This is a genomic window from Thermococcus gorgonarius (assembly GCF_002214385.1).
Taxonomy (GTDB): Archaea; Methanobacteriota_B; Thermococci; order Thermococcales; family Thermococcaceae; genus Thermococcus; species Thermococcus gorgonarius.
Genome location: NZ_CP014855.1, coordinates 876,955 through 930,326 on the forward strand (window position 1 = coordinate 876,955; position 53,372 = coordinate 930,326).

General features: G+C 52.0%; 66 protein-coding genes and 1 tRNA gene (2 of these 67 only partly in view). 28 read left to right on the forward strand and 39 right to left on the reverse strand.

What is annotated here, in order from left to right:
• The 3 genes in view from A3K92_RS04930 to A3K92_RS04940 are tightly spaced (each overlapping or abutting the next) and all read left to right on the forward strand, a layout consistent with a single transcriptional unit that may run on beyond the window.
• Window positions 1-1,435 carry the 3' portion of an ABC transporter ATP-binding protein gene (locus A3K92_RS04930; RefSeq protein WP_088885201.1) on the forward strand. The gene continues 101 nt to the left of window position 1, outside the view, so only the last 1,435 of its 1,536 coding nucleotides appear in the window; its start codon lies beyond the left edge, outside the window; it ends in the stop codon at window positions 1,433-1,435.
• Window positions 1,419-2,465, forward strand: coding sequence for an ABC transporter permease (locus A3K92_RS04935; protein WP_088885202.1), 1,047 nt, complete (start codon window positions 1,419-1,421; stop codon window positions 2,463-2,465). Before A3K92_RS04930 ends, A3K92_RS04935 begins: the two co-directional genes overlap by 17 nt.
• Window positions 2,462-3,373 (forward strand): ABC transporter permease, encoded by a 912-nt coding sequence (locus tag A3K92_RS04940; RefSeq protein WP_088885203.1) that lies wholly within the window; start codon window positions 2,462-2,464, stop codon window positions 3,371-3,373. The genes A3K92_RS04935 and A3K92_RS04940 overlap by 4 nt, the downstream gene beginning before the upstream one ends.
• 12 nt (window positions 3,374-3,385) lie before the next feature.
• On the opposite strand, the gene A3K92_RS04945 is transcribed toward A3K92_RS04940, so the two are convergent.
• From A3K92_RS04945 to A3K92_RS04985, 9 genes are all read right to left on the reverse strand, one after another.
• A complete protein-coding gene (locus tag A3K92_RS04945) occupies window positions 3,386-4,369 on the reverse strand; it encodes a metal ABC transporter solute-binding protein, Zn/Mn family (RefSeq protein ID WP_088885204.1) in 984 nt (327 codons plus the stop codon).
• Window positions 4,370-4,444: 75 nt separating this feature from the next.
• Window positions 4,445-4,750, reverse strand: coding sequence for a hypothetical protein (locus tag A3K92_RS04950; RefSeq protein ID WP_088885205.1), 306 nt, complete (start codon window positions 4,748-4,750; stop codon window positions 4,445-4,447).
• 12 nt (window positions 4,751-4,762) lie between these two features.
• On the reverse strand, window positions 4,763-5,410 hold the full coding sequence (locus A3K92_RS04955; RefSeq protein ID WP_088885206.1) for a phosphoribosyltransferase: 648 nt from the start codon (window positions 5,408-5,410) through the stop codon (window positions 4,763-4,765).
• 77 nt (window positions 5,411-5,487) lie between these two features.
• Complete coding sequence (locus tag A3K92_RS04960; RefSeq protein ID WP_088885207.1) at window positions 5,488-5,739, reverse strand: PQ-loop domain-containing transporter; 252 nt, start codon at window positions 5,737-5,739, stop codon at window positions 5,488-5,490.
• A gap of 108 nt (window positions 5,740-5,847) precedes the next feature.
• Window positions 5,848-6,576: a CRISPR-associated endoribonuclease Cas6 gene (cas6, locus tag A3K92_RS04965; protein ID WP_088885208.1), complete on the reverse strand. Its 729-nt coding sequence runs from the start codon at window positions 6,574-6,576 to the stop codon at window positions 5,848-5,850.
• A gap of 115 nt (window positions 6,577-6,691) precedes the next feature.
• Window positions 6,692-7,363 carry a uracil phosphoribosyltransferase gene (gene upp, locus A3K92_RS04970; protein ID WP_088885209.1) on the reverse strand — a complete coding sequence of 224 codons (672 nt, stop codon included), beginning with the start codon at window positions 7,361-7,363 and terminating at the stop codon, window positions 6,692-6,694.
• A gap of 2 nt (window positions 7,364-7,365) precedes the next feature.
• Entirely contained in the window at window positions 7,366-7,986 is a 621-nt protein-coding gene (locus A3K92_RS04975) for a rhomboid family intramembrane serine protease (RefSeq protein WP_088885210.1), read from the reverse strand.
• Entirely contained in the window at window positions 7,986-8,750 is a 765-nt protein-coding gene (locus A3K92_RS04980) for a bifunctional fructose-bisphosphatase/inositol-phosphate phosphatase (RefSeq protein ID WP_088885211.1), read from the reverse strand. Before A3K92_RS04980 ends, A3K92_RS04975 begins: the two co-directional genes overlap by 1 nt.
• Before the next feature lie 3 nt (window positions 8,751-8,753).
• Window positions 8,754-9,566 carry a DUF63 family protein gene (locus tag A3K92_RS04985; RefSeq protein WP_088885212.1) on the reverse strand — a complete coding sequence of 271 codons (813 nt, stop codon included), beginning with the start codon at window positions 9,564-9,566 and terminating at the stop codon, window positions 8,754-8,756.
• A gap of 96 nt (window positions 9,567-9,662) precedes the next feature.
• On the opposite strand from A3K92_RS04985, the gene A3K92_RS04990 reads away from it, so the two are divergent.
• Together A3K92_RS04990 and A3K92_RS04995 are read left to right on the forward strand one after the other, a co-directional pair.
• Window positions 9,663-10,703: an NAD(P)-dependent glycerol-1-phosphate dehydrogenase gene (locus tag A3K92_RS04990; RefSeq protein ID WP_088885213.1), complete on the forward strand. Its 1,041-nt coding sequence runs from the start codon at window positions 9,663-9,665 to the stop codon at window positions 10,701-10,703.
• Between the two features lie 27 nt (window positions 10,704-10,730).
• Window positions 10,731-11,156: a UPF0179 family protein gene (locus A3K92_RS04995; RefSeq protein ID WP_088885214.1), complete on the forward strand. Its 426-nt coding sequence runs from the start codon at window positions 10,731-10,733 to the stop codon at window positions 11,154-11,156.
• Between the two features lie 5 nt (window positions 11,157-11,161).
• Here A3K92_RS04995 and A3K92_RS05000 read toward each other — a convergent pair whose 3' ends face one another.
• A complete protein-coding gene (locus A3K92_RS05000) occupies window positions 11,162-11,725 on the reverse strand; it encodes an Era-like GTP-binding protein (protein ID WP_088885215.1) in 564 nt (187 codons plus the stop codon).
• 75 nt (window positions 11,726-11,800) lie between these two features.
• On the opposite strand from A3K92_RS05000, the gene A3K92_RS05005 reads away from it, so the two are divergent.
• Together A3K92_RS05005 and A3K92_RS05010 are read left to right on the forward strand one after the other, a co-directional pair.
• On the forward strand, window positions 11,801-12,115 hold the full coding sequence (locus tag A3K92_RS05005) for a GTP-binding protein (protein WP_088885216.1): 315 nt from the start codon (window positions 11,801-11,803) through the stop codon (window positions 12,113-12,115).
• Between the two features lie 2 nt (window positions 12,116-12,117).
• The gene (locus A3K92_RS05010; protein ID WP_088885217.1) at window positions 12,118-12,651 is read left to right on the forward strand and encodes an HD domain-containing protein; all 534 of its coding nucleotides are present in this window, start codon (window positions 12,118-12,120) and stop codon (window positions 12,649-12,651) included.
• On the opposite strand, the gene A3K92_RS05015 is transcribed toward A3K92_RS05010, so the two are convergent.
• From A3K92_RS05015 to A3K92_RS05055, 9 genes are all read right to left on the reverse strand, one after another.
• Complete coding sequence (locus tag A3K92_RS05015; RefSeq protein WP_088885218.1) at window positions 12,632-13,915, reverse strand: ABC transporter permease; 1,284 nt, start codon at window positions 13,913-13,915, stop codon at window positions 12,632-12,634. The genes A3K92_RS05010 and A3K92_RS05015 overlap by 20 nt on opposite strands.
• A gap of 2 nt (window positions 13,916-13,917) precedes the next feature.
• On the reverse strand, window positions 13,918-14,670 hold the full coding sequence (locus A3K92_RS05020; RefSeq protein ID WP_088885219.1) for an ABC transporter ATP-binding protein: 753 nt from the start codon (window positions 14,668-14,670) through the stop codon (window positions 13,918-13,920).
• On the reverse strand, window positions 14,657-15,028 hold the full coding sequence (locus A3K92_RS05025) for a hypothetical protein (RefSeq protein ID WP_088885220.1): 372 nt from the start codon (window positions 15,026-15,028) through the stop codon (window positions 14,657-14,659). Before A3K92_RS05025 ends, A3K92_RS05020 begins: the two co-directional genes overlap by 14 nt.
• A complete protein-coding gene (locus tag A3K92_RS05030; RefSeq protein ID WP_088885221.1) occupies window positions 15,015-15,227 on the reverse strand; it encodes a helix-turn-helix transcriptional regulator in 213 nt (70 codons plus the stop codon). Before A3K92_RS05030 ends, A3K92_RS05025 begins: the two co-directional genes overlap by 14 nt.
• Window positions 15,228-15,236: 9 nt before the next feature.
• A complete protein-coding gene (locus tag A3K92_RS05035; RefSeq protein ID WP_088885222.1) occupies window positions 15,237-15,536 on the reverse strand; it encodes a DUF2178 domain-containing protein in 300 nt (99 codons plus the stop codon).
• On the reverse strand, window positions 15,537-15,920 hold the full coding sequence (locus A3K92_RS05040) for a DUF2178 domain-containing protein (RefSeq protein ID WP_088885223.1): 384 nt from the start codon (window positions 15,918-15,920) through the stop codon (window positions 15,537-15,539).
• A gap of 109 nt (window positions 15,921-16,029) precedes the next feature.
• On the reverse strand, window positions 16,030-16,374 hold the full coding sequence (locus tag A3K92_RS05045) for a hypothetical protein (protein WP_198361922.1): 345 nt from the start codon (window positions 16,372-16,374) through the stop codon (window positions 16,030-16,032).
• Window positions 16,371-16,694, reverse strand: coding sequence for a nucleotide pyrophosphohydrolase (locus A3K92_RS05050; RefSeq protein ID WP_198361923.1), 324 nt, complete (start codon window positions 16,692-16,694; stop codon window positions 16,371-16,373). The genes A3K92_RS05045 and A3K92_RS05050 overlap by 4 nt, the downstream gene beginning before the upstream one ends.
• A 9-nt stretch (window positions 16,695-16,703) precedes the next feature.
• Window positions 16,704-16,991: a hypothetical protein gene (locus A3K92_RS05055; RefSeq protein WP_088885224.1), complete on the reverse strand. Its 288-nt coding sequence runs from the start codon at window positions 16,989-16,991 to the stop codon at window positions 16,704-16,706.
• An 89-nt stretch (window positions 16,992-17,080) separates the two neighbouring features.
• Here A3K92_RS05055 and A3K92_RS05060 point away from each other — a divergent pair, with 89 nt between their 5' ends.
• Window positions 17,081-17,335, forward strand: coding sequence for a hypothetical protein (locus tag A3K92_RS05060; RefSeq protein WP_088885225.1), 255 nt, complete (start codon window positions 17,081-17,083; stop codon window positions 17,333-17,335).
• Between the two features lie 87 nt (window positions 17,336-17,422).
• Window positions 17,423-19,336 (forward strand): indolepyruvate ferredoxin oxidoreductase subunit alpha, encoded by a 1,914-nt coding sequence (gene iorA, locus A3K92_RS05065; protein WP_088885226.1) that lies wholly within the window; start codon window positions 17,423-17,425, stop codon window positions 19,334-19,336.
• A gap of 15 nt (window positions 19,337-19,351) precedes the next feature.
• On the opposite strand, the gene A3K92_RS05070 is transcribed toward iorA, so the two are convergent.
• The 3 genes from A3K92_RS05070 to A3K92_RS05080 form a co-directional block, all read right to left on the reverse strand.
• Entirely contained in the window at window positions 19,352-20,047 is a 696-nt protein-coding gene (locus A3K92_RS05070; protein WP_088885227.1) for an HAD family hydrolase, read from the reverse strand.
• Between the two features lie 41 nt (window positions 20,048-20,088).
• Window positions 20,089-20,343 carry a hypothetical protein gene (locus tag A3K92_RS05075; RefSeq protein ID WP_088885228.1) on the reverse strand — a complete coding sequence of 85 codons (255 nt, stop codon included), beginning with the start codon at window positions 20,341-20,343 and terminating at the stop codon, window positions 20,089-20,091.
• 70 nt (window positions 20,344-20,413) lie between these two features.
• Window positions 20,414-22,639, reverse strand: coding sequence for a DHH family phosphoesterase (locus A3K92_RS05080; protein WP_088885229.1), 2,226 nt, complete (start codon window positions 22,637-22,639; stop codon window positions 20,414-20,416).
• Between the two features lie 97 nt (window positions 22,640-22,736).
• Between A3K92_RS05080 and A3K92_RS05085 the strand changes: the two genes are divergently transcribed.
• The gene (locus tag A3K92_RS05085) at window positions 22,737-23,270 is read left to right on the forward strand and encodes a DUF2391 family protein (protein ID WP_088885230.1); all 534 of its coding nucleotides are present in this window, start codon (window positions 22,737-22,739) and stop codon (window positions 23,268-23,270) included.
• A complete protein-coding gene (locus tag A3K92_RS05090; RefSeq protein ID WP_088885231.1) occupies window positions 23,271-24,299 on the forward strand; it encodes a DUF3226 domain-containing protein in 1,029 nt (342 codons plus the stop codon).
• Between the two features lie 36 nt (window positions 24,300-24,335).
• Here the strand turns inward: A3K92_RS05090 and pfkC are convergent, their stop codons facing one another.
• Window positions 24,336-25,721, reverse strand: a complete 1,386-nt coding sequence (gene pfkC / locus A3K92_RS05095; RefSeq protein WP_088885232.1) for an ADP-specific phosphofructokinase — start codon at window positions 25,719-25,721, stop codon at window positions 24,336-24,338.
• Between the two features lie 381 nt (window positions 25,722-26,102).
• Between pfkC and A3K92_RS05100 the strand changes: the two genes are divergently transcribed.
• A complete protein-coding gene (locus A3K92_RS05100) occupies window positions 26,103-26,288 on the forward strand; it encodes a hypothetical protein (RefSeq protein ID WP_157722427.1) in 186 nt (61 codons plus the stop codon).
• Between the two features lie 55 nt (window positions 26,289-26,343).
• Here A3K92_RS05100 and A3K92_RS05105 read toward each other — a convergent pair whose 3' ends face one another.
• Window positions 26,344-27,057, reverse strand: a complete 714-nt coding sequence (locus A3K92_RS05105) for a maleate cis-trans isomerase family protein (protein WP_088885234.1) — start codon at window positions 27,055-27,057, stop codon at window positions 26,344-26,346.
• A gap of 95 nt (window positions 27,058-27,152) precedes the next feature.
• Between A3K92_RS05105 and A3K92_RS05110 the strand changes: the two genes are divergently transcribed.
• From A3K92_RS05110 to A3K92_RS05120, 3 genes are read left to right on the forward strand one after another with little or no spacing between them, the layout of a single operon-like run.
• Window positions 27,153-27,761, forward strand: a complete 609-nt coding sequence (locus tag A3K92_RS05110) for a nitroreductase family protein (RefSeq protein WP_088885235.1) — start codon at window positions 27,153-27,155, stop codon at window positions 27,759-27,761.
• Window positions 27,762-27,807: 46 nt separating this feature from the next.
• The gene (locus tag A3K92_RS05115; protein ID WP_088885236.1) at window positions 27,808-28,128 is read left to right on the forward strand and encodes a hypothetical protein; all 321 of its coding nucleotides are present in this window, start codon (window positions 27,808-27,810) and stop codon (window positions 28,126-28,128) included.
• Window positions 28,129-28,168: 40 nt separating this feature from the next.
• On the forward strand, window positions 28,169-29,899 hold the full coding sequence (locus A3K92_RS05120) for a MutS-related protein (protein WP_088885237.1): 1,731 nt from the start codon (window positions 28,169-28,171) through the stop codon (window positions 29,897-29,899).
• Here the strand turns inward: A3K92_RS05120 and A3K92_RS05125 are convergent, their stop codons facing one another.
• The 3 genes from A3K92_RS05125 to A3K92_RS05135 all read right to left on the reverse strand — a co-directional run bounded on the left by A3K92_RS05125 (window position 29,900) and on the right by A3K92_RS05135 (window position 33,234).
• Window positions 29,900-31,291: an MATE family efflux transporter gene (locus A3K92_RS05125; RefSeq protein ID WP_088885238.1), complete on the reverse strand. Its 1,392-nt coding sequence runs from the start codon at window positions 31,289-31,291 to the stop codon at window positions 29,900-29,902.
• Between the two features lie 108 nt (window positions 31,292-31,399).
• Window positions 31,400-31,810, reverse strand: coding sequence for a translation initiation factor IF-5A (locus A3K92_RS05130; RefSeq protein WP_088885239.1), 411 nt, complete (start codon window positions 31,808-31,810; stop codon window positions 31,400-31,402).
• 65 nt (window positions 31,811-31,875) lie between these two features.
• A complete protein-coding gene (locus A3K92_RS05135) occupies window positions 31,876-33,234 on the reverse strand; it encodes a sodium-dependent transporter (RefSeq protein ID WP_088885240.1) in 1,359 nt (452 codons plus the stop codon).
• 130 nt (window positions 33,235-33,364) lie between these two features.
• Between A3K92_RS05135 and A3K92_RS05140 the strand changes: the two genes are divergently transcribed.
• On the forward strand, window positions 33,365-34,012 hold the full coding sequence (locus tag A3K92_RS05140) for a metallophosphoesterase (RefSeq protein ID WP_088885241.1): 648 nt from the start codon (window positions 33,365-33,367) through the stop codon (window positions 34,010-34,012).
• 22 nt (window positions 34,013-34,034) lie between these two features.
• On the opposite strand, the gene fba is transcribed toward A3K92_RS05140, so the two are convergent.
• A complete protein-coding gene (gene fba / locus A3K92_RS05145; protein ID WP_088885242.1) occupies window positions 34,035-34,880 on the reverse strand; it encodes a class I fructose-bisphosphate aldolase in 846 nt (281 codons plus the stop codon).
• An 84-nt stretch (window positions 34,881-34,964) separates the two neighbouring features.
• Here fba and A3K92_RS09405 point away from each other — a divergent pair, with 84 nt between their 5' ends.
• The 6 genes from A3K92_RS09405 (at window position 34,965) to A3K92_RS05165 (ending at window position 41,945) form a co-directional block, all read left to right on the forward strand.
• The gene (locus A3K92_RS09405) at window positions 34,965-35,132 is read left to right on the forward strand and encodes a hypothetical protein (protein WP_157722428.1); all 168 of its coding nucleotides are present in this window, start codon (window positions 34,965-34,967) and stop codon (window positions 35,130-35,132) included.
• Window positions 35,129-35,305, forward strand: coding sequence for a hypothetical protein (locus A3K92_RS09410; RefSeq protein WP_157722429.1), 177 nt, complete (start codon window positions 35,129-35,131; stop codon window positions 35,303-35,305). The genes A3K92_RS09405 and A3K92_RS09410 overlap by 4 nt, the downstream gene beginning before the upstream one ends.
• A 147-nt stretch (window positions 35,306-35,452) precedes the next feature.
• Window positions 35,453-36,739 (forward strand): dicarboxylate/amino acid:cation symporter, encoded by a 1,287-nt coding sequence (locus A3K92_RS05150; protein ID WP_088885243.1) that lies wholly within the window; start codon window positions 35,453-35,455, stop codon window positions 36,737-36,739.
• Window positions 36,740-36,800: 61 nt separating this feature from the next.
• The gene (locus A3K92_RS05155) at window positions 36,801-37,517 is read left to right on the forward strand and encodes a biotin--[acetyl-CoA-carboxylase] ligase (RefSeq protein WP_335755185.1); all 717 of its coding nucleotides are present in this window, start codon (window positions 36,801-36,803) and stop codon (window positions 37,515-37,517) included.
• A gap of 76 nt (window positions 37,518-37,593) precedes the next feature.
• Window positions 37,594-38,991, forward strand: coding sequence for a hypothetical protein (locus tag A3K92_RS05160; protein WP_088885245.1), 1,398 nt, complete (start codon window positions 37,594-37,596; stop codon window positions 38,989-38,991).
• Window positions 38,992-39,278: 287 nt separating this feature from the next.
• Window positions 39,279-41,945, forward strand: a complete 2,667-nt coding sequence (locus A3K92_RS05165; RefSeq protein WP_088885246.1) for a valine--tRNA ligase — start codon at window positions 39,279-39,281, stop codon at window positions 41,943-41,945.
• 68 nt (window positions 41,946-42,013) lie between these two features.
• Here the strand turns inward: A3K92_RS05165 and A3K92_RS05170 are convergent, their stop codons facing one another.
• A complete protein-coding gene (locus tag A3K92_RS05170) occupies window positions 42,014-43,066 on the reverse strand; it encodes an AAA family ATPase (RefSeq protein ID WP_088885247.1) in 1,053 nt (350 codons plus the stop codon).
• Between the two features lie 75 nt (window positions 43,067-43,141).
• Window positions 43,142-44,251 (reverse strand): tRNA (guanine(9)-/adenine(9)-N1)-methyltransferase, encoded by a 1,110-nt coding sequence (gene trm10, locus A3K92_RS05175; protein ID WP_088886045.1) that lies wholly within the window; start codon window positions 44,249-44,251, stop codon window positions 43,142-43,144.
• Between the two features lie 99 nt (window positions 44,252-44,350).
• Here trm10 and A3K92_RS05180 point away from each other — a divergent pair, with 99 nt between their 5' ends.
• Entirely contained in the window at window positions 44,351-44,632 is a 282-nt protein-coding gene (locus A3K92_RS05180; protein WP_088885248.1) for a family 4A encapsulin nanocompartment shell protein, read from the forward strand.
• Here A3K92_RS05180 and A3K92_RS05185 read toward each other — a convergent pair.
• The 7 genes from A3K92_RS05185 to A3K92_RS05215 all read right to left on the reverse strand — a co-directional run bounded on the left by A3K92_RS05185 (window position 44,625) and on the right by A3K92_RS05215 (window position 47,918).
• The gene (locus tag A3K92_RS05185; RefSeq protein ID WP_088885249.1) at window positions 44,625-45,542 is read right to left on the reverse strand and encodes a triphosphoribosyl-dephospho-CoA synthase; all 918 of its coding nucleotides are present in this window, start codon (window positions 45,540-45,542) and stop codon (window positions 44,625-44,627) included. The two genes, A3K92_RS05180 and A3K92_RS05185, sit on opposite strands and share 8 nt — an antisense overlap.
• On the reverse strand, window positions 45,543-45,773 hold the full coding sequence (locus tag A3K92_RS05190; RefSeq protein WP_088885250.1) for a hypothetical protein: 231 nt from the start codon (window positions 45,771-45,773) through the stop codon (window positions 45,543-45,545). It lies immediately after the preceding gene.
• A gap of 1 nt (window position 45,774) precedes the next feature.
• Entirely contained in the window at window positions 45,775-46,212 is a 438-nt protein-coding gene (locus A3K92_RS05195; protein ID WP_088885251.1) for a PspC domain-containing protein, read from the reverse strand.
• Between the two features lie 81 nt (window positions 46,213-46,293).
• Entirely contained in the window at window positions 46,294-46,644 is a 351-nt protein-coding gene (locus tag A3K92_RS05200; protein WP_088885252.1) for a PadR family transcriptional regulator, read from the reverse strand.
• A 6-nt stretch (window positions 46,645-46,650) separates the two neighbouring features.
• On the reverse strand, window positions 46,651-47,382 hold the full coding sequence (locus A3K92_RS05205; protein WP_335755186.1) for a YhfC family glutamic-type intramembrane protease: 732 nt from the start codon (window positions 47,380-47,382) through the stop codon (window positions 46,651-46,653).
• A complete protein-coding gene (locus tag A3K92_RS05210; protein ID WP_088885254.1) occupies window positions 47,382-47,720 on the reverse strand; it encodes a YbjQ family protein in 339 nt (112 codons plus the stop codon). The genes A3K92_RS05205 and A3K92_RS05210 overlap by 1 nt, the downstream gene beginning before the upstream one ends.
• Before the next feature lie 120 nt (window positions 47,721-47,840).
• Window positions 47,841-47,918: transfer RNA gene (locus tag A3K92_RS05215), tRNA-Met, on the reverse strand.
• Between the two features lie 92 nt (window positions 47,919-48,010).
• Between A3K92_RS05215 and A3K92_RS05220 the strand changes: the two genes are divergently transcribed.
• The 3 genes from A3K92_RS05220 to A3K92_RS05230 are packed head-to-tail and all read left to right on the forward strand — an operon-like array spanning window position 48,011 to window position 50,857.
• Window positions 48,011-49,171, forward strand: a complete 1,161-nt coding sequence (locus A3K92_RS05220; RefSeq protein ID WP_088885255.1) for an aconitase X catalytic domain-containing protein — start codon at window positions 48,011-48,013, stop codon at window positions 49,169-49,171.
• Window positions 49,172-49,180: 9 nt separating this feature from the next.
• The gene (locus A3K92_RS05225) at window positions 49,181-49,576 is read left to right on the forward strand and encodes a DUF126 domain-containing protein (RefSeq protein WP_088885256.1); all 396 of its coding nucleotides are present in this window, start codon (window positions 49,181-49,183) and stop codon (window positions 49,574-49,576) included.
• Between the two features lie 39 nt (window positions 49,577-49,615).
• Window positions 49,616-50,857, forward strand: a complete 1,242-nt coding sequence (locus A3K92_RS05230) for a site-2 protease family protein (RefSeq protein ID WP_088885257.1) — start codon at window positions 49,616-49,618, stop codon at window positions 50,855-50,857.
• Here the strand turns inward: A3K92_RS05230 and A3K92_RS05235 are convergent.
• Complete coding sequence (locus A3K92_RS05235) at window positions 50,854-51,405, reverse strand: hypothetical protein (protein WP_088885258.1); 552 nt, start codon at window positions 51,403-51,405, stop codon at window positions 50,854-50,856. The two genes, A3K92_RS05230 and A3K92_RS05235, sit on opposite strands and share 4 nt — an antisense overlap.
• 270 nt (window positions 51,406-51,675) lie before the next feature.
• Here A3K92_RS05235 and A3K92_RS05240 point away from each other — a divergent pair, with 270 nt between their 5' ends.
• Window positions 51,676-51,861, forward strand: coding sequence for a class III signal peptide-containing protein (locus A3K92_RS05240; protein ID WP_088885259.1), 186 nt, complete (start codon window positions 51,676-51,678; stop codon window positions 51,859-51,861).
• Entirely contained in the window at window positions 51,845-52,102 is a 258-nt protein-coding gene (locus tag A3K92_RS05245; RefSeq protein WP_232460836.1) for a hypothetical protein, read from the forward strand. Before A3K92_RS05240 ends, A3K92_RS05245 begins: the two co-directional genes overlap by 17 nt.
• Here A3K92_RS05245 and A3K92_RS05250 read toward each other — a convergent pair whose 3' ends face one another.
• On the reverse strand, window positions 52,103-53,372 hold the 3' portion of the coding sequence (locus A3K92_RS05250) for a glycosyltransferase family 39 protein (protein WP_157722430.1). It continues 938 nt past the right edge of the window; the window shows 1,270 of its 2,208 coding nt (coding positions 939-2,208); its start codon lies off the right edge, out of view; its stop codon occupies window positions 52,103-52,105.

Sequence of the window (53,372 nt, forward strand, 5' to 3'; positions counted from 1 at the left end):
AGAAATCCTCGGACTTCTCGGCGAGAACGGTGCGGGAAAAACGACCCTCATGAAAATCCTTTTTGGTATGCTCAAGCCGACGAGGGGGAAAATTATCCTCCGCGGTAAGGAGGTTCGTTTCAAAAGCCCAGCCGATGCAATAGCGAATGGAATAGGGATGGTCCACCAGCACTTCACCCTTGTCGAGGTCTTCAACGCCCTTGAGAACATCATCCTTGGCATGGAAGGGCACGGCCTGCTGTCAAAAATTGACATGGAAAACGCCAGAAAGAAACTCCAGAAGTTAATGGACGAGCTGAACTTTCAGGTCCCGCTGGACGTTCCCGTTGAAAACCTTCCCGTTGGAGTCCAGCAGAGGATTGAGATTTTGAAGATGCTCTACCGTGACGTTGATATCCTCATCCTTGACGAGCCCACAGCTGTTCTCACGCCGATAGAGGTCAAGGAGCTTTTTGCCGTCCTGAGAAAACTCAAGGAACAGGGAAAGACGATCATTTTCATAAGCCACAAGCTCAACGAGGTCATGGGGATAACCGACAGGGTCACCGTCATAAGGAAAGGTGAAGTAGTGGGAACAGTCAAAACGAGCGAGGCGACTCCGCAGATTTTGGCCAGGATGATGGTTGGAAGGGACGTCGTTCTAAGGATTGAAAAGCCACCAAAAGAGCCCGGGGATGTTGTGTTCCGGGTCGAAGACCTATGGGTAAAGGGAGATAGAGGCGAGGAAGCCGTTAGGGGGCTCACGTTCGAGGTCCGCGCTGGAGAGATATTCGGCATAGCTGGAGTTGAAGGAAACGGTCAGAGCGAGCTAATAGAGGCCATAACCGGTCTGAGGAAGGTAGAAAGGGGCAGGGTCTACCTTAAGGGTGTTGACATCACGGGTAAAAAGCCAAGGGAGTTATACGACATGGGAATGGCCCACATCCCCGAGGACAGAACCCACATGGGGCTGATTCTGGAAATGAGCGTGATGGAGAACTCGATCCTTGGGATGCACTGGAGGAAGGAGTTCTCAAAGGGGTTCCTGCTGGACTGGGGCAAGGTTGAGGAACACGCAAAAAGGCTGATCGAGGAGTTTGAGGTGAGCGCACCCGGAACCAGGGCACCAGTTAAGAGCCTCAGCGGAGGAAACCAGCAGAAGCTCATAGTCGCCAGGGAGGTCAGCAAAAAACCCGAGTTTATAATAGCCGCACAGCCGACGCGCGGCGTTGACGTCGCCTCAACAGAGTACATCAGGAACTACCTCGTCAAGCTGAGAAACGAGGGCAAAGCCGTTCTGCTTGTCTCGGCCGACCTTGACGAGGTTCTCCAGCTCAGCGATAGGATGGCGATAATGTACGAGGGGCAGTTTATGGGTATCGTCAAACCCGAGGAAGTTACCGAGGAGCAGATTGGACTGATGATGGGAGGTGTTAGGGTTGAGCCTCAAAAGTGAGCTCAAAGGATACGTAAAGCCCGTGGCGGAGAGCGTCCTCGCGATACTCATTGGGGCCTTTGTGGGGGCCCTCGTCCTCTGGTTCAGTGGCTACAGTGCGGGTTCAGCTTATTACTGGCTCATTAAGGGCTCGCTGGGTTCGATAGACGGCATCGCTGAGACGCTGAGCAAATCAGCCCCGCTGATACTAACCGCGATAACCTTCGCTATAGGAGCTAGGACTGGACTCTTCAACATTGGCGCGGAGGGAACCGTTTACTTCGGCGCCATCTCGGCCATCATAGTTACTCAGCACCTCCAGAACCCGATAGCGGGACTTTTAGCCGGCATCTTCGTTGGAGCCCTGTGGGCCCTTCCGTCCGCCCTCCTGAAGGTATACCGAGGAGTTCACGAAGTCATCTCGACGATAATGTTCAACTGGATTGCCTTCTTCCTGGTCAGCTGGTTGGCCGTCAGCGTTTACTACAACCCCAAGGACCCCAACAGCACGCTTCCCGTTCCGCCGTCAGCCAGGTTGCCCCTCCTTATGAAGAACACAAGCCTTTCGTGGGCGTTTATAGTCGCCATCGCAACAGCGGTGATTGTTTTCATAGTAATGTGGCATACCAAGCTCGGCTATGAGCTCAGAACCAGCGGTCAGAACCCCAGGGCGGCCGAATACGGTGGAATAAACCCCAAGAGCTCGATGATATGGTCCTTCCTCATAGGCGGAATGACGGCCGGGCTGGCTGGTGCCGGAATAGTCATGGGGACCCCGCCGAGCTATGCAATAACCCAGGGCTTGGCCAACGTTTACGGCTACGGTTTCGATGGAATAGGCGTTTCCCTCGTCGGGAGAAACCACCCGCTCGGCATAATCTTCTCGGGAATCCTCTTTGGGGCACTCAGTGCAGGTGCAACGGCAATGCAGCAACACGCCCAAGTACCGCTGGAGATGGTCAAGGTCATTGAGGGTATCATAATCATAGCCGTTGCAGTTCCCGGCTTGCTTGACCTCTTTGCAAAGCTCTTCAGGAGGGAGGGGGCATGAACGAGGCCATGGCAATCAGCCTTCTCCTCGGTTCGCTCGCGGCAATGGTACCAATAGCCCTCACGAGCATAGGTGCGGTGATCAGCGAGAGGGCCGGTGTGGTCAACATCGGCTACGAGGGAATCCTCATGTTCTCAGCCTTCTTCGGGGCAATCTTCGCCGAGTTGGCAGGCAACGGCTGGGTTGGTCTACTAGGAGGGGCGTTAGTTGGACTTCTCCTCGGTGCACTCCACGGCGTTTTGACAGTTTACCTGAAGGGCGACCACGTGATTCCGGGCATAGGCCTTAACCTCCTCGGCGCCGGTGCCGTCGCCTTCGGAATAAGGGCCTACTGGGGAACGGCAGGTCAGCACCAGGTTCCCAGCAACGCCCAGATTAACCCCCTCTGGATGGACGCCTTCGGAAACTCCCTCAGTCCCCTCGTGCCAATAACAATCGCGGTGGCGATAATTGCCTGGTGGGTGCTGTTCAAGACGCCCTTTGGACTGAGAATCCGCGCCGTCGGTGAAAACCCAGAGGCAGCCGATGCCCTGGGAATAAACGTTGAGCTCTACCGTTTCACGGCAGTTTTAATAGCGAGCGCTCTGGCCGGCATTGCAGGTGCATACCTAAGCGTTGACTGGCTGGGAACGGTGACAAAAACAATATCCGCAGGAAGGGGCTTCATAGCACTGGCCAACATGGTGTTCAGCGGCTGGAACCCCTTGATAGCCCTTGGTGGTGCGTTCCTCTTCGGGTTCTTCGATAACCTCGCCATCTACATACAGAACAATCCATGGCTGGCCGGAACGATACCGTGGCAGTTCATAGCGACCCTGCCGTACGTGGTGACCCTAATAGTGGTTGCCGGAATAATAGGAAGGGCGAGGCCGCCAAAGTGGGACGGGAAACCGTACAGGAGGGAGTGAATCCCTCCCCTTTCAGCTTTTTAAGATGTAACCCAACGCAGTTCCAAGGGAAAGCCCTGCTAACAGGGCAGAAATCAAATACGCCAGGTCAAAGCCCCCAGAGCTCCTGTTTATGCTGACGATCTCTTTTTCACTGACCCTCAGCACGCTAACCGTGTTCTCCCTCAGGACTTCCGTGTAAGGCTTCCCCTCCCAGAAAACCGTTACCCCGGCAGCGGGCTTTCTGCTCTTCTCCGAGAGCTCAAGAGCAGCCTTTTTCAGCTGATCCGGGCTCTGAAGGGAGTAGACTATAATATCGAACTCATTGGCCTTGGAAAGAACCTCATCAATGCCGAGGGCGGGAACCTCCTCCTCGGGCTTTATCGAGGCAACTGCCTTTATCCCAAGCCACTCTATGGCGTACTGGACGGGGGGCATGTTTATCACCGCACTCCTGTTTTCCTCAACAAAGCCCGAATAAGCGTATTTTATCGCCTCAACCTTCTCCCTGAATTTCTCGAACCTTGGGCTGTATTCCTGGGCGTTGGCTGGGTCGGCCTTCTCCAAAGCTTTCTCGGTTGCCGCGGCAATCGCTACTGCATTATCGGGATCTAGCCAGGTGCCGTGGGGGTTGTCCTTGCCGCTGTACCACCGCTCGGGAAGATAGTGGAAGCCCTCCCGCTTGTAATCGTCTATAAGGAGCAGTTCACCCGTGATCACGCCTTCCTTCTTCAGATCTGCCATCTTACCCTCGACAGGGAGGTGGCCGCCGGTTGTCACTATGACGTCTGCCTTTTTAAGGAGCTCGACCTGTTCAGCGGTTAGCTGGTATTCGTGGGGGTCGGCCCCGAGAGGAATCAACGTAACGACCTCAACTGAGTCCCCGAAGGCCTCGCCCACTATCGACGCTATCGGCCCTATGCTTGCCACCACGAGGGGTTTCTCTTCTGAGGCCCCTGAAAATGGCAGGATCATGCCAGTGAGCAGGAGTATGAGCAGTAATACCCTCGCCTTCATTTCGGTCACCCTAAAAATTTATGGGAAATGGCTTTTAAGAGTATTCATTGAAGAAAAGGCAAGAGCAACAGCCGTTTAATCAGATGTCTCCTTCCTGTTTTCTCCGTTACCGTTGCTCTTTATATGCGGCTTGCCGATGGCTATGGTGAAGCCCTTGAAGCTGTCGTCCTTCCTGTTGAACTCTATCGCGAGTGGAAGGCCGTTGTCCTCATTGAAGACGATCCTGACGATTCTTGCACGGGAATGGCTGTTGAGGTAGTTCTCCTTCAGGTTTTCGTAGTTGTCTATCACATCATCTATGCTTTCACTGTGCATGTCATAGATTTCGCGGGAGTAAACGCTGTGGTTCCGTATCTCCTCAACCTTCTTTTCCTTATTCAAGCTACCACTCCCTCAGGCTTTGAGCCACTTCCCTTCCCTGAACTTAAAAATCTTCCTCCTTTCCGCCATCCTCAGGGCTTCTTCCAGTTTGCCCTTGGAAACATCCAGGCCGTGGAGTTCCTTAAAGAGCTCGACGATCTCGTCGGTGCTCACGGCTTCCCTTTCCTCAAGGATGTTTCCGACGAGGTTTATCATGTCCTCGACGAAATTCCAGGGAAAGACTATCCACGCCCACTCAATCTCCTCGGCGTAGTAGTCCGGCTTAAAGCGCGAACCCTTGATTGTCAGAAGGGTCGCAGTTCTAACTTCGGCAGGGTTCCGGCTTTCCACGTACTTCTTCGCCAGGGTTAGGCTTTCTCCAGTATCGCTGATATCGTCAACAATGAGAACTCTCTTGCCACCCAGGTCGTAGCTGCTGCCGTATTTGAGCTTTGCCTTTCCATCTGGAGTTGCAGTTACACCCCAGTGCTCGACCTTGAGGCTGACTAAGTCCTTAACGCCCAAGTAGTCACAGTAGAGCCTAGCAGCGACCCAGCCACCCCTTGCGAGGCCGACTACGACGTCAGGTCTCCAGTTTTCCTCCAAAACCTTCCAGGCACCTTCCTTGGCCCACCTTTCGATATCTTCCCAAGAAGCGAGTCTTGCAGGAAACTTCTTCATTGGATTTCCCTTAACTGAGCGGAGGCAAAGTGATATTTAAACGTTTTGGATAGCTTTTACAGAAAAATGTAAATTGGCTAGGAGTATCTGAGCTTAACGTAGAGGTTTATCCCGCTCTGAAGGGCCGCCAGACCGTTGAGAGCGGTGAATATCCAGTCCCTCCTGGCGTAGGCGTAGATCGTAAGGAGCGTTGATGCAGTGAAGTAAACCAGAATGAACTTAAGGTTCAGCGGACAGTTCTTGGTCTTTATTGTCTCCCAGGTCTGGGGTATCCACGAACCAACCAGGAGCAGCATCCCTATGAGTCCAAGAAGTTCCACGCCCGACATTTTACCACCCTGTCCTGGCAAGGGACTGAGCAAAAAAAACGTTTTGAACTGAAAGGACTCAAAAATCAAGAAAAACCATCAGTATCTGCTCAGAAAAGTGAAAAACGCTCACTTCTCATCGATTACTTTGACCATTCCGAAGCCGTACTTTGTTTTCTCCCCAAAGCCAAGGTCATAGGCGAACTTTGCTATCTCCTTTGACCCGGTGTACCTGAACACCATGAGTGATCCACGGTAGTAAGTATCGGCAACGAGTATTCTAACCGGCTTAAACTTTATGACCTCAACCGAGAAGGAGCTGTCTTCCGGAGTGGTGCCATAGAGCTCAGTATACCTGAGAAGGACTATCTTCCTGAATTTGTCAAAGAAAGTGGGTTCGTTGGGGTAGAGGTCCCATATCTTCATTTTTCCGTCGGAAAATTTAACCGTCCTCACAACTATTGGGCTAAGAGTCGAGAACATGACAGTGTCCTTTATCTCCGGCTCCCGCAGGGGCTTAACGTCCTCAGCGACAAAATCCGTTTCTCCAATCCTCATCGCGGGGTTTATTATGAAGCCCTCAACCATCGCAGTTATTATATTGGGTGAGTGTGATGATACGTAGAGAGAAACGGTATCGCTTAGAATTCTTATGCCCACTTCCGGAAGGAGCTCTCTCCTCCTGACCAGTATTCTCGAAAACGTTAGCAGGTCAACGTTACTTGCCTCTATTTTTCTGGCAAGCTCTGGATCTACAAGCGATACCTTATCCACTATATGACGGTACACTTCGTAGTTGTAATTGAAGGGCAATATTGGATTATCCCCCACAGGGCGCAGCTTTATTTCAATTCTCATTATAGCCCCTCCGAAGTTATTATTCAAAACCAGATTATACTCATCAAACTTCTTAATAAGAGTTTCGACAATTGTTATTCAATTGAGAAATGAAAAACAAAAAATTACATCCGCATCAGGAGACCTTCAGAGGCGCGCCAAAGGCCCTGTCTCCCGCATCACCAAGGCCCGGAAGGATGTAACCCTTCTCGTTGAGCTCCCTGTCCACCTTGGCAACGAAGATCTCAACTTCAGGAAACTGCTCCTTGATCCTGGAGATGCCTTCCGGGGCAGCCAGAACACCAAGAACTATCTTTCTCTTTGGCTTTCCGTACTTTTCAATCTCTCCAAGAACTTTAATGAGGGTTGAACCCGTCGCTATCATGGGGTCAGCAACGATCACTGTGTCCTCCGGCCTAAGGTCGGGTATCTTGATGTAGTTCATCTCTATCTCGAACTTCGGGGCTTTTCCTCTGGAGGCCGAGACTATACCAACCCTAGCATGCTCAAAGACCTTTATCAACCCTTCCATCAGCGGTATCGCCGCCCTGAGGACTGTTATAATGACGACGTTCCTTCTGTCCCTAACGATCACGCCCTTCGTCTTCTCCAGCGGAGTTTTGACATCAACCTCCTCAATGTCCATGGTTTTCGTAAGCTCGTACCCCATGTACCTCCCGAGCTTGACCAGACCCTTCCTGAAGGCAATGCTGTCGGTGTTCTTGTCCCTGAGCTCGGTAAGAACCTCCATTATAAAGGGGGAGTCCTCAAAGGAGTAAACCCCGCTCCACCTTTCATCAGCCTTCATCTTCACCACCTCAGATCCCAGTACTCCATCCGGGCCATCTTCCTCCTGACGTAAATTCCATAGTTATAACCAAAAGCCAGGCCAACGATGAGGCCGCCCAAATGAGCCACCCAGTTAACCCCCGGGAGCCAGCTGTTTATAAGGAATAGGAAGAAAGCGTTGCCAAGGGCCATCTGGATGTTCCTTTTCAACATGCCCTCCATCATTATCAGGGCCCCAGCAACTCCAAACAGTGCCCCGCTGGCACCGCCGCTCACTGTCCACGGATCCATCAGAGCAACTGTGAGCACATTGCCCAATATACCCGCGGTGAGGTAGAGCACGAGGTACCTCATCTTTCCCACGAAGAGCTCCAGTTGGCTGCCGAGGTAGATTAGAAAGAACATGTTCATCGCCAAGTGAATCCAGTCGAGGTGAACGAACATGGCACTTACCAGTCTCCAGTATTCATGGCACTCGGTGACGCAGAAGTTTACCAGCGCAACCTTGAGAAGGGCTTCTGTTTTGACAGTCAGAGCACCGCTCAGATAGAGCTCATAGGCAAAGACTGCTATGTTTATGAGGAGTAAAGTGTAAGTTAGCCATGCGTATTTGGCGGCCTTTAGTAAGTCCTCCACACCCATTAGCGCTTCACCTCTTCGAGTATTAGCTCCAAAAGCCTCTCATCGCTTGATGCTATGATGTTCATTTTGTCCTCAGCGCTGAGAGCTGGGTCGAACTCTTTGCCGTTCTCGTCCACAACAATTCCCCCTGCCTCCCTGACAAGCAAAGCTCCGGCAAGGACATCGGTTGGCCGGACATAGTTCCTTACGTCCACCGCCGCCTGGAGGGAGCCCCTGGCAAGGTAGGCCAGCTCGACGGCTATGGCACCGAGAACCCTTATGCGCTTTACCCTCTCGATAATACTCACTCCCACACCCCTGGTGTAAAAGCTTATAGCGGCTTTTTCTGGCTCTCTCGGAACCACATGAATCCTCCTGCCGTTGAGGTAGGCACCATTGCCAGGTATGGCCTCATAGTAGTTCCCGAGGAGGAACTCGTAGATTGCTGAATAGACGGGTTTTTTACCCTTGAAGAGGGCAAAGCTAAAGGCAAAGATCGGTATTCCTGAAGAAAAATTATACGAGCCGTCTATAGGGTCAACTACAGCGGTAAGGTCGCTTCCCTGATCAACCAGACCTATCTCTTCGCTGACGATGTTTATACCAAGCGGCTCAAGCCTCTTCACCACAATGTCCTCGGCAACCTTGTCAACGTACTTCGTAACGTCACCGCTGACGTTCTTACCGACTTCTCTACCGCCTTCGGGCTTTCCGAAGAGGGGCATCACGGCCCTTTCAACGTCCTTGGCAAGGGAGAAAACAACTTCGTTCCAGCTTATCTCCATACATCACGCCCCCATCAGAGCTATAAGCAGGTTTCTGGTTCCAGGCCCAAAGCCGAGAATGAACATGGCCAGCTTCACGAAGTTTATCAAATCGGGGTCTTCGTCCTCCATGTATCTGTCCAGTATCAAGACTATGGGAACCAGTATCACGAGTTTTTCCAGATAAATCACTGCGGGAGTACCAGTCAAATCTATCAAGGTTCTCGCAAGTACGTGCTGTTCCCAGTAACCGAAAAACTGTATCCCGACGAAAGTCGTGGTTGCGTCGTAGAAGTGGGTGTAGAACAGCAAACCGTTGTTCTTTATCAGGTCGAACTTTCTTGAGAGTATCCATATAACCCCTTCGGCCGCCAGAAAAGAAGGTATAAAATAGACGAAGTATTTCCATCTGAAATCTGTCTTGTCCAGGTTTATCAGTAGCAGAAAGAGCAGACCCCCAAGGAGAAGAAGTCCAACGTCCCGGTAGAGTGGATAGAGCTTCTCCCCCGGCCCAACGTGTCTCCAGACTATGAAAAGGGCAGCTATGGCAAAACCCGCTATTACAAAGTATCCCCCGGGGCTCACCGTTAGATACGTCCTTGGCAGCATTCCAACATCAGTCATAGCCCTCATGAGCGGACCCAGGAAGATGTAGGGTATAAGGGCAACAAAAAACCTCTCATCCACCCTGATCTTCATCCTCTTCAGCATCCGGTGGAGGAGAAGAACCGCTATCCCGAGGATTATCGCGTAGACCGTCGTGTTCACGGGATTGTACCCCTGGTTGTACTTTATCGGGTCCACAAAGTACCGCTGAAAGAACTCCTGGAAACCCATTGAACCACCGGTTGAGGTTGGGGTTAACTGTTAAAGCTTTTCCGCTCCAATCACTTTTTAAGGTATCCCACCCTAAGTTGAGGAGGTGAGAGAAAAGTGCACCTAATGGAGCTCCCCCGCGAAGTGCTTCTCGGGGAAAACCTTACAGGGGAGGTTCTCAACGTTGCCAGAAGGCTCAGGCTTGGCAGGAGAGCTCTTGTCCTCTACGGCCCAAAGACCATGAAAATAGCAGGAAAAGACGTTGAGGAGAGCCTTTCCGAGGAGTTTGATGTCAAAGGAGTGACAATAAAAGGCGCCTCCATGGAGGAAGTCGAGAAGACAATGAAGCTGGCCTCCGACTTTAATGCAGACTGGATGGTGGCCGTGGGAGGGGGGAGCATAATAGACGTTGCCAAGCTGTCCGCATACAGATTGGGGATTCCGTTCATCAGCTTTCCGACAACCGCTTCGCACGACGGGATAGCGAGCGCCAACGCCTCAATAAAGGATCTGGGAGCAAAAACCTCGGTGAAAGCCAGGCCGCCAATAGCCGTTATAGCCGATGTGGAGATAATTAAAACTGCCCCCTACCGCTACCTGGCGGCGGGAGTGGGGGACATAATAAGCAACCTGACTGCGGTTAAAGACTGGCAGCTGGCCCACAGAATAAAGGGCGAGTACTACAGCGAGTACGCGGCATCGCTCAGCCTGATGAGTGCAAAGATGGTGATCAAGAACGCGGACATAATACGGCTCGGCAACGAGGAAAGCGTAAGAAAAGTTGTGAAAGGCCTCATATCCAGCGGTGTTGCCATGAGCATAGCGGGCTCTTCAAGGCCAGCGAGCGGTGCGGAACATCTCTTCAGTCACGCCCTTGACATGCTCCTGGAGAAACCCGCCCTCCACGGCGAGCAGGTCGGAGTCGGAACCATAATAATGGCCTATCTCCATGGGTTAAAGTGGGAAAGGGTTAAGGAAACCTTAAAGAAGGTAGGTGCACCAACTAACGCGTACGGATTGGGGATCGAACCAGAGGTAGTGATAAAAGCCCTCACCATTGCCCACACCATAAGGCCCGAGAGGTACACCATCCTCGGAAGGGACGGCCTGACCTGGGAGGCGGCGGAGAAGGCCGCTAAAATCACTGGGGTTATCTGACTATCATCGCTCACGGAGGTGTTGAGAATGGTTATCACGCTGGTCGGAGAAAAACTGGCAAAACCCGGGCTTGAGTTTATCTACTATGGCCCCGCTGAACCCTGTAAGAGCTGCAGGCTGGCAAGGGTCTGTGTTGGGAACCTTGAACCGGGGAGAAGATACAAGATAGTCAGGGTCAGGAACATAGAACACTCATGCCCCCTACACGAGGGAAAAGTCAGGGTAGTGGAAGTGGTTGAACCTCCCATTGAAATCCTGATGGATCCCCGGAGTGCTATATTAGGGTCTAAAGTTACTCTAAAGTTCGTGGATTGCAGTGATCCGGAGAAAGAGAGCCTAGCAAGACCGGAGGGACTATTCGAAGGAGATCAGGTCAAGATAGAGGAGATAGTGGGCGAAGTGGAGTGCGACGGGAAGAAGTTCAAGCTGGTCCGCGTCGTCAGGGGGCAGTGAGTCTCTCACTTTTCCGCGTACTGAGCGTAGTAGGCTATCGCCTTCAGAAGGTCGTTGAAGCCCTCGTAGGTAACTAGGGACAGGGGAATCGCGTCCTGTTCAAGACGCTTTTTGATTGCTTTTCTTATTTCCTCCACCTTCTCCCTGGGGACGAGGTCGATCTTGTTTACCACCACTATTATGGGCTTGTCGTACCTGAACTTCAGCAGGTGGTGGAGCTTCTCCATGCCCCTGTGAAGGCCAACGGTTGCATCGACCATGTGAATAACTACGTCCGCCGAGATTATCTCGTTTAAAATCTCCCTGAACTTCTCCTCGCTGAGAACTTTACCCCTGAGTTCCTTCTCCGGATCGAAGAGGCCGGCAGTATCGATGAGAACGAACTCGTCCGCCCCACCCAGGGGGTTTTTCATGCTCTTCGGTATTTTGAGCTTTCCAAAGCGCTTCTTTATCACCCCCTTCGTTGTTCCGGGGAGATTTTCTACTTCGCTTACCTTCCCTCCGATTAGGGCGTTCATGAGCGTTGATTTTCCCACATTCTCAGCACCTATTATGGCAACCTTTATCATCCGGCCACCTCCGTAAGGTTTATCTCCACAACAGATAACATCCCCGATGATATAAAAGTGGTGGAAGGTGGAAGCATGTCAAAGAGAGTGAAGCTTGGCCACCATTTCTATCACGTTGTGACACTGGAAGACCTTAAATCGGGTAAAATGAGGGGTAAGAACGTCGTCTTCGAAGGAATCATCCAGGACAAACCCGTCGTTGAGTTCCTCCCCATGGAGCTCCCAAGTTACAGGACAACCTTTTCGGTTGATGGAATCAGGGTGGAGTTCTCGGGAAGTCCGTGCATAAAGAGGGGTGACAGAGTCAAGGTCTACGGCAGATTTCTGGCGGGCGATCTGATAGCTACAGCCATCGAGACTGACGGAGCCATCTACATGGCGGAGGAGTGAGTATGGAACTTTTGGAATTTTTTCTTGAGGCAGGGAACCTGAAAAGGCTGAGGCGAACCGGCTGGCTCCTCCGGGGAATTCCCAATCCGGAAAGCATAGCGGATCACTCCTTCAGAACGGCACTAATAACTCTGTTTTTGGGAGAGGAACTGAGAAGAAAAGGGATTGCTCTGGATCTCGAGAGGGCCCTGAAGATTGCCCTCATTCACGATCTCGGCGAGGCAAGGATAACCGACATTCCATTCCCGGCTCAGAGGTATTTCAACAAGGTTGAGGGAGAAAGAAAAGCCCTTGTCGAGATGGTTGGAAGTGAATACCTGGCTCTTTTCGATGAGTATGAGCAGGAAAGCACACTGGAGGGAAAGCTCGTCAAGTTCGCCGACAGACTCGAGATGCTCCTTCAGGCGCTGGAGTACGAAAAGAGCGGGTTCTCGGGTCTGGAAGAGTTCTGGAAAACGATTGAAAAATTGAAAAAGAACGAGCTATACGAGTATTTTGGCGGACTCGTTGAAAAACTTATTTCTCTCCGCCCCTAGTTCTCTTTCCCCACCTCAGCTTTGCCGTCAGGATCTTCTCGCTGGAAAACATCCTGGCCGTGAGATAGAGGGTAATCCCGGCAACGATGAAAAGATACAGGGCACTCAACGCCAGCATATAGTATTCGCTGCCTATTGCAAACCTGTAGGCTGCTATTGGATGAGTGAAAGGATCTGCCAGAAGGACAGCCCTTAGAGCAACTGGCATCTCGCCCAGGTCTGTGAACATCAGGAGGAAAGCCGGAAAGGCCAGGGGAAGTACAACCGAGCTCACCACTGTGTTGGCGCTCTGCACGTCTTCGGCATAGACCGCCAGTAGCATCGCAAGCGAGAGGGCAAAGACTATCGTCAGGAACACGATCAGGCCAAACACCACCATTCCCGCCGGAGTTATTCCGATTCCCAGATCCTCCGGGCTGATCCCAACATCTCCCTGGAACGATCCCATGTAACTCCTTAGACCGATCATATAAGCTAAAGCCGCTATGAGGCCCATGACTGCGGTTCCACCTATTTTGGCCGCAACGATGGTAGTCCTCTTCACTGGGAGGGTTAACAGGGTCTCAAGGGTTTTGTTTTCCTTCTCCGCCGCGACCGCTCCCGCGGCCATCTGGGCGGTGATCGTTACCATGAGGAACACGATGAGTGGAAGGCTGTATGACTGGGAGGCCAGCATAGCGGACACCACTGCAGGAGAGACGTTCACCACCCTGCCATTTATGTAAGACCTGCTCTCAGCCCGGATCGGATGGAGAACTGCATCCGGATTATCCACACCAAGGTTTTCCACCTTGATTCTCGCTATACTCTCAGAGAGAACATCTATGACCGCGTTTATCCTCCCTTCGCTCACGCTCTCCCTCATTCCCGTGCTTACCGAGGAAAAAACCCCGTAGATATAAACGGTTGCAACCTGGTTGTTCTCTATGCTCTCGCTGAAGTTCTCTGGAATAACAACCAGGACGTTTTGCTTTTCCTCCGAGGCCTTTTTGAGGGCGTCTTCAATAGAAGGAGCACTTATAACGGCAACACTGACGTTCGGGCTTTCGTTCATGGTCTTTATCAAAATCATGCCGTACTTTCCACCGTCCAGGTTCATAACGGCCACGCTCGTAGTTGCTTGGGCCTTTTGAATTCCCAGCTGGATTCCCTTCCCCATGGCGGGGTAGATTATCAGGGGCACTATTACAAGCCCAAAGAGGAGTTTCTTGTCCCTCAGGAGGTTCATCAGCTCTTTCTTAAGCAACACCCAGAGGTCACTCATGATCAATCCCCTCCAACCGGCTCGTCGGTCTCAAAGCCTACAGCCTTCATAAAGACCTCTTCAAGGTTCTCCGCACGGTATTTCTCCTTCAGCTCTGCTGGAGTCCCGCTCTCGATTATTCTCCCCTGGTTTATCAGGGCCACACGGTCGCAGAGAAACTCGACTTCGAGCATGTTGTGGCTGGAAACCAGGAAAGTTACACCTTCCTCCCTTGCGAAGCGCTTTATCGTCTTCCTTATGGTGTAGGCGTTGACTATATCGAGGCCGCTCGCGGGTTCGTCCAGTATCGCCAGCTTTGGCTTGACCATCAGCGCCCTCGCAAGGAGGAGCTTTCTCGTCATTCCCTTTGAGTAAGTTGAGACCTTGTCGTAAAGTCTTTCGCCAAGATCCGCCAGTTTGATGCCAAGTTCTACCATCTCCTCTGCCCTATCCTCATCCTTGGCGTAGAGCCGGGCCATAAAGCGGAGGTATTCAATGCCCGTGAGGTTCTTGTAGGCACCGGCTTCCTCGGGCAGGTAGCTTATGATCTTCCTTACCTCCTCGGCTTCATCAACAACATCGTGGCCGAAGACCTCAGCCTTTCCTCCGGTCGGTCTCAGAAGGGTTGCGAGTATCTTGAGTGTGGTGCTCTTTCCAGCGCCGTTCGGACCGATTAGCCCAAAGACCTCGCCTTCCTTCACTTCAAAGCTTATCCCCTTCAGGGCCTTGACCCTACCGTAGTCTTTCTCAAGGTTCTCAACTTTAACCGCCGGCATTTTCCCTACCTCCGACCTTATAGGCGATAAGTCCAGGGGTGGCAAGGGCGACCCCAAACAGAAAAACGGCCGTAATGTTGGAGTGACCTCCGATGATAGCCGCTCCGAGCCCACTTGTGACACCTATCCAGCCGTTTTTAGCGTAGCTGTTTTTGAAATCGTGCTCTAGAGCGAGGAGCACCGACCCGACTATCACCATACCGAGCTCAAGGGCCAGAAAAAACGGGTTGATGCCACTGGCCCCTTTTCCTCCTGGGAAAGTTATACATGCTGCCCTGTCCACCGGCGGGCGGAAGAGAGCCAGCAAGATACCGCCCGTGTAGAGAAGTACCCCTAGAATCCCCTCATTGACTTTCATCGTTCTCACCTTCGTAGATGAATATATCTTCAATCTTGACGTTGAAAAACCTTGCCATCTTAAAGGCCAGCCTGAGGGAGGGGTCATAGCGACCCTTCTCTATCGCTATTATCGTCTGCCTTGTAACACCCAGTGCCTTTGCGAGCTCTTCCTGGGTTAAGCCCCATTCCTCCCTGAGCTCTCGGAGACGGTTTTTCATGGCGACACCTCACATCTTCCTTGAATAGTACAGCCTGAGTGCAAGGTTCCCGAAGAATATCAGGGTCAACAGGGTGGAGAGAATTCCAGCGCATAGGGCATCTTTTGCCACGATGAGGGAGTAATAAAGAAGGACAACATCCGCCAGAAGAACCAGTTCCAGTGTTCTTGCGGCGGCGAGCTTGGCTATCTCGTTGCCCCTTTCGTCCATTGGAACTCCAATGTTCTTTACAACTCCCCGGGTGAGCAGATAGCCGAGGATACCACCTATGAAGCCGGCGAGGAGTACCACGAAAGCCGCCCAGTTCATTCACATCACCCTCGCGTAGTAGTGCCTGAGGAGAAGGTGAACCAGTCCCATTCCGGCCAGCGTTAAGCTTATTGCGATAAAGGCTCCTCTAACCTCGGGCTCTGAGGTTCTGCCCGATAGGAGGAGCATTACCACCGCCAGGGTGATCATGGTAACTTGGAGCGTTCTCCTGGAGGCGACTTCGTTTATCCTCAACGATCTCTCGTCTTCGAGGACAAAACCCCTGCCCTCCAGGTAAGCGAAATACCTGTTTACGAAGAAAGCCGACAGCGCAAAAGCAACTAGGGAGATTTCCCCCTTTCCCGAGCTGACCGCCCAGCCTACCACCCATCCCAGGGCCAAAACCGCCAGAAGGGCCGGCAACAGGGAAAGCTTCCGTCCCATTTTCCCCACCGATGTAAAGTTTCTTTTACGTAAAGTTTCCTTTACATCCTTATAAGCCTTGCTGCATAAAAACATAGAGCCATAATTAAAGAATTACATAAAGAAACAATTAAACAGAAACGTCGCCGGTTTCCTCAGCATCTTCCCGGGCTACGGCCTCTATGTAGGACACCATGTCGTGGATGGCCAGGAAGTCGAGGAAGGCCACGACCCCCTTGAGGATGACACCGGCTATGAGATAGAATATCGCCAGAAACAGGTCGAGACCGAGGTATATGAGAGCCACCTTCACCGCGTTCCTGTTTTCAACGTAGACGCCGTAGGCCAGGATCAGGTCGAGTACAACAAAGGGACCGTAGATGAAAGGGCTTGAGAAAACGCTGATACCGTTTAAGATGGCCTGTATCAAAAGGACTATCGCGGTCACCTTCAGCGTCCCAAAGGCCAGTTTCATTCCCGTCCCTCCACAGGATATTTTCTGGCGTTCTTTGCTATCTTCTTCAGGGCAGCATTCTCAAGGTCAATTCCAAGTTCATGGGCCAGGAGAACCAGGTAGATTAAAACGTCCGCCAGCTCGTCTTCAAGGTTTTCCCTTTCCACAGGATCATTCATCGAAGCCAGTATTTCTTCGTTCTCCCTCCACTGGAAGTGCTCCAGCAGCTCGCCGAGTTCAACCGCTATAGAAATGGCCAGATTTTTCGGGGTGTGGTATCTCTTCCAGTTCCTTTCGTCTCTAAACCTGACGAGTTCCCTCTCAATTTCCCGCAGGGACATGCTCTCACCTCAATACTCATGGGGCCTGCTTTTCCGGAGAAGCTCCAAAAGTCTTAGAAGTTCTTCAAGTTCTTCCTCCGTGAAGTACTTGCCCAAATCATCCTCGGGATCCAGGGAAGCTAAGTAATCCCTGAGCTTCTCCAGGTCTCTCAAGTCCTCGTCCAGTTCGGAGGCCCTCTGAAGGAACTCAAAGCTGGTGTATGGAGTCTCAAACGCCCTCTGCTGGTTGGCTGTCAGGGCTATCTTAAGCTCACCTATGGTTTCCTCAACGATCGAAAGCAGTTCTTCAACTTTCATAGCGCTCACTATCAGGGGTATTGTTGGATGGTATTTAAGGCCTCCGAAACGCTTTTATGAACAACGAGGTATAATCCCAGGGTGATCCCGTGGACTTCGCCCTCTTCATGGAGAGGTACGGTTACAAAATACTGCTCGGCCTCTTTGCCCTGATCATAGTGGGCTTCTTCGCTTTCCTCGGCCTGTGGGTGTACGCCATGTTCAGGTTCCTTGGGGCCATAGCGGCTGTTGTGATACTCGGCTACGCGCTGTACGCGTTCATCGTCCAGAGGAGAGTTCTGGACGCACAGGCTGAAGCACACGGCAAGTACTTCTACGACCCCAAGTATGGCAAAAAACGCTGAGCTTTTTCGAATATCCTTCGCACCACGTCCATATTTTCCGAGCCACAAGTTTTATACTCTCAGGCCCACATTCTGAAGGTGATCATAGTGGGGGCAGTTGAGGCTTACCCTTCTAACTCCTCTGAAGAGAGGGCTGAAAAGCGCGAAAAGAAGCTCTTAATGGGCAACGAGGCCATAGCCTATGGGGCCCTTGAGAGTGGCGTTGTTTTTGCGACGGGCTATCCTGGAACGCCTTCAACGGAAGTCGTTGAAACCATCGCGAAGCTTAAACCAGAGGTTTTCGCCGAGTGGGCACCCAACGAGAAAGTAGCCTTGGAGGAAGCCGCTGGAGTTGCCTACACCGGATTAAGGGCGCTCGTAACGATGAAGTGCGTCGGCCTGAACGTCGCCGCCGACCCGCTAATGAGCCTGGCTTATTCTGGAGTTGAGGGAGGTCTCGTTGTCCTCGTGGCGGACGACCCGGGGCCGCATACCAGCCAGACGGAGCAGGACGACCGCTATTACGGTAAAATTTCCCTCCTTCCTGTTCTTGAACCTGCAGATCCCCAGGAAGCCCACGACCTCATAAAGTACGCCTACGAGCTGAGCGAGCGCTACAAGGTTCCGGTGATCTTCCGCACCACAACAAGGGTTAACCACACGACGGCCGATGTTGAAGTTGGCGAGTTCGTCGAGCTGGACAGGAAGCCCGTCTTCAAGAAGGACATCGAGAGATACGTTAGGGCCAGCATGGAGGGCAACAGGAAGAGGCATAAGTGGCTCAACGAGACTCTCGCTAAAATCGAGGAGGAGTTCAACTCAATGTCCTTCAACTGGATTGAGGGAAAGGAAGGCGCCAGAATCGGAATAATCGTCGAGGGGGCGCCCTACAACTACGTGAGGGAAGTGCTCCCGAAGATCAACGCGGACTTCAAGGTTCTCAAGCTCTCAACGCCCCACCCGCTCCCGAGGAAGCTGGTTACTGACTTCCTGAAGACGGTTGACTACGCGATAGTAATCGAGGACGGCGCGCCCTTCCTCGAGGAAGAGGTCAAGATAGCGGCCTACGAATCCGCCCTAAACGTCCCGATATACGGCAAGAGGACAGGGCATTTGCCCCTTGAGGGAGAGCTTACGCCTTCGCTGGTCAGAAACGCCCTGCTGAGGCTCATCGGCGAGGAAAGTGAAACATACGAGAAGCCTGAGGAAGTCGCCTACGCCGAAAGTTTAGCACCGAAGAGGCCTCCGGTGATGTGCCCCGGCTGTCCGCACCGTGGTTCTTATAGGGCAGTTCTCGACGCACTGAGGGATTTAAAGCTCGGCCGCTACAAGGTTCCCATACACGGTGACATAGGTTGCTACGCGTTATCTCTCCTCCCGCCGCTTGAAGCAATCTGGACGGAATACGTCATGGGCGCGAGCATAAGCTTGGCCAACGGCCAGAGCGTCGTCATGGACAAGAAGATAATAGCAACCATCGGAGACTCCACGTTCTTCCACAATGGAATTCAGCCTTTAATTGACGCCATCTACAAGAACCTGAATGTACTCGTCATGATACTCGACAACAGGACGACGGCAATGACCGGCCACCAGCCGCACCCGGGAACAGGAGGAAGCGAAACGGGCAGGAAGTTCAACGAGATTGACATTGAGGCCCTCGTTAAGGCGCTGGGAGTGAAGTACGTCAAGACCGTTGACCCCTACGACCTCAAGGCAACCAGAGAGGCCATTAAAGAGGCCATGCAGATTGAGGGGCCTGCAGTTATCATCGCGAAGCGCGAGTGCGTCATACCAGTCATAAGGCGCGGCGAGATCGGAGAGAAGCCAGTTGTCATCGAGGACAAGTGCACAGGCTGTAAGGCGTGCATTCTCCTGACCGGCTGTCCAGCATTGGTCTATGACCCCGAGACGAAGAAGGTCAGAATAGATGAACTCCTCTGCACCGGTTGCGGCGTCTGCAACCAGACGTGCCCGTTCGACGCCATAAAGTTCCCGAGTGAGCTGGAGAAGGGGGCTTAGCCCCCCAACTTAAATTTACCTCCGAAGTAACTCCAGGACCTCAAGGATTCCCTCGACGCTGGGAACCTCGAAGCCCCTCTCGTGGATCTGCCTTACTTCTTCTGCCTCTGGATTTATCCAGACGGCCCACATTCCAGCCTTTAAAGCTCCCTCGAAGTCTTCCGCCTTCGTGTCACCGATGTGTATTGCTTCCTCCGGCTTCACGTTGAAAGCTTTGAGAGGCTTCTCGAACATCTCCTTCATGGGCTTGAAGGCCCTGACTTCGTCCGCGAAGAATGTCCTGTCGATGTACTCCATGAGTCCAAACCTTTCGAGCAAAAGCCTTGTGTAGGAACCGGGCCAGAACATCACGTTGCCCGTAACTGTAACCTTTAGGCCTTTCTTTTTAACACCTTCGAGGGCCTCTCTAGCTCCTGGCAGGACTATCTCGTCCCCAACCCTCAGAACTGCCCTCGCAGCGGCCCTCCTAACGAGTTCGACGTCAATCCCGAGGAGCTCGGCCAGCATCTCCTGGCTCTCCTCCAGAGCCCGGGATGGGTCGCCGGCCTCCTTAGAGCGCATTGCCTTTATCCTCTCCCTCGTGAGCATCATGCCCTCAACTACATCCACTATGCACGCTCCCATAAGCTTTGAGAGCTCAACTGCCATTGCGTCGAGCATGACGTTTATATCGAGGAGAGTGTTCCAGACGTCGAATGACACCAGCTTCATGGGAACCACCGAAGGGAATATCAAAAGAAGAATTTAAAATTTCACGGCTCGGCCGCGAGGTATACTCCGTCCCTCTCAAAGGCTTCGAAGACCTTTCCGCCATCCTTCGTTTTGAGCTCAACGAGGACTCTCTTCGGGGTCTTTTCCACTTCAACCTCTACCTTTCTGGTGCTGAGAACCTGTATAAAGGCATCCCCCAGCCTTTCAAACTCAAAAACGAGTGCATCATCCTCCCAGCGGTGGCCGCGGTAGGAGACGCCGCCCATGCGGAAGGTAACCTCAAGAACGATTTTCATCCACCATTCCTCCATATCTTTCTTCGGAATAGGTTCTCTTAGAAGGTTAAAAAGGTTGGCAGGAGGTAAATCATGCTTTCTTCTTCAGCTTGACAACCTGCTTCGCGAACTCCTCTAAAACTTCCTTCCTCATGCCCTCGAAGAACTTTATCGAGCCCGCGTAGCTGTGGCCGCCGCCCTCTATTCCGGCACTCGGCAGTTTCTCCTGCAGTTTTGGAATTATCTCGTTGAGGTCGAAGCCGTAAGCTGCCATTCCGTCGCTGGCCCTCACAACGGCGAAGTCCGGGCCGTAGGCGAGCGTTAGTATTGGCGAGTCCTCGCCGTACTTCTCTTTGAAGTGGTCGTGGATGAGTCCGCTCAGCTTGCCTGGTGAGGGATAGCTGAACTTCGGCGCGAAGAGTTCCACGTCTATCGTGTTGAACCTTATGCCGTTTGGAAGGACGACGCTCTTGACGTGCGGCAGGGATGCTTTGAGGGCCTTCTCCTGCTTCTCCTTTACTTCTGGATAGATCGCGTTTATGAGCTCACGGTGTCTCTGGAGGTTGCCGGTGAGGAGTAGTATCTCGTCGATGATGCCGTGCCCGTCCATGAACTTCCAGTAGAAGGCCTCGTGGTCTATCACCTCGGCTATCTTCTTCAGGTCTTCCTCGGTCAGGCCTTTGGCCTTCTTGGCTATCTCAAGGTACTGGTAGAACTCTGGTGCCTTGCTCCTGTCGCCGGTTCCCGCTATTGCCGGCAGGTGCTTTATCTTGTCCTCAACCTCGGGGTTGATGAAGCGGGCCACTTCGGTGGCGAGCATTCCAGCGGTAAGCTCGTAGTAGCCGCGCTTGACGTGGTGGGGATTGACGTGCACATCGACGTATTCATCAACCTTGGCCTTGTCCTCGCTCACCCACTCGCGCGGGTCGTGGTGGTCTATAACGACGATGGGAACTCCATAGGCCCTTATACGCTTGTAGGCCGGAATGTCCTCGCTCGTTCCTCCGTTGTCAACTATAACAACGAGCGGGAGCGGGTCGCCAAACTTCTCGTGATCCTCGATCATGAATATGATGTCCTTGAGAACATCTTCGAGCTCGTAGAAGGGCGCCCTGCTTGGCCTCCTCTTAAAGAGCTTCCACCTGGCCTGCGGGTCCGGTGAGATCTGCTCTATGAGTGGGACTATAGCGTACTCCAAAGCCAGGCCGGAGGTGTAGCCGTCGGCATCGGCATGGTGCCTGAGGAGTATTGGCCTTCCCTCAAAGATTGCTCTTCTAATCATGAAGGCCGCCTTCATTATCTTGGGCTTGAGCTTCTCAAGAACTTCACTCTCGACGAGGAAGCCCACATCCTCTGGCTGGGCGCGCTTGTCAAGCTCTGCCTCTATCTGCTGTTTGACCCTCGCTGCATCCGGTCCCCAGAGCCTAGCCATGTCGCTGACTTCTATCTGTATCTCGCCCGAGTGGAAGGCTATTTTGCCTATTATCTCAACGATGTCACCGACGTTGATGTTGGGATACGCCCTAACGCCCGGTGCCTCGAAGGCGGCCGCCCAGGTTATGCCGGTTCCGTCCGTTATTGTGAAGACGGTTGGGCCGCCGGTGACCTGTATCTGCGTTACTCTCCCCTGTATCCTTACCGTTTTACCTGCCATGTCCTTGCTTAGCTCAGCTATGGGCGTTACAGGTATCTCCTTTCTGACAACAACTTCTTTGTAGTGCTTAAGGGCAGATTCTATGAGGTCTATCTCCCTCTTATCGGGTCTAACGTCGAGAACCTGAACGAGTATCTCTTCGCCCGGTTTGTACTCTCTTCCACCCAGGAGGTCTTTACGCTTTATCAGGCCAACGACGTGAGGATTAAGCTTGACAAAGACTCCAAAGCGCTCGACTCTGTCGATTGTACCTTTGTAAACGTTTCCCACCTCAACGTCTTCGTAGTCGCAGGTCTTGTCGAGGATGTAAACGACCTTATACTTCCTCAGGCAGTCCGGACAGACCCAAGTGGTTTCCATGCCGGGCTCCCAGGGCCCCTTGATTTTTCCACAGATGTCGCAGGCGAGAACCTTTCCCGTTCCGCCACAGGTCGGGCAGGTATCGTAAACTGGAACGGTTCCCTTCCCGTGACACTCTGGACAGGGGACTTCATCGACTTCCTCATCAACGCCAAAGTAGTCCAGGTTGCGGTAACCTTTGAGCTTGTCTTCGAGTTTAAAATCGGCAGGAACGTAACCCCAGCCACCGCACACCGGGCATTCCTTCTCGCCAACCTTTACCTTGCCCGTCCCATGGCATTCGGGGCACTCCTTCACAGCCATTTCCATACCCCCTTTCTCTCTCCGCCCCACCTAGTGAAGCAGACTTATAACTTTGCCGGCTAAGGTTTATAACTGGAATGCAGAAGGTGAGAGAGCAATGATGAGTGAATCCAATGCTGACAGGATGATGAGCCCCGAGCCTGAGCTCAAAAGCGTTGACCTAAAGGAGATAAACGAAAACCTCGATTCCATCAGGAGGCAGTTAGACGAGCTCCAGAAGGAGCGAGAGCTAGAAAAGACCCCCGACAAACTGGGATGGGATGACATAGCCCAGGAGCTAGTGGGGGCGATAACCTTTGCCCTCCCCTTTCTCTTCACCGGAGAGCTCTGGGACGTGGCAAAGGACATCTCGATCGAGCGCTCCTTTGCGATATTCCTTCTAACGCTGGGTATTGCATATATCTTCATAACCAAATCCAAAATCGGCAACCTCAAGCACGAAAACCTCTTCCACGTTCCCAAGAGACTCATAACAGTCTCGCTGATATCGTACACTATATCCGCCGGACTGATCTACCTCTACGGGATAAACCACGTCGCCCACTTCAGCCCACTTCAATACGTAAACGCCACGGTTATAGTCAGTACATTTGCCGTGATAGGGGCCATAGCCGTTGATATGGTGAAGTGAATGAGGATTATAACCGGAAAGGACTACGAAAAGTTCATGGACGAGGGCGCTATCCCCTTTCCTGAGTGCAGAAAAAACAGGGAAGAGCTTGTTGGGTTCGTGAAAAATCTGAGAGGAGACGAAACGATTATTACCTCCAGCCTGGAACTCGTCGACCTGATTGCCTCCAACTTCAAAAAAGGAGAAGACAACGTTCTTATTTACTCCGAGACAGGTAAGTCGCTAACGCTCAAAGAGGTATACGAACTCAGAAAATACCTTGATTTCGACGTTAGAGGCGGATTCCCAAAGGAAAACGCCAGAACCACGGTGCTTTTCGTGGAAGGGAAAACAGACTCCAAGTTCTTTAAAGCTGTCTTCAAAAAGCTCTTCGAGTTCAGGGAAAGCAGAAGTTCCCCGGGAAACCTCAGGTTTATCGAAAGGGTTTTTGAGAGGGACAACTTCGACCTACTGAAGCGTGAGGATGGAGTGTACCTGGCGATTATCCCGAGCGAGGGCAATTCGGGTGTTATAAGAAACCTGGGCAACTTTCTGCGCGCTATGGACGTCTTCGGCTTCAATGTTCATAGAATAGGCGTTGCCGTTGACATCGACGAAGACGAGAAAAGTGCCATTGCCTCGATAGAGGGCACACTTTCTAGGTTCGACTACGAAAAAACCGATTACGGCTATCTTGTAGGCGAAACCGAGGTCGTTCCACTCTTCATAGGCCTCCCCTTCCGGGACGAGCTCATTGACTGGAAAAAGCCCACCGTTGAGGATCTCATGCTCCATCTCCTGGCCAAGGAGGGCCTGCTTGAAAGGATCAGACCGGGGTTAAAAGCCCTAAACGAGAACCTTGGGAGGAAGTTGAAACCAAAAGACGTCATGTATCTGGCCCTTTCCGCCTACGGCCACTGGGGCAACCTCGAGGGCTTCTACGAGCTCTTCGTCATGCGCTCCCGATTCAGAAACCTGAAAGCCATACTACGGGAAGCCAAACTGATGAAGGGAATTGCCCACCTGGCGTGGAGCGAAAAGGTAAAGTGAAAATTAGCGAACAATTCCATAAGATGCTAACCGGACTCAGAGTTCTCCCTTCTCCTTCAGCATCGCCAGATAGCTCGTGAAGGCACCCGTTGATATTGTATCTCCTAGACCAACCGTTGAAACGGGGTTCTGGACAAGTCTAGTCGGGATTATGACCAGCTTGTACTCCCTGGTTCTCAGCTTTCTCTTGGCCTCTTCAAAGCGGAGCTTAACGTATTCTCCCCTCTCGTTGTAGGGAACCTTCAGGCCGACATTGATCTGGTCCGGCGAGGTTACGTCCCCGAGGGAAGCCCTCGATGCTGCAAGGGTTGTTGCAAGCTCGAGGCTCTGCCTGAGCTCTTCCTCACTCAGGGGGTTGTCTGCATGAGCGATGTACATGATGTAGTATATCGTGTGTATCTGGAGGATTTCAAGGTTCATCTCGTCTATGAGGATCTTTCCTCCCAGGACAGTGTCCTCTATGCGGTTGTAGGTGAATATCCTTTCGGCTAGCTTGTCATAACCCAGGGCACTCAGCACGTACGCTATCTCTGACTCATCCATGCCAACGCTGTCGACAAGCGGGAAGAGGTTGTAGATGACTTTCTTTCTAAGCTCGCGGTTCTGTATCGAGGCGAACTCCAGGTGAACCTTCACGTCCTTCTCGCGCTTTAGGAGAAGAATGTCCTTTTTCGCCTCGCGAAGGTAGTGGTTTGCGTCTTTTCCATCAGAATAGCGGAGCTTTATCCCCTGATAGCCAGATAAAATAGCTCCATCAACTCTCTCACCGATTTCCGGAAGGAACGGCTTAAGCTCGGGCTCGGTATAGATCCTTATGCTCTCAAACCTCGCCGAAACGATAAAGCGACCCGAGAAGGGGACTGTTATCGTCTCATCCCCAAGCTTAAAAGTCGTCCCGGCGCGGAATTCAAAGATGCGGTTGACCTTTATCGGATCGTTCTCGCGGTAGGCCTCCCATGGGTGCTTTAAGACAAGTTTTCCGCCTTCAACAACAGGATAGAAAAGGTTAGGCTTTCTTACGAACATCTCGGCCTGTTTCTTTGCCAGGTGTGGGGTGTATACAATGACCTTCTTAAAATCGAGGTTGCTCAGGAGGTTGGCTATTATACCGGCCTGCCCGCCCATTCTCTCCACATCGTACTTGAAGTGGGAGTCAAACCAGGTGTGGAGCTCCTCGTTAACCAGAGGAACGGCCATCGGCTTTCCAGTCTTAAGGGCATGAACAAGTCTCGCCACGAAGTCAAGGGGCTCGTTTATCTCCCTCGGGTACTCGTCCATTCTCTTCTTCACGGCATCGGCGCCGAACTCATCTATCAGCTTCTGCACCATCTCTCCGTTCAGGTACACTATGGCATCAACGTTGGTATTGTAGGCAGTGTATATTGAAAGTTTCCTCGCATTCTCCAGGAGCTCCCTGACCATGTGTATCACCTGTAGTGATTAACAATGGTATGAAAGGCCGAGATTTTAAAAGGGTTTCGGGCTGGTTATCACATAAAGTGTTGGAAAAGTCTTAAAAGTGACAGTGGTTTGTAGTACTATTAAAATGGAAAAGTGAAGTGCCACTTGCAAAAGAGTTGATACACGTAAAGAACCTAAGAGCGTATGGGGTGGGAAAGGTCCCGACAAGCTCGGGAAGATCAGTGCGGCAATACATACAGTAACAGACAACTTAGTTAGAGACCCCGGTATAAATCCCTGCATGAATCCCAACTTTGATGGGATACGCGATAGAGAACTTCCCCCATATTACACTCCAAAAACAAGTCCGTACACTGGCGTTGGTTACTTTATGGGGGTGAAGTGGGAATGAGGAAGGCCTTAACTGTTGGAATCTTGCTTCTCCTCTTTTCCTTTTTCGCTTACAACGCCTACACTTACCACCAGCTCTCCCCGGCAGAGGGAGCTTACAGGCTGGTGGGAATCCCAAAAACGAAAAGCCCACCGCTGAATCCTTACATCCCCGGCCAAAAAAAGAGAGAGTTATAGAGTGCAGAGGCCTCAGTAAACTGCCCACCGAGATCTGACTAAAACCAAAAAAATTCTAATACTCTGTGAACAGCCTTCCGAGCTCCGGAATCTTCTCCATGACGTCCATTTCCCTCAAAGCCAGCCAAAGTGAAGCCTGATTGCTCGTGACCACAGGAACGCCCAGGTCTTCTTCCAGAGCCTCGATTATCTCGAAGGTTCTCCAGTTGGTGCAGCTTATGAAGATTGCATCAGCTTCGTCCATGAAGCTGGCCTTGGCAAGGCGGTACGCTTCATACGGCTCAAGCTTCCCTATCTTGGCGTTATCCTCAATTCCAAGCCCCCTGATGTCGAGAACCTCAAATTCGTTCGCCTCGAGAAACTCCTTTTCCCTCTGGTTTATCTCGTCGGTGTAGGGAGTTATCACCAGAATCGACTGGGCGTCGAGCATCTTTAGGGCCTCGACAACGGCGGTGCTCGTGCTGATTACTGGCACCTTCACTTCATCTTCTATCTTCGCCTCCAGCTCCTTCTCGTAGTCCTTACCGCCTATGAAGGAGCCGCTTGTGCACCCATAGAGGATCAGCTCGACGCCGGCGTCCCTAAGGAGTTTGGCAGCCTCAACGGCCAGGGCGTTCATCTTTATCAGCTCTTCCTCGTTGACGTTCCTGAGCGGAACCCTCGCGGTGTGGAGCGAAACCCCCTCAGGGAGGTAATTGTGAAGCTCCATCTCCATGGTGGTGTTCGATGATGGGACGATAAGGCCCAACCTTCCTCTCCATCCGTACATGTTTTCACCTTTAGAGGGTTTAGGGGAGGTACTATTAAACCTTTGGTTCTGGAAAAGTTGATTAAGTCCCGCGGCAATACCTGTCCGGTGAGAGTATGGAGCTGGATGAGGCAATAGCAAAGAGGACTTCGATCAGGTACTTCTCGGACGAACCGGTGAGCGATGATGCCATTAGGGAGCTAGTAAAAGCCGCCATAAGGGCGCCGACCGCGAGCGGCCTGGAAAACTGGCTCTTTGTAGTGTTCCGGAGCGAAGAAGCAAGGAAGAAAGTCTTCGACCTGATAGCAGAGGGCATGGTGGAGTATTACAAGGCGGTGAACCTGCCTGAGGAGAAGATAGAGAAGCTCAAAAACCGGATATATGAGGAGGGTATGTACCGGGCGCCGGTTTACATCGCTGTCTTCATCGACAGGCGCGTCCGCTTCCTCAAAGGCAGAGAGTTCGACGAGGTCGAGTTTATGTGGAGCGTGGAGAGCGCGGCGATGGCTATTCAAAACCTCATGCTGAAAGCGGTAGAGCTCGGCCTCGGTACGGTGTACATCGGCGTGACGAACTTTCAAGCGATAGAGGAGAAAGTCCGTGAGCTAGCTGGCCTCGACGATAACTACTACCTCGTCGGCCTCATCCCTGTGGGCTATCCGAGGGGGGAGGTAAAGCCGCGGAAGAGGCGGAAAGGAATTGAAGAAGTCTTGAAGTTCCTCTGAGCCAAACGTTTTTATCCTTCCCTTTCAATTTTCCACCGGTGGGAGGATGATAGAATTCGTCATACTGCTCGGGGTCATCGGCGGCTGGTTCATTGCCGTCACTACTCTAATCGTCATGCTTGTATTCGGAAAGATGTGGGGCCTGCTGGGGGTTTTTCTGATGGTTCTGGGCGTTGAGCTTAACAAATTCCTGAAGAGAAAGTACATGGATGTCGTTGTTTCAAACTCGCCGTGGGCAAGGGAAGTTGCCAGGCACATCTTCGAGATGAACGAGCTGATAATCCTGTCCTCCTACGCTGCTTCTCTGTTCCTCTACGAGGTTATTCAGAAGTACGTCGAGATAGTGATAAACGTGCCGGCAGGCTAATCCAGTAAGCTTTTTAGGCACTTCCCCTTCCAGTCCTTTGATGAGCCTGAAGCTTAATCCCGAAGCCAGAGCAATCTACAGGTCGATAAGAGATGAAATAGCCAAAAAGCTGCTACTCAGGGGAAGCGAGGCATTCCTCGACGAGTTTTCTCCCACCACTAACCCCGAAGAGATAGCCAGAAGGCAAGCTTACCTGCGGGAGAACCTGCAGAGGATAAAACCTGAAATCGGGGAGTTCATCGAAAAAGTCCAGCCCATCCACTTCCGGAGGGAGTACCTCCACGACAGAATACTCATAGTGGACGAGAGCGAAGTTGAGAAGGCGGAAGCCCTCGGTTTGTGCGCAGTCTCAACGGATCCAGCCGACGCAGAGGATTACCCCCTGGTTCTGAGCACAGTGGGATACGGAATAGATGTTGAGCTAACCCCCACCCAGATAACTCCAGAGCTATACGTCCAGCCGCTGTGGGAAAACAGAGATACCCTGGAAGCCCTAGCCAAGATCGCGGAACTCACCGGCGAAAAAAGCATTGCTCCTGAACTGTTGAAGCAGATCAACGATATCAAGACCACCATGGATAGACTTTCAACAATAGAACAGCTTGAAGAGATACTACACGAGAAAGAGCTAGAACTCAACGAAAAGATCTCAAAAAGACTCGAGCAGTTTTCTCTGACACTTAAAGGGAAGGAACTTCTGGAATTTCTTTCCGAGCTCAAAAGCGGTGATTACGGGGCAATATTCAGGCACTTCTCTTCAGTTGAGAACGAGATCCTCGAGATGATAAGGGAAGTCGAGGAAGAGCTGGAGGAAAGCCTGGGAACATCCGTTGAGATTTTCTCAAGGGAGGAACTGTATCCCGTCTCCGTGCCCCCGGAGAGGATTGAACTCATCAGGGAGGAACTAACCAGGGATTTCAAAGTTGAAATGTACCTCAAAAGCAGAGAACTGGCCGAGAAAATACGGCCGTTAATACCGAGGTTAAAGCAGGAAATCAGGAACGTTTACCGCCTCGACTTCCTGAGGGCAGTTAAGCTGTTTACCGAGGGGTTCTCCTTCCCCGAGCTGGGTGATAATGGAATAGCTTTTCTAAAGGGAAGACACATCTTCATCGAGAATCCCCAGCCTGTGAGCTACGTAATCGGGAAAAAACCAGAGTGGTTCGATGTCGAGGGATCGGAACGGGTTCTAGATGAGAACGTTGTCATCCTGACCGGAGCCAACAGTGGAGGAAAAACCAGCCTTCTCGAGCTCGTGACTCAGATAGCTATTCTAACCCACATGGGCCTTCCCGTGCCCGCCGAGAGGGCAGGGGTAAGCGTCCTCGATGAAATCTTCTTCTTCAGGAGAAAGAGGAGCACCTATGGAGCGGGGGCATTTGAAACAGCTCTAAATGGGTTTGTTAAAGCCCTGAAGAACGAAGGACGAAAGCTAATCCTCATAGACGAATTCGAGGCCATAACCGAGCCCGGTGCCGCAGTCAAGATAATCGGCGAACTGCTGAAGGTCGCCCACGAAAGGGGCTTTTACGTCGTCATCGTTTCTCATCTCGGCGAAGACCTGAAGAAGGAGCTCCCCTTCGCCAGGGTTGACGGCATAGAGGCCAGGGGTCTCGATGAGAGGCTTAATCTGATCGTCGACAGACAGCCGGTTTTTGGAAAAGTCGGAAGGAGCACACCCGAACTGATAGTGGAAAGACTCGCAAGGAAGAAACGGGGAAAGGAGAAGGAGATCTTTGAGAGGATTCTAAAAGCGTTCAAAAAGGACTAATCATACTTTTACGGTCTTCCACTTCCCTTTTCTAAAGATCCACCAGTACATGGCCGCGCTCGTAAAAGTCTCCAGGGTCATCGCAAGCCATGCCGCTATGACTCCAAGTCCGCGGAAGGTGAAGCCCTTAAAGCTGACTCCGTCGATGTGAACCGGTGGAATCCTAAAGCCAAAGCCCAAGAGGTACGAGGGAAGAATCCTGAAGAGGAGCTTACTCACCGCTGTAACGTACATCGGGCTCTTGGTGTCCCCGGCCCCCCTAAGTGAACCGCTCAGCACGAAGACCCACCCGAGTGGGATCTCGCTTATCCCAACTATTATTAGGTAGATGCTCGCCAGGCGGAGAACCTCGTGGTAGTGGGGGTCGTTTGGCGTTAGGAAGGGCATGACGAGGTAGCGCGGGAAGGCAACAAGGACGAAGGCCATAACCCCCATGAAGGCCGTGACCATTTTCAGGGCCTCTTTGACGGTCTTTTCAGCTAGATCGGGCCTGTTTGCGCCGAGGTTCTGACCTACCAGGGCAGAAGAAGCAACGTTGAAGCCAAATGCCGGCATGTAGGCTATACTCTCTATCCTCAGGCCAATCTGGTGAGCACTAAGGGCAACGTCGCCGAAGCGGGTAACTATGCTCATGTAGAGGAAGTTGTAAAAGCTGAAGAGGCCCCGTTCTACCAATGCAGGAACGCCTATCCTAAGGATCCGCCTGACCATCTCAACTTCAAACCTCCAGCTCGGCTCAAAGCGGAGGATGAGCCTTCCGCTGAGGAGAAGGTATGCTCCGGCCAGGAAGGAGAAGGTTATCCCTACTCCAGAGGCCCAGGCCGCACCGACGGGACCCAGCCTTGGAAAGCCGAACTTTCCGTAGATGAGCAGGTAGTCGAGGGCCGCGTTGATAACGTTCATCGCTATGCCCAGCTTCATTGGCGTTTTGGTGTCTCCAGCCCCTCTCAAAGCAGAGAACATTGCAAAACCAGCAAAGCGGATCGGGTAGAACAGGAAGACAACCCTGAGATAGGAATAGGCCAGGTTCAGCAGCTCGCCCTTGGCACCCATTATTCTGAGCAGGTCGTCGCCGAAGAACCAGCCGAAGAGGAAAACTGGAATGCCAAGGAGAAATGAGAGGTAAATGCTCTGCTCCAGGACGAGTTCCGCTTTCTTGATGTCCTTTGCCCCAACGAACCTGGCAACGAGGGCCAGAGTTCCGACCGATACTGCCATCATTATCGGAAACATGAACCAGCTGACCTGGCCGCCAAGACCAACGGCGGCGACGGCTAGAGAACTGACATGGCCGACCATCAGCGTGTCCACTAGGTTGAGCAGCGTTTGAGAGATGTTCCCCATTATCGCTGGCCATGCCAGGGACCAAAGTCTCTTTCTGAGATCGTCCATGGTCATCACTCAACCTGTTAGACACCAATCTAAACGATAAAAAAGCAATCTGATATTTAAGGGTTTTTCTTTGGAAACATCAAGACAGAAAGAAGAGAACAGAGGGGCTCACTCGCCCCTGAGCCTCATGATCTTTATCCTGCCGAGGGTCTCCCAGTACTCAACGGTTATGCCCTCTGTGAGCTGATCCTTGATGTCGTCCTCGACACCGGTTTCAATTGGAACGTCGAAGGTCTCGTAGGTCTCCATGTCCATGAGCTGAACGGTGTCCGGGGTTATAGCGATTATCTGGCCGACCCTTTTGTCGATGATCGGAACCTCAACTTCAGCGCTCGTGGGCTTTACGATGCTTCTGACTTTCTTATCAAAAACGCCTACTGCTTCAATTCTGGCCTTGGCAGACCCATGCTTCCCCGGGGAGGAAACCGTTATGTTGGTTATCCTGCAGGGCTCTCCATCTATTATGATGTACCTACCGGGCTTGAGCTTGCTGACCTGAACCTTTGTCTTGTCTCCCATCTCTCATACCTCCCAAAACGTTCTACACGAAATCAGAAGGGGCGTTTAAAAAATTTTTGAAAATACTACCTGCCCCTGGCCGAGGCCAGGAGGTAACCGTTAAACAGGAGAGGAGCCAGGAGCAGGAGGCCTACGAGAAGACCCAGCCTCAGGTAAGTTCCTCCCAGTTTGAGTAGATAGGCCACCCCTAGAACGCCCAAGAGCAAGGAAACTGAAATTCCCAGTATTACAGCTCCCCGGTTTACGGGAGCGATGCCCCTAAGTAGGGGGAAGGCTTCGACCACCGCCATAAACGCCACGAAGCCGATTAAAGATGCCACCAGCATTATCCTGACACTATCGATTACCATGATGCCACCCAAAACTGCCATCGTCAAACCCACAAACAGTATTCCTTGAATCCTCCTTGTCTGGAAGACTTCTCCCGATATCTGACCCCCGATTTCAACAAGAACCATCAAACTTGTAAAACCTGCTAGGAAGAGAGACCCCATGAGAAGGGCTATGACCAACCTTCCACCGGGAACCCCGCTGTCCCTGATCACAGCGGGGATCAGATAAAAAGTCTCCACTGCCGTTATCGGGTTCTGAAGACTGTCCTTTGAGTACACCTCTATCCTGTGGAGAACCCCATCGTACTTGGCCTGAGCGTTTTCGTAACCCTGGTATGCAACCCCAATCGAGTAAACAGTGGTCATGGCAGCAGAAAAGCTTAGAAAGATCTGAAGGGTAACAACAAAGGCAAGAATTCTCTTAATGTTTATTCCCCCTGGAAGAAAGCTTCCCAGGACGTAGTAGACTCCAGCACCAAGGCCAAGGGCAAGAATAACCGTTAAGCCCATGAGAACGAGACCGTTTAAGTTCAGACTGGACGAAAGCGAAAACACAGACTGTCTGTAGGAATTCAGATAGCTCACAGCTTTTGGACTTGTGACAAAGCCGTAAACCTTACTCCTGAGGAGCAACGTCGCCAGGGGGGTGAAAACTATCAAGAGAACCGCCATAGCCCCCAAGAACTCAACACTCCTCCCCTTTAGGGTCACCAGGAGAATAATTATTGAAGCGATAACTCCGGCCATGATTGGGATTAAAAGGTTGTCGGGGAGATCGAATATCGGCAAGATAGCCCTTGCAGAGTAGTAAAGAATTACGCCCCCAGAAAGCATCAGGAACATCAAGAGCACAAGCGTTACGGCAGGCAATTTTGAGACCTTGAACATGAACTCGTGGGCAAGATAGCGTGTAGTCCTAGTCGCGTTGATCTCTGAGTGGATAAGCAGCAACCCAAAACCGAGCACGAGCAGGGAGACCAAAAATCCCTTAAGACCAAAGATTATGTAGTATTTAGGCATCAGCAGGAAGTTCCATATTCTGAGAATGTATCCGGTTATTAAAAGTGTCATAAGTATTGAGATTTTCCTCATTTGCATCCCCCCGGGTTATATCTAATTACTGACGAACACGCGAAAATATAAAAGAGTTATGGAAACTCCAAGTTATCCTAGATTGCAAAAAAAGTTCAATCCAAGCAACAGAAACTAGGAGGGGTAGCGTATGAGAATACTTGGAATAACAGACATTCACGGGAGGATAAGCGTTGTTGAAAAGCTCGCAAAGAGCTTTGAAAAAGAACCGCCCGACCTCATCATGATAGCAGGGGATTTAACAAACTTTCAGGGCAGAGAAGCAGCCCTTAGGGTTCTAGATCCAATTCTATCCCTTGAGGTACCAACAGTTGCCGTCTTCGGGAACTGCGACGGAAGGGATGTTCCAGAGCTGCTGGATGAGCTCGGAATAGGGGCACACAACAGAAGAATAGAGGTTAAGGGGTTGGGCATCGTCGGTATAGGCGGATCCAACATAACCCCCTTCAACACGGTGTGGGAACTTAGCGAGGAGGAGATAGACAAAATCCTCAGGCAGAATTACATGACGGGAGACCTGATACTCAGCCACGTTCCGCCTTACGGCACCAAGGCAGACAGAATAAGTTCCGGTCTTCACGTTGGAAGTAAAGCCCTTAGAAAATTCATCGAAGAAGAACAGCCCCCACTCGTCTTGACCGGACATATCCACGAGGCAAGGTCAGTGGACATGCTGGGGGAGACTCTAATAGTCAATCCGGGCCCTCTCTTTAGGGGCTACTACTCGGAGATAAGGATAGAAAACGGAAAAGCCTCAGCAGAGCTGAAGAGGCTCTAACGCTTGATAAAAAGTTGGTGGCTCAAAGAAGCCCCTCGGCTTTGGCGGCCTCCTCCGGATCCTCGTTCCTGTGGACGACCTTGAGGAGGGCCTTTATGAAGGGCTCCGGGTTCTCGCGCTGGAAGATGTTTCTACCGACGACAGCCCCAGCGCCTCCAGCCTCTATGACCTCCCAGACGAGCTTGAGGAAGTCAACCGGATTGTCAGTCTTCGCTCCACCGCTGAGGAGGACGGGAACTCCGGCGGCGGCTTCGACCACCTTTGCAAAGGTCTCCTTTGAACCAGTCCAGTAGGTCTTTATCATGTCCGCCCCGCTCTCCACAGCGGCTCTCGCTCCATACATAACAACCCTGTAGTCCTCTTTCTTGCCGTACTTCTCGTTGATGTATGGGCCCCTTGGGTAGGCGAACTGGACAACCGGGAAGCCTAAATCATGGGCGTAGCTCGCTATCTCCGCGAACTGGCGCATCATGACGTCTTCAGCCGGGCTACCCCAGTAGACGGTTGCCGCTATCGCGTCGGCGCCGAGCTTTACCGCGTCTTCAACGAAGCCCAGCTGGCTCTGAAGGAGCTGGTCATCCTTCGGCCTGAGCTCCGTCTTGCTGGTGAGCTTTATCATGAGCCCCGTGTCGGGCTTGAGCTCATCGACGGCCAGCCTGGCAACTCCCGGAAGCATCATAACGCCGTCTATGCCCGCCCTGACGACCTTCCTTATGATTACCCTCGGGTCAACGTGCTCCCAGACGGGCTCGAAATCCGTCGGCCCGTGCTCGAAGCCGTGGTCCATTGCAAAGATTAAAGCCCTCCCGTCCCTGCGGAAGAACCTCTTCAGTCTTCTCCTAATGCCAACGCTCTGGTACGCATCCATACTAATCACCGTGGGTGATATATCAGTTGGGAATTTAAGGTTTTTCCCGTTAACCGTTTAAAGAAACACGGGGGAGGAACGGATATGGAGTGGAGAACCATACGCCTCGAAGATGTTAGCTTGACCAATGACTACACGAGGAGCATCGCTGAAAAATCCCCCAAGGGAACGGTTGTAATAGCGAAGGATCAGCCGCCGGTAAAGACTGAAAAGGTCGTTTCTGGGCCTCCCCGGAAGGTGGCCTCTGGATGAGCATCATCCTGAAGCTAGAGAAGATAAGGAAAGCCCCCCTGAAAGTTATAGACGAAACAAGAAGGGGGACGTTAATGCTTGGAAAATTTGTCAAAGTGATAACTGATGAAGGCGTTATCTTCGGAAGGTTGCGGACACACTGGATGACGGTTCTCTCCCTCTGGAGACCATAAGAAGGCTCTCTAAGGGTACTACACGGCGACGTATCACTGAGGTTCAGGTAATTGTCATAACGACATAAATTGGAATCAAAAGGTTAATATTGCTTTCTGTTCACGGATAAAGTGTATTGATGCACAGCTATTTGGAGGTGTACTAAAATGGGCAAGAGCTTGTGGAGGCGATACCTGGACTACCCAGTTCTCTGGAAAATCCTCTGGGGTTTGATTCTTGGTGCAATCTTCGGCCTGATAGCGGGCCACTACGGCTATGCCGGTGCCGTTAAGACCTACATAAAGCCCTTCGGTGACCTCTTTGTGCGCCTGTTGAAGATGTTAGTGATGCCAATAGTCCTTGCCTCTCTCGTCGTCGGTGCGGCGAGCATAAGCCCGGCAAGGCTTGGAAGGGTCGGCGTCAAGATAGTGGTCTACTACCTGGTAACCTCGGCCTTCGCAGTCTTCTTCGGCCTCATAGTGGGCAGGATCTTTGCTGTTGGAACAGGCATCCACCTAGGAACCGGTGAGGGCAAGGCCATAGAAGCAAACCCACCTTCCCTCGTACAGACGCTGCTCAACATAGTCCCCACTAACCCGTTCGCATCCCTTGCCAAGGGCGAGGTTCTGCCGGTGATATTCTTTGCAATAATCCTCGGAATAGCGATAACGTACCTTATAAACAAGAACGACGAGAGGCTTAAGGCGGCGGGCACAACGCTCCTCAGGTTCTTTGACGGCCTTGCCGAGGCTATGTACATCATAGTTGCGGGAGTAATGCAGTATGCACCGATAGGTGTCTTCGCGCTCATAGCCTACGTCATGGCTGAGTATGGAGTCAACGTCGTCGGGCCGCTCGCCAAGGTGGTTCTAGCGGTCTACGTTGGTCTTACCCTTCAGGTACTCTTGGTTTACTTCGTCCTTCTCAAGGTGTTTGGCATTGACCCGCTTAAGTTCATCAAGAAGGCCAAGGATGCGATGATAACCGCTTTTGTCACCAGGAGTTCGAGCGGAACCCTGCCGGTTACGATGCGTGTCGCCGATGAGGAGATGGGGGTTGACAAGGGAATCTATTCATTCACCCTGCCCCTCGGTGCGACGATAAACATGGACGGAACGGCACTCTACCAGGGCGTCACCGTACTCTTCGTGGCGAACGCCATAGGTCACCCGCTCACGCTCGGCCAGCAGCTTACGGTTGTTCTCACAGCGGTTCTAGCTTCAATAGGAACCGCCGGCGTTCCCGGTGCTGGAGCAATAATGCTCGCGATGGTTCTCCAGAGCGTCGGTCTTGAGCTTACCGCAGGAAGCCCCGTGGCTCTGGCGTATGCTATGATACTCGGAATCGACGCCATCCTCGATATGGGCAGGACAATGGTCAACGTCACCGGTGACCTTGCCGGAACGACGATAGTGGCCAAGACCGAGGGCGAGCTGGACGAGAGCAAATGGTAACGCCCCTTCTGTTTTTCTTTCTTGGGATACTGTTTTAAGAGTCCTTTTCCAGCACTTTCAGGTGAGGGTTTTGGAGTGGAAAATAATTCGGCTTGACGAAGTTGATTCCACCAATGAGTATGCTAAAGGAATAGCCCCGTCATCCCCCGAAGGAACTGTGGTCGTTGCGAAGCGCCAGACCGCCGGAAAGGGACGAAAGGGCCGCTTCTGGGCCTCCCCTGAGGGGGGACTCTGGGTCAGCGTCATTTTGAAACCTAACAGATCAGACCCGAGGCTCGTCTTCGTCGGAGCTCTGGCAGTAGTTGATGCCCTTGCAGATTTCGGAATAAGAGGCTGGATTAAGTGGCCCAACGACGTTTGGGTCGGGGGAAAGAAAATAGCTGGGATTTTAACGGAAGGAAAAGCAGGAAAGTTCGTGGTAATGGGGATTGGCCTCAATGTGAACAACGAGATACCTTCTGACCTCAGAGAAACGGCCACCTCTATGAGAGCCATCCTGGGGAAGCGTCTGGAGCTCAATGAGGTCACTAACCGGGTGCTTGATCATTTGGGAAGGTGGTATAAGATCTTCCAAAGGAACCCTCTGAAAGTCATCGAAGCGGTAAAAGAGAGGACTATACTCATAAACAGGGAAGTCAAGGTAATCCACAGTGATGGCGAAATCTCGGGAACCGCAGTAGACATTCTCGAAGATGGTTCGCTTCTTATCGATACGGGTGAAGGAAAGGTGAGGGTGGTTTACGGGGACGTCTCCATCAGGCCCATTCGATACGGTTGAAAATCGACTATTAGGGCAAAGGTTAATATACCCCCAATCATTCAACCAGCTAGGAACGTTAACTGGAGGTTAAGACATGAAGAAGTTGGGTGTTTTTCTTGTTTTTCTGGTCCTCTCTGGAATTCTGGCAGGCGAAGTGCTGGCCGACAACGATTATAAAGAGGTTCAGGAGAACAGCTACCAGGTTCACTGGGACGGAAGCGCAGAGGTTACTTTTAGAACGATTCTCTATGGGCCGGAGGATATGCTGAACAAGACCAAAGAGACCATAATCCAGATGGGACTCGAAAACGCCACGAAACTTTTTGTTAATCAGAAGGTACAGTCTCTAAAAAATCTGGGATTAAACTTAGAAAATGCCACCGGGAAGATAATCGGGTACAACACCACGGATCCACTTGAAACTGTTATAACCGGCAGAATCACAAATCTGGCAAAGTACTACTCCTACGATGGGGTTTGGGAAATAACCCTGGACGCCCTGAGAATATCGGATCTGGCCAATATAAACCCCACGGTCATAAACAGCTCCATCTATCTGGAAAACTATTTCACCGTCACGCTCCCCTCGGGAGCTAAAGTCACGAACATCACAAAAGGATTCGACGTTGAATCCAACGGAAGCTACATCAAGCTCGAAACTAAGGAAGATGGCGGGAAAGTTACAGTCCACTCGATAATCTACCTCAAAAACGGTGTCTCAAGGGACGATCTGAAGACACTATACGCTAAGCTCCAGCCGGTTATTATTACCTACACCGGCCAGAGCGGAAACGAGGTTTACTCAACCTGGAAGATGACAACAGAGACCAACATTACCATAAGGAGTAACGAAACGATCGTAGACACCCTCGAGAAATACGAAGAACCCGAGAGCTACGTGAACTCCCTCAAAATGCAGTTTCTCATTGGTGGAGTCCAGACGGCTGAGCAGTCTATCTACCAAAACCGTCTGGAACAGTTCCAGACGAACGGGATAAAGGTCATCAACGGGAACGTTAAACTTCTCAACCTGAACTCGACGGAACCACTGATGGTAAAGTACCACTGGATTCTTCAGGGGCTTATTGGAACAGCCAACGGAAACTACATCTATACCTACGATCCCAGACTCGAATTGGGGAACCTAACTTTTCCTTACCGCCTCACAGTTGCCATCAATGAAACCAAGACCACCCGCATAATTCTCCCAGAAGGATACAAGTTCACTTCCATACCTCAAAACATCAGCGTAGAGACGAAAGCGGGAAGTGTAAAGATGACTATAAACAAGGTCAGCGACAGAGAGGTTGTTATCTCCAGCAACGTCTACCTGACCTATGGAGCCCCATCAAAGGACTACAGGGATCTCATGGCCCAAATACCGGAGAACGTCGAGTTCAAATATGAAAAGACCGGCGGAAGTGGAATCTGTGGACCAGCGGGGCTTCTCCTGATCGGTCTGGTCCCGCTGATCATCAGGAGGAGAAAGTGAACTTTCTTTTCTTTTTACATTCCTTGTTAAATAATTCTGCAATTCATGAATTACATGATTACTTAAACATCAATCTGAGGATCACAAAACCGCCCAAAACTTTTTTAAACCTCTGTCCACCTCTATACTCCGGTGGTGCCTATCGTCCACCGTAGGAACGATTTCAACCCCTGAACTCCAGGTGTTCCGCCCTTCTGGATTAGTCTCGGCTCTGGCGCCACCGTCAAAGTTTTTAAGCCACCCTTCTGAGGGTATTCCATCTTCAAAAAACCGAAAAGGTGATGGCTATGCTTCCCAAGAACTACGACCCCAACGAGATTGAGCCCAAGTGGCAGAAGTTCTGGCTCGATGAGAAAATCTACAAGTACGAGCTGGACGAAAAGAGACCCGCTTACGCAATAGACACCCCTCCGCCGTTCACAAGCGGAACGCTCCACCTCGGCCACGTTTTAAGTCACACCTGGATCGACATCGTGGCGCGCTACAAGAGAATGACCGGCTACAACGTTCTCTTCCCACAGGGCTTCGACAACCACGGACTTCCGACGGAGCTTAAGGTCGAGAAGGAGTTTGGAATAAGCAAGGACCAGCCCGAGCTCTTTCTCCAGAAGTGTATCGAGTGGACGTGGCAGGCTATTGAAGCAATGCGCAACCAGTTCATCAGGATAGGCTATTCAGCCGACTGGGATTTAGAATACCACACGATGGACGACTGGTATAAAGCTGCCGTGCAAAAGTCCCTCATCGAGTTCTACAAGAAGGGGCTCCTCTATCAGGCCAAGCACCCCGTTTACTGGTGCCCGCGCTGTAGGACGAGTTTGGCCAAAGCAGAGGTTGGCTACGTTGAGGAGGAGGGCTTCCTCTACTACATCAAGCTCCCGCTCGCTGATGGTTCCGGTTACGTCCCGATAGCAACCACCAGGCCCGAGCTCATGCCCGCCTGTGTTGCCGTCTTCGTCCACCCGGATGACGAGCGCTACAAGGACGTCGTAGGAAAGAAGGTCAAGCTCCCGATATTCGAAAGGGAAGTGCCTGTTTTGGCTGATGAGGACGTTGACCCAACCTTCGGAACCGGAGCGGTCTACAACTGTACCTACGGTGACGAGCAGGACGTCGTCTGGCAGAAGCGCTACAACCTGCCGGTGATCATTGCCATCAACGAAGACGGAACCATGAACGAGAGGGCCGGCCCCTACGCAGGCCTCAAGACCGAGGAAGCGAGAAAGAAGATCGCCGAAGACCTTGAGAAGATGGGCCTGCTTTACAAGAAGGAGAAAATCAAGCACCGCGTTCTCAGGCACACCGAGAGGAGCTCCTGTATGGCCCCGATCGAGCTGCTGCCAAAGAAGCAGTGGTTCATAAAGGTCAAGGACTTCACCGACGAGATAGTCAAGGTTGCCGAGCAGATAAACTGGTATCCCGAGGATATGTTCCTCCGCCTGAAGGACTGGGCAGAGTCAATGGACTGGGACTGGGTCATAAGCAGGCAGCGTGTCTTCGGAACGCCGATTCCCTTCTGGGTCTGCGACAACGGGGAGGTAATCCTGCCCAACGAGGAGGATTTACCGGTTGACCCGCGCTTCGACAAGCCGCCGAGGAAGTGCTCCGACGGAAGCGAACCGAAGCCGGTAACCGATGTTCTCGACTGCTGGGTCGATTCGAGCATAACCCCACTGATAATAAGCAGGTGGCACGAAGCCATAAAGGGCAATGAAGAAGCCAAGCGCTGGTTCGAGCACAACTTCCCGACCGCTCTGAGGCCGCAGGGAACGGACATTATAAGGACGTGGGCATTCTACACTATATTCAGGACGTGGGTTCTGACCGGAGAGAAGCCCTGGCACGACATCCTCATCAACGGTATGGTGGCCGGGCCCGACGGCAGGAAGATGAGCAAGAGCTACGGCAACGTAGTAGCACCAGACGAGGTTATCCCGAAGTACGGCGCCGACGCTTTGAGGCTCTGGACGGCTTTAGCGCCGCCCGGAGAAGACCACCCGTTCAAGTGGGAGACTGTCGATTATAACTACCGCTTCCTCCAGAAGGTCTGGAACATCTACCGCTTCGCCGAGAGGCACCTTGAGGACTTCGACCCGGCCAATGCTCCAGCCGAGCTCGAACCCCTCGACCGCTGGATCCTCAGCAGGCTCCACAGGCTCATAAAGTTCGCCACCGAGGAGATGGAGCGCTACCGCTTCAACCTGCTCACGCGCGAGCTGATAACCTTCGTGTGGCACGAGGTGGCCGATGACTACATCGAGATGATCAAGTACCGCCTCTACGGCGACGACGAGGAGAGCAAGCTCAAGGCCAAAGCGGCCCTCTACGAGCTGCTCTACAACGTCATGCTCCTGCTCGCTCCCTTCGTCCCGCACATCACTGAGGAGCTCTACCAGGAGATGTTCAAGAAGTACGCCGGGGCCAAGAGCGTGCACCTCCTCGAGTGGCCGAAGTACGACGAAGGAAAGATAGACGAAAAGGCTGAGAAGCTCGGCGAGCTCGCCCGCGAAATAGTCGGCGCCATGAGGCGCTACAAGAACAGCCACGGCCTCGCTTTGAACGCCAAGCTCAAGCACGTTGCCATCTATGCCACTGACTCCTATGAGCTGCTCAAGACCATCGAGAAGGACATAGCCGGAACGATGAACATCGAGAGGCTTGAAATCATCAAAGGCGAGCCCGAGCTTGAGGAGAGGATTATCGAAATCAAGCCGAACTTCAGGACGGTCGGGCCGCGCTACGGCAAGCTCGTGCCCAAGATTACCGCTTACCTCAAGGAGAACGCGGACGAAGTGGCTAAGGCCCTCAAGGAGAACGGAAAGGTCGAGTTCGAGGTTGATGGGCAGAAGGTAGAGCTTACCAAGGACGACATCGTCCTCAGGAAGGCGGTGTTCAGCGAGGGCGAGGAGGTAGAGACAGCCGTCGTTGGAGACGCGGTTGTTCTCTTCTTCTGAGCCTTTTCAGTATATTTTTTTGTTGTGGGTGAACTTACGGTACCGTAAGTAACTTACGCCCCAGGAAGCTAGTCCTTCAGTACAGTGGCAACGACGGGGTCAGTTATCCTGTAGGTGTCTCCCTCCTCTGTGACCCAGCTCATCTTTTTCAGGTTTTCCAGGAGGGCATAGAGGCGCGGGTCAGGGACCCTGGTCCCCCTGACGGCGAGGTAGTCCCTTATGAGGCTCCACCGGTTGTAGCCAAGGGCTATTGCCCTTAGAATATCAACGTATCTCGGGCTTCTCCGTCTCAGCTCTTCAAGCTCGCCCATGACAAGCCCCTTGGCTATCCTGAGAGTTCTCTCCATTGCCCTCTGGAAGTTTCTCTCCCTAAGGTATTCGACGCCAAAGACCACGAGCCAGCCCGGAACTCCATCTAAAAGCTTTACAGCTTCTTTTATTTCCGTCTCGGACACGTTGAGGCCTGCTTCCCTGAAACCCTGCCTTAGGAACTCAATGGAGGTCTTTCTATCAAAGGGCTCCACTACGACCTCGCCAGCAATCCGACCGTAGAGCGGGCTCTCGTAATCGGTTATCTTCAGAAAATCGTGGAGGAGCCCAACTTCAGAGCCGGTGAGTACTATCCTTAAATTTGGAAGGCTGTCGTAGGCGTAGGCAAACAGGGCCAAAAGTTCTTTTCCACCCCTTGAGCCGTAAAAGCGCAGGTACTGGGCTTCATCAAAGGCCATTATGAACCCTCCGAGCTTCTCGCCGAGGTCGTTTAACTCCCTGAAGACTTCCCTCAGGGAGAGCTCCCTAGGCTCCAGGGTCAAGAACTTGAGGTTGAGCGAGACCTTAAACCTCGACGTCAGCTTTCCGAGAAGGCTGACCCTTGACTGAAGCTCCTTTACGAGTTCGTCCCTCGTTAGGTGGCCTCTCTCGGCATAGAGCTCCCTACAATCTATTAGGACACCCGGTCTCTCGTTTAGGTAAGCCCTCAAAATTGAGCTCTTCCCAACGCGCCTTATCCCGAGCAGGAGTGTTATCGGGTAAGTTTCAAGGCTCTTCTCAAGTTCATTGAATTCCCTTTCCCTGTCGAATATCTCTTCTCTCCGGGTTTTGGGCCTGAGGTCGAACAGCACTTACGCCACCGTAAGTTACTTACGGGGGCATAAGTTATAAGGCTTTCGAAGTGCACGAGAAGTAGGGAGAAAAAGTCAGCAGTTGTAACACAGCATCGCGGCCTTTTTGAGGAGTAGGATGCGGTAAAGCTTGCCGTTGATTATCCGCGCGTTGGATATCTTGTTGAGGTGGTGTATCCTCTTCCGCTCGAGGGCTATGAGGTCGAGTTCTCTCAAGACTTTCACGAAGTCCTCCCAGCGGATTTTGAGCCAGCTGGAGTAGTAGTCGAAGAGCTCCTTCTCAACGACGCGGTAGGTCTTCCCGTCCACCTTGTAGCGGATTGCCCTTTTCGGAAGCTCCTTTCTGAGGCGCCAGCGCGCGTGCAGAGGCTCCTGCATCTCATATACAGCCTCGTCCATGCTCTTTCCTTCAACCATCATTTTGAGGATTATGCCGAGAATCCTGTTTATCCTGTCAGGGACGCCTAGGATGTCGCCTTTGAGAACAATCTTCCGCCGACGAACCTTTATTCCGGCTTTCTCCAGCTCCTCTCCTATCTTGGGGGTCAGCTTTTTCTCTCCGCCGGTGTCCACTATTCCCCCGATTATGAAGGCCTTAACGTCGAAGTCCTTTTCGCTCAAAACCTCGTCGGCCCAGGGGTCGAGGAGGACGACCTCGTCTATTTTTTTCTCCTTTAGAAACTCGGCGGTTGGGCCATCGTAAACGGTTATCCTGTCGAGCGGGCCGTGGAACATCTTTCTGAATTCCTCGCCGGCCCAGGTAACAGCTAACTCGCTCCCCGTGAAGTAGTCCCTCAGCAGACCGTAGCACTGGTTAATCTGGAGGCAAACTTTGCCCTTCTCCTTCTGGGTGTGCTTGTCCCAGAGCTGGAGGTCAACTATGAAGTACGGCCAGTCAGGCAATTTTGAGCGAAGCTCTTCTGGCGTGAGAACCGGCTCGAACTTCTCCATCATGCAGAGCGGGGCGTAGGCGTAGTAAGAGCCCTCGACGCGCCTTCCGCTGAGGTCCCAGGCTACTGCAGTCTTTTCCGGAACCCTGAAGATTGCCCCCTTTCCGTGGACTATCTCAATCGCTATGTCCTGGAGCTTGTTCTTTGACTTTCTAAACCTCTTTGAGAGGGTTCCGATACTCTCTATGCCCTTCTCCCTGAGCGCTTCCCTGAAGACATCGGCGAGAGTCTTCATGGCCATCGGGTGGGGCTTAGACAGGGGGTTAAAAATGTTGCCCTCGAAGGCAATGACAATCCTTTTAACGCCGGAACCCAACTTTGTTAGGGGTCGAAAATGCGCGGTGAACTTATCAGGGTTCTGAGTGAAATCGAAGAAAAGGCCAGCGAGCTCAAACTGGACGGCTATAAGCCGGACGTCGTCATAATGGGCAGAGAGGCCTACGAGTTCGTGAAAACCCAGGCAAACGAAGAGTTTGGCGGAGACGAGGAACTGCTGGAGCTATCCGGGTTAAAGGTCAGAATAGTTGACGAGCTTGGAGGGGACGCGCTGATAATGGACAGCCAGGCGGCAGGCTTTGAGGCCAGAGCAATCAGGAGAATAAAAGTTGTCAGATAACGCCCCAGACCTTTCCATCCCTTGTTTCAAGCTTCAACCCTTTGAAAGCCAGCAGGCTCAACGATACTGCCATCACATCGGCTAAACTACCGGGGTTCCTCAGATCTCCCCTGGCCCTCATGAACTCGTCGAACTCCTTCTCGCTTAGCTTGCCTTCAAGTACTTCACCGGCTTTTTTCATAACGAGGACTGCTTCATCCCTGCCAGCTTTCCGCTCTATCAGGGTGTCAATCCTGCTCGCAAGGAGCTCAAGAAAAGCCCTTCTCACGGCCTCTTCGAGGGGAAGCTCGGGCAAAAGCTCATAAAGGCGGGAAAACATGGAATACGTCACCTCATATTCGCTGAGCCACTCGCAGAATATCAGCTCCCGTTCGCAGCTTATCTCGGCGAGCTTTAAAAGGTTCACGTTATCATCGAAGAGCTCCCTAAAGGAATCGTCGCTGTAAACGTCGTACTTAACCCCGCTTGGAATCCCCTTGGGGTTCGCTATTCTGATGGCCCTGTAAAGCTCTACCGTGTCCCTGACGGTTGATTCACCTATTAGCAGAGGGATTCTCTTCCTGGCCTCAAGGATGTCCCCTGACATGGAAAGGGCAATTATAAGCGGCACGGAAAGCGTTACAACACCAAAGTTGGGGTTTGCGTCCTGGAAAGTTCTCGAAGATTCAACGGCCCTTCTGATGAGTTCGCCGATTCCGGCATCGCTCGGCTTAAGGAGGCCTCTTCCGATGAGCTCACCAACCTTTGCCGCTTCGTAATAAACCCCAACAACCGCCGTGTCCGCGAAGAGGAAATGATAAAAAGTCAGGTCATCGAAATCCCTCAGCCTGCTGACGTTACCGGGTTTTGGAACGGCCGCTTCAAGCAGCGGGCCTAAGAGGAATGCCCGGACTATTCCCCACCTGCTCATTCACACCACCAGATAAAGTGCAAGGTAGATAACGTAGAGGAGAGCAATAATCCGCCTAATGGATCCCCGCGCGAGAAGGTAGGAACCGGCCGCGATAAGAGTTACTCCTCCCAGGGAATTTCGTATAACCTCCCTGTATGGCTCAAGCCAGATGATGAAGGCCGGCCTGAACTCCTTCATCAGGAGCAGCACGCCGAGGAATATGAGGATAACGCCAGCGGTTCTCCCCATCTCAACCACCCCTAAGGAGCAGGACGATGCCCAGTACGAGAAGCAAGATCGCCAAAAGGACGTTAACCGACGGAACCCTGAGGACGAAGAATATTGGGAATGTAAACGCAAGCAGATAGAGAACCCCAACTAGTATGAGAATCACAGCAAGGGCCTTAACGAGGTCGTTCTTTTCCTCGCCTGAAAACACTTTCTCAGTCTCTCTGATGATATCGTTAAACCTCTCCTCCACGGGTTTCTCCTCCCCGCTCTCCTCGGGAATCACGAGGGCGGCGAGGAAGTAGAGGAGGGTCATCGCAACCGGCTGAAAGACCAGGAGGACAACGAAGATCAGTCTTACAAGGGTTGGATCAACGTCAAGATACTCAGCTATGCCCCCGAGAACACCCAGGAGCATGCGGTTCTTCTTTGAACGCACGAGCCGTTTTTGGCCTTCCATCTCACTCACCACCATTGGTTACGCAGATACTTATTAAAGTTTTACCATTACTCCCCCGGCGGTCCGGGATTTAAAGAAAGGTCAGCCCATCTCCTCCAGAACCTTAATTATGCCCCCAATCTCATCCCTCAGCTCTCCCAAAACCTCCCTTCCGAGTTCAGTGAGACGGTAGTACTTCTTCGGCCTTCCACCCGCTTCGGCCCACTCGTCCTCCACAAGGCCGAGCTTCTTAAGCCCCTTCAGGATGTCGTACAGGGCCCCTTCACTCGGCACGAGCCTTCCACCGCTTAGCTCGCCGAGCCTCTTCCTTATCGCGTAGCCGTGCAGTTCGCCCTCCCTTTCTAGAATGGAAAGAATTAGGTAGGAGTAGAGGCCGGAGCGGAGTTCCTTTCGGAGCTTCTTGAGGGCCTTCTCCTTCGGGTTTCCAAGCAAGCTTTCTCACCATATGGGCCTTTCTTCCACTTCTGGCTCGCTGAGTGCCTTTAACGCCCCGTAGGCAAACACCAGGATTCCAACAACCGCAACGGCGGCCTCAAGGAAGTAGGCCAGGATGTTTAACGTGTGAATTGGCCGGGGATCCATAAAGAATGCCAGCTGATAGTAAGCTGCACCCGTATCAAGTATCGTGTGCAGGCCAATCATGTAGAGGAGTCCCCTCTTTCCCAGGCCTTTTTGGGCGTAATAGGCTAAAAGAACCGTAGTTCCGACGTGGAAGAGGATCGTGAAATAGCGCTCGCCCATGGAAACGAGGGCGTTCAGGAGGGACACTTCCGGTGAGAGTCCGCGAGTAATAATCACTGGAGCGACAGCTATCACAACCGCTTCAGTCACACCAAAGCCTAAGCCGACGAAGACAGCCTCGCGGAGCTTTCTCTCCCTGACGAGGGAGTACTTAACGCCCTCCTGGACAAAGCCAGCGGCTAAGCCAAGCCAGAGTGCAACGGCCACCGTGAAGGTCGTCCCCCTCGCCACAACGTCCGCGTTTGACCTGATGCCGATCCCCATGAGAGGGAGCTGCTGAACCGGGTTCTGGACTATCATGGCTATAAAGAACGCCGCAAGGCCCAGGAGAAGCTCAGCCCACCTCTGCTTCCTGAAGCCGACGGCATAAACCGTCACCCAGGCGAGCAAGGCCCCCAGGATGATAAATGGAAACGGGTACATGGCCATCACTCCTTCTCGACGACGACGGCCGTTCCGTAGGCATAGACCTCCGCGACGCTCGAACCGACGTTTGATGTGGCAAAACGGACGTTAACGACTGCGTTGGCCCCCATCTCCTTGGCGTGGAGCACCATTCTTCTCAAAGCTTCTTCCCTCGCCTCAGCCATCATCTCCGTGTACTCTTTAACCTCGCCGCCCTTGATGTTCCTGAGAATGGCCATTATGTCCCTCCCGATATGGGTTGCCTTCACGATACCTCCTCTGGCAATGCCCTTGACCTCGACTATTCTGTAGCCGGGGATTCCTTCGGTGGTGACGACAATGACACCTTCAACGGTCTCCATATCACTCACCTCGATGTATCGAACTTCGAGGTATATTGAGTCAAAGAAATATTTAAGCCTTTTCGTAACTGGAAGGAACGGTTCATAGAGAACTGCACAAGAAAGCTCTCAGAAAACGTTTGGTAGCGGGGGGAGGATTTGAACCTCCGACCTCCGGGTTATGAGCCCGGCGGGCACTCCTAGCTGCCCCACCCCGCTGCTCGACCCGTAGTTAGTGAACCCGCCTGGGTTTATAAATTTTGCGGAGGCGGTTTTATAACCTAGGCTAACGTAATGGTTAGGGTGGTAAAATGTACCTGACGAAGGAAGAGGAACTCATCCTGGCCGGGGAGTATGGCTATGCTCTCCAGAAAGCAATGGAAATTCTAGTTGCCCTCGGCGATATTTACGGAGCAGACCGGCTGATTCCAATCAAAAGCGCCCAGGTTGCGGGGGTTTCGTACAAGAACATAGGCGACGCCGGAATAGAGTTCCTGAGGGATTTTGTGAGAGCCGGAGCGAAGGTTAGCGTTTACACAACGTTGAATCCTGCGGGAATCGGCGATGAAGAGTTCATGGAAAAGCAGAGAGAAGTGCTTGAGCTCTACAGAGAGATGGGAATCGAGACGACATCAACGTGCACTCCATACTACGGAGCCAACCTGCCGAAGTTCGGCGACCATATAGCCTGGAGCGAGAGCTCGGCTGTAATATTTGCCAACTCAATAATAGGGGCAAGGACAAACAGGGAAGGCGGGCCGTCAAGTCTGGCCGCTGCAATAGTCGGGAAAACCCCAAATTATGGGCTTCATCTGGACGAGAACAGAAAAGCCACCGTTATAGTTGATGTCCAGGCAAAGGTGAGAACGTTCGTCGATTATGCGGCCCTTGGCTACCACCTCGGGAGAACCCTCGGAAACGACGTGCTGTATCTCAGGAAGATAAAGCCCGAGAGGACAGAGTTTCTCAAAGAGATGGGCGCGGCAATGGCCGCGAGCGGTTCAATAGCCCTCTACCACGTCGAGGGTGAGACGCCGGAGTACAAAGGGGCAATAGTGGACAAACTGGAAAAGCTAACCGTTGAAGACAGTGACATCAAAGCCGTTAAGGAGCAGTTCAGCGACGACTGGAGCGATATCGATATGATACTCATTGGCTGTCCGCACGCTTCCCTCATGGAAGTCAAGGAGATCGCGGAGCTTCTGGTGATGCGGGGAAGACCCCTGAAAATACCACTCTTCATAACCGCCAGCAGGGCAGTCAAGGCACTTGCCGATAGCCTCGGCTATACTGAGGTAATAGAGCGCTACAACGGGAAGATCATGGCGGATTCATGCTTTGTTGTTTCTCCAATAAAAGGCTGGTACAAAGGAATAGCAACAAACAGCGGTAAGTCGGCTTTCTACTTCCGCTCCTTCGGTTTTAACGTGAGACTTGACGATACAGAGAACCTCATCAAAGAAGCCCCGTGAGGTGAGAGGATGAAGTTTAAAGGAAGGAAGATAGTCGGGGGAAAGGCGGAGGGAGAGCTAATAGTTTCTCAAAAACCCCTCTCCTTTTTGGGCGGCGTCGACCCTGAAACTGGCATTGTAACCGATGCTGAGAGCGACATAAGGGGCGAGAGCATAGCGGGGAAGATACTCGCCTTCCCGCGCGGAAAGGGTTCGACAGTTGGCTCCTACATTATCTACGCCCTTAAAAAGAACGGAAAGGCACCAAAGGCAATTATAGTTGGTGAGGCTGAGACGATTGTTTCAACAGGGGCAATAATAGCGGAAATCCCGATGGTGGATGGTATAGACGTGTCAAAGCTGAAAACGGGCATGAGGGTCCGCGTTAACGCCGATGAAGGGGAGGTGGAACTACTCGAGGACTAGTTTTTTAACCCACCAGTTCAAATATCCGGGGGAAGAACGATGACAAAGGGAGTATACGAGTGCGTTAACTGCGGACATCGGGAAGTACTCGACTCAACAGAACCACTTCTGGAAAAAGCCTGCCCCAAGTGCGGGGGGGACATGGTACTAGTGGGCTTTTCGGTGGAGGTAGGGGAAACGATTACCTCCCGCCCCACGCTTCCGGCGGAGGTAGAGGAGAAGATCCGGGAGTTTTACTCCGTCGAACCTCTCGAAGTCAGGGAGGGAGTTTTCACATTTGAGGTTAGGGAAATCATTAACGACGACTTTGAGAGGTTTTTGGGTGAGATAGAGGACTATGGCTACTGGGCAGCTTTGAAAAAATCCAACGGAAGAGTCGTCCTTTACCTCTTCCCCGCAGGGGAAATCAAACGGGACAACCCCTGGATAGGTGTGCTGCTCTTCATAGCGACGCTTCTCTCAACGCTGTGGGCGGGATATGTTCTTGCCCTTAACTACATCGGGACCCTCGACGAGTTCGGCTTACCCGGTTACAGAAATCCATACGTGATAAGCCTAGCATTCTCCATGAGCGTTTTGGGAATACTTGGAACCCACGAGCTGGGGCACAAGATAGCTGCCTCCCTCCACAACGTCAAGGCGACGTTTCCTTACTTCATACCCTTTCCCAACCTGCTCGGAACTCTTGGGGCGGTCATAAGGGTAAAGTCCCCCATTCCGACAAGAAAAGCCGCGATCGACCTGGGAGTTAGCGGGCCTCTGGCCGGGATTCTGGTCGCAATACCCGTTACGGCGATAGGTCTGAGGCTTTCCACCTTCGTTCCCGTCAGCGCTTTCCAGTCGTTGCCGGGGGAAGGAATATACTTTGGCACCAACCTCCTATTTGAGATCCTCCAGAGGGCCATCCTCAACCCGCCCTCAGGAGACTACGTGCTCCTTCTGCATCCGGTAGCCATAGCCGGCTGGGTCGGGGTTCTCGTTACTTTCCTGAACCTGATCCCCGCGGCACAGCTCGACGGGGGGCACGTAGCCAGGGCTTTCATGAGCGAAAGGCTTCACCGCCAGTTCACCTGGGGGATGGGGCTCTTCCTGGTGGTCATGAGCTACTTCTGGGTCGGGTGGTTCCTCTGGGCCCTGCTGATCCTTTTCATCGGAAGCGCCGGAAACCCGGGGGCTTTGGACGAGGTCTCACCGATACCAACAAGCAGAAAACTTCTGGCCCTCCTGGCGGCAATTCTCTTTGTACTGACTGCCACGCCGGTCCCATTTTACACGGGCTAATCCAGCTTTTTTTCCTTTAATATCTGCTGGATGTCATAGTATATGGTATCCCTGGAAACGCCAAAGACCCTGGCAAGTTCAGAGATGTTGAGAACTTTGGGATTGTAATCGAAGAGGGAAAGAACGTGGGCCAAAAGCTCCCTCCGGTCCTGGGTCTGTAAAACCTCTGAGGCCTGAAGTGCGGGCCTGTTGTAGGCGACCATTCCAACAGCATACGTTCTCCTGGTTACGGGCGTTGTATAGGACCCGACCCTGAAGGATACAACGTCCGCGTTCTGTATAATGGGGTTTAGCTTATCAATAACACCAAGAACAGCGGCCTCTCTTCCGCCCCCGGTAGAATAGACAACGGCCAAATCACCGCCCGTCTTTGACTCATCAACAAGGAGAAGTGCAGATAGGTGCATAAACGCACCGAACGTTAGGTTAAGTTGTGCAGAGACTATATACCACCCGGTTCTGTCTTTAGCGGTTTTAAGTTTCTCCATGAAATGATTTACCCCATCTTCAACGCTCGCTGATTCGGCGGAGATGTACACCAGTTTCATACTCTACACTCCTCGTTAATCTGGCGAAAAAGTTATATAAAAGTTTTTGAACTTGGAGTTAGTCACTGCCCACCTAATAATCAGAGCGCATTGAATAGAGACCAACAATAACTGGGTTAGCTTGTTCTTCTTCCAGCAGATTTACTGAGTAGTTAAAGGTTCACTGTCTATACCCAGATTTGCCGGGATATCCCACAAATGTGATGAGAAATCTATATAAGGCAGAGTAATGCAAGATATCATGAAGAACCCACACGGAGGTGGTTTGAAATGAAGAGGAAGGCTCAGGGTGCAATCGAGTACCTGTTTATGATTGCAGCGGCCCTGATAATCATAGCCGTTGTCATAAGGTACCTTAGGAGCTCAGGTCAGAAGACCGGGGAGACAATCAGCAGCGGGCAGGAGCAATTGAACTCCAAAGTCAATGAGGAGCTCAGCAGTGCTCTTGGCAGCTGATTTCAAACGTTTTTCCTTTTTATTCCTGGAGGGCAAAGTTATGAGAAGATTAAGGGCCCAGGGGGCCGTGGAATACCTCCTTATGGCGGCGTTGGTTCTGATTATTCTTGTCTGGGGTTTCCACTACTTAAGGATAGCCAAAGGAGAACATGGAAATCTTGCAGAGTCTCTCTCGTCTTCTGAGAGCCGCTTAAACGAAAAAATAAGGAGTGAAATATCCTCAAACCTGAACTCCAGCTGATTAATTTTCCGCCTCGATTCTGACCTCTCTGCATTGTATAACGACCTTGGATGAAGTTACCAGCGTTACCGTGCTGTTGCCTCCCACTGAAAAGCTCCCTTCGGGATAGAAAACCGTAAACTTACCACGGGTGCCTTCCCTGAGGAGCTTTCCGTTCTGAATGGCCACTGCGTTCTCCTTAAACTCTATAGTCAGGTTCACGACCACAGGGAAAGACAGTGTTAAAGAATTTCCATCCTGGGAAAGACGAACTGCAATTGAATTTCCATTCCGGGAGTAATAAGCGAGGTCATACTCTCCGTTGGGGTTCCTCTTGATGATTGCCCTCCACGAGTATGTGACGTTGCCAACTGAAGGATAAACGTAGGCAACCTCACTCCCATTTACCCACAGCTGAAGCTTCCCGAAGAAGGATGAGAACCCTATCACGTGAGATTTTTCCTCAGAGTTGTTAAAGAGCTCTATAACGTCTCCTCTGCCATAGCTTTCGGCGTAGAGGAGCGAGCCGTTCACGACTGCGCGTTCCTTTAGTTTTCCGAAGGTTTTCTCAAAAACTTTGGATTCCCTGCTCATTGCGTACATCCACGTACTGAAAAGCATGTAATCGCTTTTGTTTGCAGTCTCCCAAAGCCGGCTAGAGTTCCCCATATAGACAATCCCGAAGGTGTCAAGGCAGTAGGGATCGACCCGGAGGTTTAAGTAGTAGGCGTTAAAGGGGTTGACCGAGAGATACGTCCCGTGCAGGTTCGTGTTTTGAATATACTCACCAAGATCGTCCCTGAGGTCTTTACTGTGGCTCGCCCAGGCGATGAGCAGTTTTCCATTCCGGTAGTTGTAGGCGATCCCATAATCCGCCACCCCAAAAACCAGAACAATTGCAAAAGCTAAAGCAAGGAGCTTTCTCCCTTCAAACCTGCCCGGGAGAGATTCAAAAAACGCCAGGTATGCCGTTAGCACCATTGGATAAAGGAACCGTATGTTCGGAATTACGGGGAAAAGGAGAAGATACATAACGGAGGAGACTACGAGGAGTGGGCCTGCAACAGACGGCCTTCCTATTTTCTCCCCTCTGCTGAAGTAAAAGAGTAAAACCGTGAAGATAAAGATCAAGGGCACGTAAAAAACAACGAAGTCCGGCTTTTCGTTCGTGAATTTTCTAAGGATAGTTGAAAGGAGGTCAAAGAATCCGGCCAGGGGAATGTACCTGGAACCTTGGGCAAGATACGTCTGGTTAAAGTAATCTGCACTCACACCGAATCCCAGGATGCCC

What these genes read in the sequence shown, in the direction of transcription:
- A3K92_RS05045 (WP_198361922.1), bottom strand. Translation starts at nt 16,374, where the DNA reads ATGAAACTGGCCTTTGGGACGCTGAAGGTGACCGCGATAGTCCTTTTG.
- A3K92_RS05030 (WP_088885221.1), bottom strand. Translation starts at nt 15,227, where the DNA reads ATGAAAAACCGTCTCCGAGAGCTCAGGGAGGAATGGGGCTTAACCCAG.
- A3K92_RS05165 (WP_088885246.1), top strand. Translation starts at nt 39,279, where the DNA reads ATGCTTCCCAAGAACTACGACCCCAACGAGATTGAGCCCAAGTGGCAG.
- A3K92_RS05220 (WP_088885255.1), top strand. Translation starts at nt 48,011, where the DNA reads ATGTACCTGACGAAGGAAGAGGAACTCATCCTGGCCGGGGAGTATGGC.
- A3K92_RS05135 (WP_088885240.1), bottom strand. Translation starts at nt 33,234, where the DNA reads ATGAGGAAAATCTCAATACTTATGACACTTTTAATAACCGGATACATT.
- A3K92_RS04995 (WP_088885214.1), top strand. Translation starts at nt 10,731, where the DNA reads ATGGTTATCACGCTGGTCGGAGAAAAACTGGCAAAACCCGGGCTTGAG.
- A3K92_RS05015 (WP_088885218.1), bottom strand. Translation starts at nt 13,915, where the DNA reads ATGAGTGACCTCTGGGTGTTGCTTAAGAAAGAGCTGATGAACCTCCTG.
- A3K92_RS05005 (WP_088885216.1), top strand. Translation starts at nt 11,801, where the DNA reads ATGTCAAAGAGAGTGAAGCTTGGCCACCATTTCTATCACGTTGTGACA.
- trm10 (WP_088886045.1), bottom strand. Translation starts at nt 44,251, where the DNA reads ATGAAGACTCTCGCCGATGTCTTCAGGGAAGCGCTCAGGGAGAAGGGC.
- A3K92_RS05070 (WP_088885227.1), bottom strand. Translation starts at nt 20,047, where the DNA reads ATGAAGCTGGTGTCATTCGACGTCTGGAACACTCTCCTCGATATAAAC.
- pfkC (WP_088885232.1), bottom strand. Translation starts at nt 25,721, where the DNA reads ATGGTCAGGGAGCTCCTGGAGAATGCGAGGAAACTTTCAATATACACT.
- A3K92_RS04975 (WP_088885210.1), bottom strand. Translation starts at nt 7,986, where the DNA reads ATGGGTGTGGAGGACTTACTAAAGGCCGCCAAATACGCATGGCTAACT.
- A3K92_RS05020 (WP_088885219.1), bottom strand. Translation starts at nt 14,670, where the DNA reads ATGCCGGCGGTTAAAGTTGAGAACCTTGAGAAAGACTACGGTAGGGTC.
- A3K92_RS05190 (WP_088885250.1), bottom strand. Translation starts at nt 45,773, where the DNA reads ATGGGGAGAACCGCTGGCGTTATCCTCATATTCCTCGGCGTGCTGCTC.
- A3K92_RS05225 (WP_088885256.1), top strand. Translation starts at nt 49,181, where the DNA reads ATGAAGTTTAAAGGAAGGAAGATAGTCGGGGGAAAGGCGGAGGGAGAG.
- A3K92_RS05090 (WP_088885231.1), top strand. Translation starts at nt 23,271, where the DNA reads ATGAGGATTATAACCGGAAAGGACTACGAAAAGTTCATGGACGAGGGC.
- A3K92_RS05025 (WP_088885220.1), bottom strand. Translation starts at nt 15,028, where the DNA reads ATGAAAGTCAATGAGGGGATTCTAGGGGTACTTCTCTACACGGGCGGT.
- A3K92_RS05235 (WP_088885258.1), bottom strand. Translation starts at nt 51,405, where the DNA reads ATGAAACTGGTGTACATCTCCGCCGAATCAGCGAGCGTTGAAGATGGG.
- A3K92_RS05040 (WP_088885223.1), bottom strand. Translation starts at nt 15,920, where the DNA reads ATGGGACGGAAGCTTTCCCTGTTGCCGGCCCTTCTGGCGGTTTTGGCC.
- A3K92_RS05105 (WP_088885234.1), bottom strand. Translation starts at nt 27,057, where the DNA reads ATGTACGGATGGAGAGGAAGGTTGGGCCTTATCGTCCCATCATCGAAC.
- fba (WP_088885242.1), bottom strand. Translation starts at nt 34,880, where the DNA reads ATGGATGCGTACCAGAGCGTTGGCATTAGGAGAAGACTGAAGAGGTTC.
- A3K92_RS05240 (WP_088885259.1), top strand. Translation starts at nt 51,676, where the DNA reads ATGAAGAGGAAGGCTCAGGGTGCAATCGAGTACCTGTTTATGATTGCA.
- A3K92_RS05035 (WP_088885222.1), bottom strand. Translation starts at nt 15,536, where the DNA reads ATGAACTGGGCGGCTTTCGTGGTACTCCTCGCCGGCTTCATAGGTGGT.
- A3K92_RS05115 (WP_088885236.1), top strand. Translation starts at nt 27,808, where the DNA reads ATGATAGAATTCGTCATACTGCTCGGGGTCATCGGCGGCTGGTTCATT.
- A3K92_RS05180 (WP_088885248.1), top strand. Translation starts at nt 44,351, where the DNA reads ATGCGCGGTGAACTTATCAGGGTTCTGAGTGAAATCGAAGAAAAGGCC.
- upp (WP_088885209.1), bottom strand. Translation starts at nt 7,363, where the DNA reads ATGAAGGCTGATGAAAGGTGGAGCGGGGTTTACTCCTTTGAGGACTCC.
- A3K92_RS05205 (WP_335755186.1), bottom strand. Translation starts at nt 47,382, where the DNA reads ATGGCCATGTACCCGTTTCCATTTATCATCCTGGGGGCCTTGCTCGCC.
- A3K92_RS04980 (WP_088885211.1), bottom strand. Translation starts at nt 8,750, where the DNA reads ATGGAGATAAGCTGGAACGAAGTTGTTTTCTCCCTTGCCAAGGACGTT.
- A3K92_RS05150 (WP_088885243.1), top strand. Translation starts at nt 35,453, where the DNA reads ATGGGCAAGAGCTTGTGGAGGCGATACCTGGACTACCCAGTTCTCTGG.
- cas6 (WP_088885208.1), bottom strand. Translation starts at nt 6,576, where the DNA reads ATGAGAATTGAAATAAAGCTGCGCCCTGTGGGGGATAATCCAATATTG.
- A3K92_RS05195 (WP_088885251.1), bottom strand. Translation starts at nt 46,212, where the DNA reads ATGGAAGGCCAAAAACGGCTCGTGCGTTCAAAGAAGAACCGCATGCTC.
- A3K92_RS04955 (WP_088885206.1), bottom strand. Translation starts at nt 5,410, where the DNA reads ATGAAGAAGTTTCCTGCAAGACTCGCTTCTTGGGAAGATATCGAAAGG.
- A3K92_RS05010 (WP_088885217.1), top strand. Translation starts at nt 12,118, where the DNA reads ATGGAACTTTTGGAATTTTTTCTTGAGGCAGGGAACCTGAAAAGGCTG.
- A3K92_RS05125 (WP_088885238.1), bottom strand. Translation starts at nt 31,291, where the DNA reads ATGGACGATCTCAGAAAGAGACTTTGGTCCCTGGCATGGCCAGCGATA.
- A3K92_RS05120 (WP_088885237.1), top strand. Translation starts at nt 28,169, where the DNA reads ATGAGCCTGAAGCTTAATCCCGAAGCCAGAGCAATCTACAGGTCGATA.
- A3K92_RS05185 (WP_088885249.1), bottom strand. Translation starts at nt 45,542, where the DNA reads ATGAGCAGGTGGGGAATAGTCCGGGCATTCCTCTTAGGCCCGCTGCTT.
- A3K92_RS05050 (WP_198361923.1), bottom strand. Translation starts at nt 16,694, where the DNA reads ATGTCCCTGCGGGAAATTGAGAGGGAACTCGTCAGGTTTAGAGACGAA.
- A3K92_RS04985 (WP_088885212.1), bottom strand. Translation starts at nt 9,566, where the DNA reads ATGGGTTTCCAGGAGTTCTTTCAGCGGTACTTTGTGGACCCGATAAAG.
- A3K92_RS05085 (WP_088885230.1), top strand. Translation starts at nt 22,737, where the DNA reads ATGATGAGTGAATCCAATGCTGACAGGATGATGAGCCCCGAGCCTGAG.
- A3K92_RS05055 (WP_088885224.1), bottom strand. Translation starts at nt 16,991, where the DNA reads ATGAAAGTTGAAGAACTGCTTTCGATCGTTGAGGAAACCATAGGTGAG.
- A3K92_RS05080 (WP_088885229.1), bottom strand. Translation starts at nt 22,639, where the DNA reads ATGGCTGTGAAGGAGTGCCCCGAATGCCATGGGACGGGCAAGGTAAAG.
- A3K92_RS04945 (WP_088885204.1), bottom strand. Translation starts at nt 4,369, where the DNA reads ATGAAGGCGAGGGTATTACTGCTCATACTCCTGCTCACTGGCATGATC.
- A3K92_RS05140 (WP_088885241.1), top strand. Translation starts at nt 33,365, where the DNA reads ATGAGAATACTTGGAATAACAGACATTCACGGGAGGATAAGCGTTGTT.
- A3K92_RS05230 (WP_088885257.1), top strand. Translation starts at nt 49,616, where the DNA reads ATGACAAAGGGAGTATACGAGTGCGTTAACTGCGGACATCGGGAAGTA.
- A3K92_RS05110 (WP_088885235.1), top strand. Translation starts at nt 27,153, where the DNA reads ATGGAGCTGGATGAGGCAATAGCAAAGAGGACTTCGATCAGGTACTTC.
- A3K92_RS04960 (WP_088885207.1), bottom strand. Translation starts at nt 5,739, where the DNA reads ATGTCGGGCGTGGAACTTCTTGGACTCATAGGGATGCTGCTCCTGGTT.
- A3K92_RS05210 (WP_088885254.1), bottom strand. Translation starts at nt 47,720, where the DNA reads ATGGAGACCGTTGAAGGTGTCATTGTCGTCACCACCGAAGGAATCCCC.
- A3K92_RS09405 (WP_157722428.1), top strand. Translation starts at nt 34,965, where the DNA reads ATGGAGTGGAGAACCATACGCCTCGAAGATGTTAGCTTGACCAATGAC.
- A3K92_RS05075 (WP_088885228.1), bottom strand. Translation starts at nt 20,343, where the DNA reads ATGAAAATCGTTCTTGAGGTTACCTTCCGCATGGGCGGCGTCTCCTAC.
- A3K92_RS09410 (WP_157722429.1), top strand. Translation starts at nt 35,129, where the DNA reads ATGAGCATCATCCTGAAGCTAGAGAAGATAAGGAAAGCCCCCCTGAAA.
- A3K92_RS05130 (WP_088885239.1), bottom strand. Translation starts at nt 31,810, where the DNA reads ATGGGAGACAAGACAAAGGTTCAGGTCAGCAAGCTCAAGCCCGGTAGG.
- A3K92_RS05160 (WP_088885245.1), top strand. Translation starts at nt 37,594, where the DNA reads ATGAAGAAGTTGGGTGTTTTTCTTGTTTTTCTGGTCCTCTCTGGAATT.
- A3K92_RS05000 (WP_088885215.1), bottom strand. Translation starts at nt 11,725, where the DNA reads ATGATAAAGGTTGCCATAATAGGTGCTGAGAATGTGGGAAAATCAACG.
- A3K92_RS04940 (WP_088885203.1), top strand. Translation starts at nt 2,462, where the DNA reads ATGAACGAGGCCATGGCAATCAGCCTTCTCCTCGGTTCGCTCGCGGCA.